This window comes from Agrobacterium sp. 22-214-1 (assembly GCF_053522465.1).
This window is the reverse complement of the sequence record NZ_JBNWCK010000007.1, coordinates 115,344-173,014: the sequence shown is the minus strand read 5'-3', so window position 1 is coordinate 173,014 and position 57,671 is coordinate 115,344. Positions and strand designations below refer to the sequence as shown.

Sequence of the window (57,671 nt, the reverse complement as noted above, 5' to 3'; positions counted from 1 at the left end):
GCGGCAACAAATGGTCGGATATCGCCGACTTCAACGGTGTCTCGGCCCTTTTGGAAAGCAGGGCCTTCGGTCCGCTCGGCGTGCTGTCCTCATCGCAGGTTCTGAGCACATCGCGCCTGTCGGAGTTCGATACCCAGCGCCTCGATACCACCTGGAGCTATTCGGACGAGGACACGCTGACGAGCTATCGGGCCGGCGATCTCATCACCGGCGGGCTGAGCTGGACACGCCCGACGCGGCTGGGCGGCCTGCAGATACGCCGTAATTTCGACCTTCGGCCGGATATCGTCACCATGCCGATGCCGGAATTTGCCGGTTCCGCAGCCGTGCCCTCCACCGTCGACGTCTATGTCAACAATGTCCGCCGCCTGTCGCAGGATGTTCCCGAAGGGCCGTTCTCGATCACCAATCTCCCTGTCATCAGCGGCGCGGGCAATGCGCGGCTGGTGGTGCGGGATGCGCTGGGGCGCGAAACCGTGTCCGAAACGCCCTTTTATGCTTCACCGGATCTGCTGGCGCAGGGCCTCATCGATTTTTCGGCCGAGCTTGGCTTTGCCCGGCGCAATTACGGAACCTCGTCTTTCGATTACGATGACAAACCGCTGGGCTCGGCGACGCTGCGTTATGGCGTGTCGGACAGCCTGACGCTGGAAGGCCATGCGGAAGGCGGCGAGAATTTCTACAATATCGGCTTTGGCGGCGTCTTCACCCTTGGAGCCGAGGGATTGGCGGCGGTTTCGGGCGCATCGAGCCGCTTTGGCGCGGAAAGCGGTTATCAGCTTTCCGCAAGCGTCGAAGCGGAATTGCTGGGGGTAAAATTTCACGCACGGTCGCAAAGGACGTTTGGCGATTATCACGATATGGCCTCCGTCTCCGCCGACCTGTCCGATATCCGCACAGTATCCGGGCTGCTAAGCGCGCGGCCGCCGCGTGCCCTCGACCAGATTTCCGTTTCCACCCAGCTCGGTTTCGATGAGACCAGCCTCAATTTCTCCTATACGGAACTCGAAACCTTCGATGAAAGACGATCCCGGCTGCTTGGCCTTTCCGCCACGCGGCCGTTCGGCGAGAACGGCAATATCTTCATCACCGCCTATAAAGATCTCGAGGACAATAAATCCTACGGCATCTTCGCGGGCCTCTCCTGGTCGTTCGGCGGCGGCGTCTCCGGCTCGGCCGGCATGTCGTCGGATGCGGATGGATATTCGCTGACGGCCGAGGTCGGAAAATCCGAAGAGCAGGCCGAGGGAAGTTATGGCTGGCGCCTGCGCGGCTCGACCGGCGGCAACGATATCGCCTCCGTTTCCGGCAGTTACCGCGGCAGCGCCGCGCGCGTTTCGGCCGGCGTCGACCAATTCAACCGCACGACACAGGCCTATGCGCAGATCGAAGGATCGATAGCGCTCGCCGGCGGCGATGTCTTTGTCGGCAACCGGATCGACGACGCTTTCGCCGTGGTGGATGCGGGCGCGCCCGGCGTCGATATCCTTTTGGAAAACCGCCCCATCGGCCAGACCAACCGCCGCGGCAAAATATTGCTTCCGAACCTTCGTTCCTATGACGTTAACAACATCACGCTCGACCCGAGCAATCTTCCCGTCGACGCCCGCATCGACCGGACGAAACAGACCGTCAGGCCGACGCAGCAGGCCGGCGCGGTGGTCAATTTCAAAGTGGAAACCGAGGGGCAGGTGGCGCTGGTGACGCTGAAAGACGAGAGCGGCGAATTCATCGAAACCGGATCGACCGGCAAAATCGACGGCAAGCGCGATTTCATCGTCGGTTATGACGGACAGGCCTATCTCGACAATATCAGCGAAACGCATCGCCTCCGCATCGTGCAGCCGACGAAGGGCGAATGCGAAGCGCAGATCACCCTCCCCTCTGCCGGCACGACGCGCGCAACTTTCGAAACCCTATGCAGGAGCATTCCATGAAGGTCCTGACCCGTACCGCCCTTGCCATCGCCGCTTTCCTCTCGGCTTCACCGGCACTGGCGCAAAGCTGCACCTTCAGCATGTCGGATATGAATTTCGGCTTCGTCAATCTGGCAAGCGGCAGCGCCGTGGACACGACGGCGACATTGTCAGTCACCTGCTCCAACCCCTTGTCGCTGGCGCTTTCCATCCGCATATGCCCCAACATCAATGCCGGAAGCGGCGGACAGTCGGGCGGCATCCGTCGCATGCTTCAGGGCAGCAACATCCTCAATTACCAGCTTTATCAGAACTCGGCGCGGACAACCTCATGGGGATCGGTCACGCAGCCCGCACTCGGCTCGCCTCCGCCAATCGATATGGCGCTGCCGCTCCTGATCAACACCACGAGCCGCACGGTCTATGGCCGGATCAACGCCGGTCAGGCCTCGGCAGCGCGCGGCCTTTATCTTTCCAGCTTCGCCGGCGCGGAAACGAGCTTCACCTATACAAGTTTTACCCTGCTCGCACCGAGCTGCTCTTCCGTGACCCAGAACCCCACGCAGGTGCCGTTCAACGTGTCGGCCGCAGTGGCGCCCACATGCATCATCTCGGCCCAGAACATCGATTTCGGCAGTCACGGCGTGCTGAACACGGCAGTCAATGCGACCGGAGCGATCAATCTGACCTGCACCACCAATCTGAACTACAGTGTGGCGCTCAATGGCGGCCTGAGCAACAGCCCGCCCGCCGCGCGCCAGATGGTGCAGGCGGGCGCATCGATAACCTATGGTCTCTACCGCGACGTGAACCGCACGAATGTCTGGGGAAGTGCGGCGGGCGAGATAGCCACCGGCACCGGAACGGGCGGCCTGCAGACGCTGACCGTCTATGGCCGCGTCCCGGCGCAGAACACGCCAGCGCCGGGAAACTACTCCGATACGGTGGTCGTGACGGTGAATTACTGAGCGCCCGAACGCATCTCTGACTTCCCAAGTTCCAGCCGCCTTTCGATGCCAATGGCGGCGAGAAACGCCTCGTCGTGGCTAACGACCAGCAAGGCGCCATCATAGGCCTGAAGGCCAGCCTCCACGGCCGCGATGGAATCGATATCCAGATGGTTGGTCGGCTCGTCGAGGATCAACAATTGCGGAGGCTGCGGGCCTCCCAGAACACAGGCGAGACCGGCCCTGAGCATCTGCCCGCCCGAGAGCGTTGAAACGATCTGCAAGGCGGCATCGGCACGAAACATGAAGCGCGCAAGCGCGGAGCGGCAGGCATTCTCCCCGGCCTTAGGGTTGAGCCTAAGGAAGTTGTCGCGGATGGACAGGCTCGCATCGAGCAGGCTGACCTGCTGATCGAGAAACACGGACTTCACCCCGACATGCACCGCCCCTTCGAATGGCGGCAATTCCCCCGTGATCACCGAAAGCAGCGTCGTTTTTCCCGATCCGTTCGGACCGGTGACGGCAACGCGTTGCGGCCCGGTGATCTCGAAGGACAAATCGCGAAGCACGGGGTGTTCGGCCCGATACCCCGCAGTCAGATTTTGCAGGCTGAGCACGGTTTTTGTCGCGTGCAGCCCGCTGGGCGGCAATGTGACACTGACGCCCTGCAGGATTTCGATCCGCTCACGCGCCGTCTTCAGGTCTTCCGTCGCCTCGGCCGTCAGGCGGCTGGCCAGATTGGCGTTGTCGCCGCTCGTCTTTTCGGCACGCCTTTTCATCGCACCGACAAGGATACGGGGCATGTCTCCCCTCGCCGCTTTTGCAGCACCCCTGCTATCGCGGCGGGCCTTGCGCTCCAGCGCCTCCTGCGACCGGCGTTTTACCTCGGACAGACGCTTTTCCGCATTCGCGAAGTCCTGTTCGGCGGCGGCCAGTTCCAGCGCTTTTTGTGCGCGGTAGTGGCTCCAGTTGCCGCCGTAACGGGTGGCACCGAGCGTGGTCATTTCCACAATCGCATCGAGGGTTTCGAGAAGCTCCCGATCATGGCTGACGACGATCGCTCCGCCGCGCCAGCCCGCCAGAAAATCGGCAACGAAAATGCGTCCGTCCCGGTCGAGATTGTTGGTCGGTTCGTCGAGGATCAGGAAATCCGGCGCGGCATGGATTTGAGCCGCAAGTGCGGCCCGCGTACGCTGTCCGCCGGACAGCGCCGAAAGCGGCGTGGAGGGCAAGGCATCCAGCCCGACCTGCGCGAGCGCCCCGGCAATTTTCTCCTCCAGCATCCAGTCGATGTCTTCAAGCTCTTCCAGAGTGGCCGTTCCCGCCTGCGCACGGGCAAGCACCTCCAGCGCATCGCGCACTTCGAACAGGTCGGCGACGGTCTCGTCGGACACGACCTGCACGCTCTGGCGCAGGAGATTGACGCTGCCCGAGACGGAAACCGTGCCCGCGGACGGCGACAGTTCGCCGGCGATCAGTTTCAGAAGCGTTGTCTTGCCGACGCCGTTGCGCCCGACGAGGCCGGTGCGTTCGGGTCCGAAGCGAAGATTGATGTCGGAAAAGAGCGGATGACCGTCAGGTGTCGACCACGAGAGGTCCAAGAGAGTGATGGAATGCGGCATGGATATGGGTTCCCCTGATGACAAGGCGTTGCGGCTTTGTGATCGGGTGGAAATCCATGGTTCACCGTCCTGTTGGTGTTGCGCAGAACACCCCCTTACGCAAAAAAGCGGCGTGTTCGTGGCGCGGGGTCAATGTTCGGGAAGGGAACGCCGGGAGGATACCCCCGGCGTTTCGTTTTTTCAGGCCACCAGGCCCTTGGTCAGTTCCAACGCCTGCCGTTCGAACAGCCTGCGGTAGATGCCGTCATTGAGGCGGATCAGCGCCTGATGGTCACCCTCTTCGACAATCCTGCCCCTGTCGAAGACCAGCAGCCGGTCCAGCGCCCGGACCGTGGAGAGCCGATGGGCGATGACGAGTGTGGTGCGACCGACCATCAGCCGTTCCATCGCCTGCTGGATCTGCACTTCGCTTTCGCTGTCGAGGCTGGAAGTGGCCTCGTCCAGTATCAGCACCGGCGCATCAGCGAGGAAAGCGCGGGCGATGGCGACACGCTGACGCTCTCCGCCGGACAGCTTGACGCCGCGCTCACCCACCATCGTCTCATAACCTTTCGGAAGGGACATGATGAAATCATGGGCGCTGGCCTGTTTCGCCGCCTGCTCGATCTGACGCCGCGTGGCGTCCGGCCGGCCATAGGCGATGTTTTCCGCCAGCGTGCGGTGGAACAGGATGGGCTCCTGCTGCACGATGGCGATCTGGCCGCGCAGGCTCGATTGCGTCACCCCGGCGATGTTCTGGCCGTCGATGCGGATCGCGCCCGACTTGATGTCGTAAAGCCGCTGGATGAGCTTGACGAAGGTTGTCTTGCCCGAACCGGAATGGCCGACCAGACCCACCCGTTCACCCGCCTTGATGGTGACCGAAAAGTCATCGTAAAGCGGCGTGGGATGCGCGCCATACTGGAAGGTAACGTGATCGAAGACGATCTCGCCCTTTCCGATCCTGATCGGCCCTGCATCCGGCCTGTCCTCGATGCCGAGCGGCATCTTGTCCAGCAGCACCAGCTCTTCCATGTCGTTGACGGCGCGTTGCAGGTTGCGGATATCCTGCCCCACATCGCGCAGATAACCCTGCAACACGAAGAACATCGCCAGCACGAAGGTAATGTCGCCCGGCGTCGCCAGCCCCTTTTGCCACATGATGAGGCCCGTGCCCAGAATGCCGGCCTGCATGGAAACCATCATGAAGCTCTGGATCGTGCCGTTCAGCGTGCCACGCTTCCATGTCCTGCGCGTGCGGTTGTCCCACTTCACCAGCACATGGCCCAGCCGCGTTTCTTCGCGGGTCTCGGCACCGAAGGCCTTGACCACCGAATTGCAGCTGATGGCATCCGCCAGCGCGCCGCCAAGTCTGGTATCCCAGGCATTGGCAAGCCTTGCCGCCGGCGACACATACCCCATGGAAAGGCCGACCGTGACACCGATATAGATCAGCGATCCGAGGCCGACGATCAGGCCCATGACCGGCCAGTAGCTGCCGAGCACGATGGTGGCGCCCACCAGCATGACGATGGACGGCAAAAGCGCGACGAGCAGCAGGTCGTTGAGCGAATCCAGCGCCCACATGCCGCGCGTGATCTTGCGAACCGTGGAGCCGGCAAAGCTGTTGGCATGCCAGTCGGTGGAGAAACGCTGCACCTTGTGGAAGCCGTTATTGGCGACATCCGCCATGATCTTCAGCGTCAGCCGGATGATGCCGTTGAAGATGAACCAGCGCAGCACCACGCTCACCAGCCCCAGCGCCACCACGATGACGAAGGCGCGCAGCGCCTTATCCGCCCCGTTGCCAACCCCATCGCCACTGGCAATGGCATCGACGATCTGGCCGGAAAAGACCGGCACCATCACTTCGGCCAGCGTGCTGGCAATCACCAGAACGATGATGAAACCCACCAGCGCCGGCCGATGACGCCAATGGTTGAAAACAAAGCCGAGCACATGTCGATAGGCATCGGCGCGGAAATCGAGCTTCTTGCGAGTCATTTTTACCAGCCCAGCGCCCTGTAATCGGCGACCGGTCCTCAAAACGGAAGTTGGATGGCACAGCCCGGGCGGGAGACGAAGTGATCCCGTCAGATCAATCGGGCTATGGGGGAAGTAAACCGCATGTCGGGCGCGCTCAGGGCGGGCCGCGAATGGATATGACCTAGTGTCGGGTCATTCCCTGCGGGAGGGTTTCGAAGAATGCTGGTGTCATGCAACGCCTCCCTTTGTTCGATCTGACGCGGTAATGAGATTTGTAACTCAGCGGTTAAAGCTTGCCAAGCGGGTTTTTGCAACCGGCTGGTGAGTGATGCGGAATGGCCACACCGGTTGGGTGCGTCACTATAAATCGTGGCCGATGCGACAACGGCATCGGCCACGGCTTTGTCAGGTCTTTATTTCCGTCCGCAACCGGCAGGATGTGCGACGGAAAATCGGGATGGTATCTGCCGTTACCGGTCAGTCCATCTGCACATTCGCATCCTTGACCACCGGTCCCCACTTGGCGATTTCCGCCGCGACGTGGGTTTTCAGCTCATCCGGCGAAGAGGCGACGATCTTGGCGCTGAATTCCGCCATGCGTGCGGCAACCCCCGGATCGGCAAGCGCCTTCTTGGCCGCGGCATTCAGCTTGTCGACCACCTCGGCCGGTGTGCCGGCCGGGGCGAAGAGCGCATTCCAGGTATAGGTCTCATAACCCGGCACCGTCTCGGCGATTGTCGGCAGATCCGGGAAGGACGAGGCGCGCTCCTTGGTCGTGACGCCGAGCGCCCGCAACGTGCCGGATTTGATATGTCCGGACGAAGACGGCAGATTGTCGAACATGATGGAAATCTGATTGCCGAGCAGATCGTTGAGCGCCGGGCCTGCGCCCTTGTAGGGAACATGCTGCATGCTGACGCCGGCCATGCTCTTGAACAGCTCGCCGGAAAGATGCAGCGGGGTGCCATTGCCGGAAGAGGCATAGGCGTGCTTGTCCGGCTCGGCCTTCAAGAGCGCAATCAGTTCCGCCACGCTGTTGACGTTGAGCTTCGGATTGACGACCAGCACATTCGGGACCACCACGAGCAGCGAAACCGGCGTGAAATCCTTTTCCGGATCGTAAGGCTTGGTCTTGAGAATGAGCGGGTTGAGGGCGTGGGTGGCAACCGTTCCCATCAGGATCGTATAGCCGTCGGGATCGGCGCGGGCCACGCGGTCGGCACCGAGATTGCCGCCGGCCCCGGCGACATTTTCAACGACGATCTGCTGGCCGAGCTCATCACCCATCTTCTGTGCGATAACACGCGCGACCACATCGGTGGAGCCGCCCGCTGCGAAAGGAACGACCAGAGTAATCGTTCGATCGGGGAAGCCCTGCGCGACCGCAGCCGTTCCCAGCATGCCGAAAGAAACCGCCGCAGCGGCAAGTTTCAGCACCATGCGCCGTTTTGAAGACCGGTAAATCATGAACCCTCCTGTAACATGGCCTCCTCGCCATGGGCGCATAGTAGCTAAAATGCACCTCAGGGCAACCCGCAGGCGGCCGGCCGCTCCCGGCGGGTTTCAGGGGAAGAGGGTTCGTTACGCTTTCAGGCGCTCCTCTACGACCCGCCAGTTGACAAGCTTGTCGAGCACGGCGCGGATATGTTCGGCCTTGCGGTTCTCATAATCCACGTAATAGGCGTGCTCCCATATATCGATTCCGAGATAGGCCGGGCGGCCGACAGCAACGGGGTTCTTGCCGTCCTCATATCCGATCAGCGCGAGCTTGTTGTCGTCGTCACGCGTGAGCCACACCCAGCCGGTGCCGAAGACCATATCGGAGACATCGACCGCACGTTTGATGAAACCGTCATAGTCACCGAAGGTCTCGTTTACCGAAGCGGCAAGATCACCCGTCGGCCGGTTCGGTCCGCCCGGGACGAATTGGTCCCAATAGGCGACATGGTTCCAGGCCTGCGCGGCATTGTTGAAGATTTTGACATCAGCCGCCTCTTTTGATTTGGCGGACTGCGTGACGATATCAACCAGTTCCATGTCGGCATAAGGCGTGCCGGCGGCGAGCGTATTCAGCTTGTCGTAATAGGCCTTGTGGTGTTTTCCATAATGCAGACCCACGGTCTTCGCCGAGATGACCGGCACGAGATCGGCTTCGGCAAAGGGAAGCCCGGGCTGCGTCAGGGGCAGTGCGGCGCGCGCGACATGCGGGCGGGGAAAGATTGCAGCGGCAGCAGTTGCTGCGCCGGCGGTGAGAACGGTGCGTCTGGTGATGTCCATCATATCCTCCTTATGAACGGTGATATGGGACTAACCCCAAACTACGGCCCGGGTTTCCTCACGTTGAATGCAATTCTGTCGCAGGTCATGGAGATGAGAGGCGGCGGCGCTGTATTCACGCCCTGCCGGGGCGGGATGCGGGATGGACTGACCGCCCATATGAGAAAGGCCCTCCCGGCTGGAGAGGGCCTTACCCGATCAATATCGATAATAGTCGCGGCGGTCGCGGTAGTCGCGATAGTCTCTGCGGTCGCGCCACTCACGCCATTCCCGTCTGGCCTGACGCTCGCGCCATTCACGGCGAGCTTCCCAGCGGTCGCGCCGGTCCCAGCCACGCTCATACCGGGGCGGACCATTCGGACGGCAATAGCCGCGGGGTGACAGGTGAAAGCCGCGTCCGCAGGCATAATCCACCGTTTGAATGTGGGATGCCGAGGGTGCAGACGGTTGGCCCACAGGCATGGCATTCGCACCGGTGCCGAACAGGGCGCCGAAAATCAGTCCGGCGGTTAAAATCATCTTGCGCATCTTATTTCCCTCCTTGTGGGATGAGACGATTTAGCGCCCCGCCGGGTGAACTGCGGCTGAATGAATCGTGATCTTTTCGTGGCAGCAGGCCACAGTTACGCCGAACATTCCGGCCCCTGGGCGGAACCCTGCGGAGGTTCGGACATTTACCAGTGCAAGCCAAAAAAAGGGAGAGCACCAATGGATTGGAACCGCGTTGAAGGCAACTGGAAGCAGATGAAGGGCAAGGTCAAGGAGCAGTGGGGTAAACTCACCGACGACGATCTTGACGTCATCAACGGCAAACGCGAGCAGCTCGAAGGCAAGATCCAGGAGCGCTACGGTTACGAAAAGGACCGCACCAGGAAAGATATCGACGACTGGTATGGACGCCAGACCTGGTAAGACGAGACCCCGCTTCGGTGGGGTTTTTCTTTGCGCGGGATTTCCCGGTCAGCTGGCCACGGCCAGAACAGCAGCGATGACGATCAGCAGCGGCCCCATCCATCTGAAATGACGAACAACCGGCGGCTGACTAACCGTGTTTTTTGACAGCGGCAGATAACCGAAGCCGACACATGTCATCCACAGGCCGGCGCAAAACATGATGAATTCGTCAATATAGGCTGCGATCATCGCTCCCCTCCCTCCTAATTATCGCGGTCATCCTATCTGCCCGGAAACCGCTTTGGTAGAGCCCCCTGCGCCTTCGGATCACCCGTGGGCACAGAGGGCGGCAAGACCGGCCGGCATCAACCGTCACGAAAGCGTTATGGAAAGACATTAGAACCGCCGCCGGCCCGTTCAAAAAATGCACGGCTGTGCAACGACCGGCCAGAGCCTTCCCCATCTTTCCCGGGGTCAGCGCTCAGCAGTTCCACTCGCGCCGAAAACATCGGAGACATAGATGAAACGCCGCACCTTTATGATGTCCGCCGCAGGCGCCGCCGCCGGTCTCGCCCTTGCACCGCGCATGAGCTTCGCCGCTCCGGGCACGATCGACTGGTACACCAGTTCGGATACGAATATCCTCGATTTCTGGTCCAATACGATCAAGCCCGCTTTTGAAGCCGCCAATCCCGGCCTGAAGCTCAACCTCGTCGATGCCGGCGACAGCGCCGGCATCACCGCCATCGGCGAGCGCGCTATCGCCGCAAAGCAGACGGGCACCGATCCTCAGGCCGATTATTTCGAAACGGCCGATCCGCTGCTGCCCACCGGCGGCATCGATGCCGGCATCTATGTGAACATGGCGAAAGCCGGCCTCTCCAACTATTCGCGCGTCAATCCGCTCGCCATCCGCAGCGAATACAGCCTGCCCTATCGCGGCAGCCAGGTTCTGCTCGCCTATGACACCAGCAAGCTCAAGCCGGCGGATGCACCGAAGACCTGGGATGAACTCGTCAAGTGGATCAAGGCCAATCCCGGCCAGTTCGTCTATAACCGTCCCGACAAGGGCGGCTCCGGCGGTAACTTCGTCCGCCGCGCCATCCATCAGGCCAACGGCCTCGACCCCAAGGCCTTCACGGTCGACAATTACACCCAGGAAGCCGGCGACAAGGCTCTCGGCAAGGCATGGGCGCTGCTCAAGGACATCGCCCCGTCGCTCTATGACAAGGGCGCATATTCCTCCGGCAACACGCAGTCGCTGCAGCTTCTTTCGCAGGGCGTCGTCACCATGACCCCTGTATGGTCCGATCAGGTGCTGAAGGCCATCGATCAGGGCGTTCTGCCGCAAGAAACCGGCCTCGTCCAGCTTCAGGATCTGGCGCTTTGCGGTGATTTTTCGCGCGCCGTGGTGCTTGCCAACGGCGCCAATCGCGACGCCGCCCTGAAGCTCGCCAATTTCGTGCTGTCGGAAGAAATTCAGGGCGCGATCCTCACCGAACTCGGCGGTTTCCCCGGCGTTTCCTGGGACTATGTGCCGGCCGAACTGCGCAAGCGTTTTGCCGACATCATCCCGCAGACCATTCCGACCTTCCCGGCCGGCAAATGGGAAACCGCCATCAATGATGGCTGGTATCGCAACGTCGCTCCCAACGTCGACCGCAAGTCGTGACCGAGGTTGCGGAAGGAGCGGTTCGCCCGCTCATCGACGATACGGCAGGCAGGAGGCCAGTCGGCCTCCTGCTCGTCGCCATCCCCGTCTTCCTGATGATCTGGCTCGTCATCTGGCCTGCCATCAACGCCATCGGCCGCACCGTCTGGCGCACCGGAGCGAACGGCGAGACGGGTTTCGATCTTTCGAGCTACGGCTTCTTCTTCTCGGACCGCTACAGCCTCGACAATCTTGCCGTGACGTTGTGGACGACAATGGTCTGCGCGATACTCCTGCTCGTAATCTGCCTGCCGATCGCGCTCTACCTGCGCTTTTCGCAAGGCCGCCTTTCGGCTTATGTGCAGGCGCTCGCCATCTTCCCGATGTTTGTGCCCTCCATCATCCTCGCCTTCGCCTTCATCCGCGTTCTCGGGCCCAACGGCATGGTGGACATATTGCTCAATGCGGTCGATCTGCCGAAAATCCGCACGCCCTATCTCACCCCGTGGGGACCGGTCATCGGTCTTGTCTGGGACAATATTCCGCTGACCGTTCTCATCCTGCTCGCGGGCCTCGGCAGCGTCGCCAACCAGTCGGTGGAGGCGGCACGGGATGTGGGCGCAAACGCGCTTAAGGTCTTCTGGCACATCATCCTGCCGCGCATTTCCAATTCCATCCTCGTGGCGCTTTCCTTTTCGGTGCTCGGCATTTTTTCCTCCTTCACCCTGCCCTATCTTCTCGGACCGGCCTCTCCCGAAATGCTCGGCCCCTTCATGCAGCGCACGCTGCGCGAAGTGCAGGATCCCATCGGCGCCATGACCCAGGCCGTCATCGCTTTCGGTTTCTGCATCGCATTCGGCCTGTTCTACGTGCGTTCGGTCGCACGCAACCAGGGGAAATGACATGACGACCCTTACGTCGGCGCGAACGCGCATGGACTGGCCCGGCATATTTTTCGCCACCCTTCTCACCGTCGCCATCGTCGGGCCGCTGCTTGTGGTGGGCACCTGGGCATTCACCGAGGTCTGGCGTTTTCCCAACGTCATTCCCCAGCAATTCGGTTTCCGCTTCTGGGGCCAGACGCTGGGCCGCGCCGATGTCTGGAACGCCCTGATGCTGAGCCTGCGGCTGACAACGGTGGTAACGCTGCTTTCAGCGGTGATCTGCCTTCCCGCCGCCTATGCCTTTGCGCGCATGAGCTTTCCCGGCCGTAACCTGCTGTTCTTCTCTTTCCTCGCCGGCCACGCCTTCCCGAAATTCGGGCTTCTGGTGGCGATTGCCGCCATTTTCCTGCGGCTCAACCTCATCGGCACCTTCTGGGGCGTCGTTCTCATCCAGCTCGTGGGCACGCTGATGTTCATGATCTGGATTCCCGTGGCGGCATTTCAGGCTGTCGACCGGCGCATGGAAGAGGCGGCCCGCGATGTCGGCGCCAGTCCGCTCAGGGTCTTCTGGTCGATTACGCTGCCGCAGGCGGGACCGACCATCGCCGCCGCCGTGCTGCTGAGCTTCGTCGGCACTTTTTACGAGACGGAAGGCGCATGGCTGATCGGCGCGCCCGGCATCCGCACGATGCCGGTGCTGATGATCAGCTACATCAACAATCAGATGGTCATCCAGTATGGCGCGGTTCTGTCCGTCCTGCTCTGGGTGCCGTCCTTCATTGCCCTCATGTTCGCCCGCCGCGTCATCGGTGGCGGCGCATTCGCCCGCGGTTTCGGCGGTTAGGAAATCATCATGTCCGTACTTCACATCCGCCAGGTCACGAAAACCTATTCCGGCGGGACAAAGGCAGTCGACAGCTTCTCGCTCGATGTCGCCGATGGCGAACTCGTCTGCCTTCTCGGCCCCTCCGGTTCGGGCAAGTCGACGCTGCTGCGCATGGTCGGCGGCTTCGAGCAGCCGACGGGCGGGCAGATCACCATCGATGGCGAAGATGTCACCCACCTGCCGCCGGAGCGGCGGCCGACCGGCATGGTCTTTCAGAGCCACGCGCTCTGGAGCCATATGAACGTCTTCAAAAACCTCGCTTTCGGCCTCAGGCTGCGCCGCATGCCGGCTGCCGTCATCAGAGAGAAAGTGGAGGCGGTGCTCGAACTCGTCGGGCTTTCCGGTTATGGCGAGCGCGCTACCGGCCAGCTTTCCGGCGGCCAGCAGCAGCGTGTGGCGCTCGCCCGCTCGCTGGTTCTCGAACCGAAAATACTCCTGCTCGACGAACCCTTCGCCAGCCTCGACCAGCATCTGCGCGAGCGGCTGCGGGAAGAGGTGCGCGATATTCAGCAGCGTCTCGGCATCACCACGCTGTTCGTCACCCATGGTCAGGATGAGGCCCTTTCCATGGCCGACCGCATCGTCGTGATGGCGAACGGCAAGACCGAACAGATCGACCGGCCGAATGTGATCTATCGCGAACCGCAGACCCCGTTCGTCGCCGGCTTCATCGGCACCATGAACCTGATAGAGGGCGCGGTTTCAGACGGAAACTTCATGCGCGCCGACTTCACCCTGCCGCTCCCCGTCTCCGACGGACCGGCCATTCTCGCCGTTCGCCCGGAAGCCATCGATCTGACGATTTCCGAAACGCCGGAAGCAAGTGTGCACCGGGTGACGGATTATGGCACCCACGGCCTTGTCGACCTTGATCTTGCCGATGGTACAAGGATCAAATCCATGGTCGCCCACCCGGATATGTTCCAGACGGGACAGGGCGTACAGATTTCGCCCCGTGCCGTCACGGCTTATCGCGACAACCGCCCAATCTACCGGAGCTGACATGAACCAGCCGATCCTTATCGACCGCGACGGCCACAGAACATGGCTCAAATGGCATCGCGCCCGCCGCCGCGCTGACGATCCAGTCTTTACCGGCGAGCGCATCATCGAGGCGATGCGGCTCGGTGCAAGCATCGAGGTCGATCTCGTCATTCACGCCGATCACGGCTGCGCCGTTCTGCATGACCGGACGCTGGAGCGGGAGACCACCGGCACCGGCCGGGTGCGCGACACATCCGCCGCCACCCTCCGTCAGCTTCACCTGCGCGACAATGACGGCCAGCCCATCGATGCGAAGGTAATGCTGCTCGAAGACCTTTGCGCCCTGCTTGCCGAGGGCGCCGTTCATCCCGACGCCCTGCTCCAGCTCGATTTCAAGGAAGACCGGCAGGCTCTTACCCCGCAGGTGGTCGCAGGTTTCAGCGACAGCATCGCGCCGCTGGTGGGCGCAATGATCCTGTCCGGTGGCGATTTCGGCGCCATCGCGACGCTTGCGACATCGGTTCCTGATCTCAAGACCGGATATGACCCTTGTGAAGACGATACACTCGCCCAGTTGCAGAAGGACGGAAACTTTTCAGGCTTCATCGAACAGGCCCTGGCTACGGCACCCGCCGCCGGAATGATCTATGTCGATTACCGGATCATTCTTGCCGCCGAGGATGCGGGCGTCGATATCATCGCCCCCATCCATGCCGCCGGTCGCCGGGTCGACGCGTGGACGATCAACAGCGTCACACCGCAATCCATAGAACAGGTCGAACGCCTCCTGCGGCTTAAGGTGGACCAGATCACCACCGATGATCCGGAAGGGCTCGCCGAGGTTTTCAGCCGATGACAGTCAATTACAGCGCCATCCTCGACCACATGGTCGCCACCGCCCGCGAAGCCGGCGCATTGACGCTCAACCATTTCAGACGCTTCCGCGAGATCGAGATCGGCGTCAAGGGACCCGGGGACTTCGTTTCCGATGCGGACAGGGATTCCGAGACGCTGATCCGCGAGCACCTGCTCGGGCAATATCCCTGGGGACTGACCGGCGAGGAATTCGCGCCCGTCGAAGGGGCGGATAAGGATCACCGCTGGCTGGTCGACCCCATCGACGGCACCACCAATTTCATCTTCGGCCAGCACTATACCATTACCATCGCGCTTCGCCGTGGCAATGAAACGATCTGCGGGCTGGTCTACAATCCCGTTTCCGACGAGATGTTCACCGCGATCAAGGGAGACGGCGCCTATCTCAACGGCGCGCGGCTGCGGGTCAATGCCAGCACCGATGTCGCCCTGATGTGCGTCGGCACCGGCCTGCCAACACCCAATCTCCAGCTTTATCCCGGCGCCTATCAGCGCCTCGACGCCATTCGTGCGCCCATCGGCGCGGTCCGCGTGGTCGGCAGCGCGGCCAATTCCTGCGCTTACGTCGCCTGCGGCCGGCTGACCGGCTATTACGAGGAAACGGGCTTCGTGGACACGGCAGCCGGCATTCTGCTGGTGCAGGAGGCCGGCGGCATCGTGACCGACTGGTGGGGACGCGGACCGGGGTTTTATGAAAAGACCGGTACGCTGATCGTCGCCAATGCCGCGACCCATGCCTATCTCATGGAGCACCTGCGCGGCGTTCCGCCCAAGAACCCCACATAACGGCTTCGTCTTCGGAGCGTTCATGCCGCAGCAATCGTCTCAGGCCACCTGCACCAGGTGGCCGGGCGATACCGTCCTGTAGTTTCGCACCGGCGTTTCATATCCCATGGCCCGTATCGGGCTTTTCAGCTCGTCATTGGATATGCCGCGCCTTATCCCGCGCCTTGCCGGGTCCGGCACCGGCACGGCGGCCATCAGCTTTTTCGTATAGGGATGTTGCGGATTGTCGAAAACCGCCGCACGCGGGCCGATTTCGACGATCTCGCCGAGATACATCACCGCCACACGATGGCTGACGCGTTCCACCACCGCCATGTCATGGCTGATGAACAGGAAGGCGAGGTTGAGGCTCTGTTGCAGGTCGAGCAGCAGGTTGCAGACCTGCGCCTTGATGGAAACATCGAGCGCCGAGACGCTTTCATCGGCGACGATAACCTTCGGATCGAGCGCAAGCGCACGGGCAATGGCGATGCGCTGTCGCTGACCGCCCGAAAATTCATGGGGGTAGCGGCTGGCCATATCGGCGGACAGGCCCACCTTTTCGAGAAGATCGGCCGTCTTTTCCTTCGCCTGTCTGCTGCTGCCCAGTTTGTGCTTGATGAAGGGCTCGGAAATCGCCGTGCCCACCGTCATGCGCGGATTGAGCGACGAGAACGGGTCCTGAAAGATCATCTGCACGGATTTGCGCATATTGCGCAGGCCGACCGTATCGAGCCGCATCACGTCGTAACCATCGAGCGACACGTCGCCGGCCGTCGGCTCCACAAGCCGCATGATCGAGCGGCCGGTGGTGGATTTTCCGCAGCCGGATTCACCCACCAGCGACAGCGTTTCGCCCTGAAAGAGATCGAAGGAGACGTTTTCCACCGCATGGACTGCGCCCGTCTGGCGTGCCAGCAGGCCGGAGCGGATGGCAAAACGCGTCACAAGGTTTCGGACCGACAGAACCGGCGTCTGCCCGCTCGCAACCGTCCCCGCCACCTCCTGCGGCTCGCTCGAAAGGCCGGTTTTCATGTCGAGCACCGGAAACCGTGTCGGCCATTGCCGGTCGCGCATCGAGCCGAGCTTCGGCACCGCTGAAAGCAGCGCTCGTGTATAGGGATGCTTGCCGCGCCGGAAGATGTCCTCCGTCGGTCCGGTCTCGACTTCATCGCCACGATACATCACGATCGTCCGGTCGGCGATTTCGGCCACGACGCCCATGTCATGGGTGATGAAGAGGACGGACATGCCCTCCTCTTCCTGCAGCAGCTTGATCAGATCGAGTATCTGGCCCTGAATGGTGACGTCGAGCGCCGTCGTCGGCTCGTCGGCGATCAGCAGTTTCGGCCGTGAGGCGAGCGCCATGGCGATCATCACCCGCTGGCGCATGCCGCCGGAAAACTGGTGCGGATATTCGTCGAAACGACCGGAGGCGTTGGGAATGCGAACCTTTTCCAGCAGCCGCACCGTCTCCGCCCGCGCCTCCTGCTTCGAAAGCCCCTTGTGCCGGATGAGCACTTCGGAAATCTGGCGGCCGATGGTGAAGATCGGATTGAGCGAGGTCATCGGCTCCTGAAAGATCATCGAGATATCGTTGCCGCGCACGCCGCGCATTTCTCTTTCGGAGAGCGCAAGAAGATCGCGCCCGTTGAGCAGCACTTCACCCTCGATCCGGCTGGAGGCCGGGGCAAGCAGGCGCATGAGAGACAGCGACGTTACCGATTTACCGGAGCCGGATTCGCCGACAATCGCGACGGTTTCGCCGGGCGCGACATCGAAGGACACGTTGCGCACGACGCTCTTCCACGCGCCATCGACGAGGAAGGAGGTGGTGAGGTTGCGGACGGAGAGGACTGGTTTTGTCTCCATGGTCTCACCGTCCCACCGCATAGGCCTGCATCAACCGCGGTGTTGCGGCGGCACGCAGCAGACCATCCGCATCGCGACGCGCGGCGGTAAGCCGCCCGACCGACCATGCATCGGCAACCGTGACGCGGTGCCCACGGCGGCGAAGCTCCTGCAAGGTCGCTTCGCCCACGGTGCTTTCCACGGTGATCTCACCCGGCGAACTGGTGCGCGGATAAAACGAACCCGGAAAATGCGCGGTGTGGAACAGCGGCATGTCGATGGCGGCCTGCAGGTTCTTGCCGTGATGGGCATAACGTAGGAAGAAGGGCAGTTGCCACTGGTCCTGCTGATCGCCGCCCGGCGTGCCGAACACCATGGATGGACGCCCCTGATGCAGCGCAAGCGATGGCGTCAGCGTGGTGCGCGGGCGTTTGCCCGGTGCAAGCGAGGTCGGCAGGCCTTCCTTCAGCCAGAACATCTGGGCGCGGGAATTGAGCGCAAAACCGAGACCGGGCACGATGGGCGAGGATTGCAGCCAGCCGCCCGAAGGCGTGGTGGAGACCATGTTGCCCCAGCGGTCGATGACATCGATATGCACCGTATCGCCGCGCTTCTCCGTCAGATGCGACATGGTCGGCTCGTAGACCGTGCCGGTGCCGCTCATCTCGGCCAGCATCGCCATGGTGGCGTCCACCTGCTTTTCATAACCCGGCACGGTGCCGGGGCGCAGCTCCAGCGAGGCCTCGCCGCTTATCAGCGCGCGGCGGCCGGCATTGTAACCTTCCGACAGGAGATATTCCGTCGGGATCTGGCCGAATTCCGGATCGCCGTAATAGACCTCGCGGTCGGCATAAGCGAGCTTCATGGCTTCGACGATGGTGTGGATGAAATCGGGACCGGAGGGGTCCATGGCCGCAATGTCGAAGCCATTCAGAAGCGCAAGCGATTGCAGCAGAACCGGACCCTGCCCCCAGGCGGGCGTCTTGGCAATCGTCCAGTCGTGATAGTCGAGCGTCTGCGGCGCTTCGACGGTCGCGCTCCAGTCCGCCATATCCTGCGCCGTCAGCACGCCCTTGTGCCGTGCGCCGCTGGCATCCATGACTTCCGCCGTCCTCACGTAACTGTCGATAGCTTCCGCTACGAAACCCCGATAAAAGGCATCGCGTGCCGCCTCGATCTGGTTTTCGCGGCCGGAGCGCGCTTCGGCTTCGGTGACGATCCGCTGATAGGTCGCGGCCAGAACCGGATTTCGGAAATTGGCGTGAGGCTCGGGTGCCGCGCCGCCCGGCAGCCACGTCTCGTGGGATGTCGGCCATTCCTTCTCGAAGAAATCGGCCAGACCCTTGATGGTGGCGGAGACGCGCGGCAATGTCGGATGCCCGTGCTCGGCGTAATAGATCGCGGGTTCCAGCACTTCGCGCACGCTCATCGTGCCATAGTCGCGCAGCATCAGCATCCAGCCATCGAAGGCGCCGGGAATGACGGTGGCGAGCAGCCCGTCGCCAGGGATCAGCTTCAGCCCTTCCGACGTGTAATGCTCAATCGTCGCGCCGCTCGGGGCCGGGCCCTGTGCGCAGATGACTTCCACCTTGTCCTTCTGCTTCGAATAAAACACGGCCGGCATATCTCCGCCCGGACCGCACAGATGCGGCTCGACGATCTGGAGGACGAAACCGGTGGCGACGGCCGCGTCGAAAGCATTGCCGCCTTTTTCGAGGATTGCCATGCCGACGGCCGATGCGATCCAGTGCGTTGAGGTGACGACGCCGAAGGTGCCAAGGATTTCAGGGCGTGTGGTGAATTCATTCATTCGGATATTCCTTGTAAAAGATCATGCTTCGCGCGGATCGAGCGCGTCGCGCAGGCCGTCGCCCAGAAGATTGAAGCCGATGACGACGAGGAAGATGGCGATGCCGGGCCACATCGTCATCCACGGCGCCTGGCTCAAGAAATTCTTCGCGGTATTCAGCATCGAACCCCAGGAGGGCGCCGGCGCCTGCTGGCCGAGGCCGAGGAAAGAAAGGCTCGCCTCCGCGATGATGGCGGTCGCCACCGTCAGGGTCGCCTGCACGATGATGGGGGCGAAGACATTCGGCAGGATGTAACGCGTCATGATGTCGATGTGGTTGAGGCCGATGGACCTTGCGCCTTCGACATAATCTTCGGTCTTGACCGCCAGCACCTGCCCGCGCGTCAGCCGCACGAAAATCGGCATGGCGGAAAGGCCGATGGCGATCATCGCATTGGTGAGGCTCGGGCCGAGGAAGGCGGCAAGCGCAATCGCCATGATGAGAAACGGCATGGCCAGCAACGCTTCGGTGATGCGGGATATGACCATATCCACCCAGCCGCCGAAATAACCTGAAATCAGGCCAAAGGGCACGCTGATGACCACGGCGATCATCACCGAGACCACGCCCGCCATCAGCGAGGCGCGCGCGCCATAGATCATGCGGGAAAGGATGTCTCGGCCGAGATCGTCGGTGCCGAGCCAATGGGCGGCCGAGGGCGCCTTGCGGATCGCCGACCAGCTGGTCGCCACCGGATCGGCAATCGGCAGGATCGGCGCGGCGATGGCAAGGACTGCGAAAAACAGCACGATAACCATGCCGACAAGCGCCGATTTATTGCGCTTCATCTTCTTCCAGGCGCGGCTTTCCTGCCGCGTTACCGCTACGGAGAGGTTTTGATCGAGAACGGTCATGATATCGGGGCCTCAGATCGTCGCCCTGAGGCGGGGGTTGAGCAGGACATAGGCAATATCGGCCAGAAGGTTCATGAGGATGAAGCCGACGGCGGTGCAAAGAACGATGCCCTGCACGACGGCGTAATCGCGGGTGAACACCGCATCGACCGTCATCTTGCCGAAGCCGGGAATGGTGAAAATCTGCTCCGTCAGAACCGCCCCGGCCAGCAATTCGCCGAAGAGCAGCGCCAGCAATGTGATGACGGGCAGAAGCGCGTTGCGGAAACTATGCGACAGGATGATCTCGCGCGGAGAAAGACCCTTGGCACGGGCGGTGCGGATATAATCGGAACTGAGCACCGCCACCATCGCCGAACGCGTATGGCGCATCAACGTCGCCGCAAGCGCGTTGCCCAGCACGAAGGCGGGCATGATCATGGTTTCGATGGAACGCACGGGATCGACGAAGATCGATTCATAACCGGATGCCGGCAACCAGCCGAGTTTGACCGACACCAGCAGGATCAGCATGATGCCGAGCCAGAAGTTCGGGATGGAGAGGCCGGAAAGCGCCACGATATTGGCCGTGTAGTCGATCCATGTGTTCTTCTTGACGGCGGCCAGAATGCCGATGGGAATGCCGATGACCATGGCAAAGAACATCGCCATGACAGCCAGCTGAATGGTGACCGGCAGCTTCTGGCCGATAAGCTCCAGCACCGGCTGGTTGGTGCGCAGCGAAATACCGAAATCACCCGTCACGACGCCGCCCAGCCAGTTGACATATTGCAGCGGCACAGGGTCGTTCAGGCGATATTTCTCCCGCAGGAATTCAATCGTCGCCGGATCGCGCTCCTCACCAGCCATGGCAAGCACCGGGTCGCCCGGCAGCAGTTTCTGCAGCGAGAAGACGAAGATGGAGATGATCAGAAGCGTCGGGATCGCGACCAGCAGTCGCTTGCCGATATAAACAGGCATGGCATGGCCCTCGTTCGTGCCAATTCGTGAGGGCCGCACGGCAAGGCCGTGCGGCGCATGCGAAGCGTTCAGTCCTTGGAGACGCCGAGAAGGCGGATCATGCCATCCGGCGACGGCGCCCAGCCCTTGACCTTGTTGGAAATGGCATAGGCATAGGGCTGGTGGCCAAGATAGATGATCGGCATGTCATCGTTGAGGATGACGCTTGCGGCATCGTATTTTTCCTTGCGCACCGCATCCTCGGTCGAGGCGCGGGCCTCGTTCAGCAGCTTGTCGACCTCGGGGTTGCAATATTTCACATCGTTGATGCCGCCCTTGCAGGTGACGAACTGATGCAGATTGCCATCCGGATCGATACGTCCCGACCAGTCGGAACGGCTGAGCTGGTAGTTGCCGGCGGTCTGTTCGGACAGAAGAGTCGCGAATTCCGTGGCCTTCAGGGTGACGTTGAAGCCGGCTTCCGCGACCATGGACTGGATGACCTGCATCATCTGCGTCTGCGTTGTGTTGTTGGCGTGCTGAAGCTCGATGTCGAGCTTTTCGTAACCCGCCTCCTTCATCAGCGCTTTGGCCTTGTCGATATCGCGCGCCGGCACCGGCAGATTCTGGTTGAACCACGGGCTCGTGGGCGGGAAGGCCTGATTGCCTGCCTTTGACGTGCCCTCAAAGACGATCTGGCCGATCGCTTCCCGGTCTATCGCATAAGAAAAGGCCTGACGCAGGCGCTTGTCCTTGCCGAGCGGATTATCCGCACGCGAACCATTGTTGATATTGACATACATGGCCATGTAGCCCGGTCCGATGACATCCGCATAGGTCAGATTGGCGTCGTTCTTGACGGACTCGGCATCGGAGGCCGAGATGCGCTCGGCGATATCGAGGTCTCCCGAGCGAAGATTGGCAAGCTTCACGGTCGTATCGGGGATCGGCAGATAAACGACCCTGTCGACCAGAATTTTGTCCTTGTCCCAATAATCGGTAAATTTCTCGAGCACGATACGGTCCTGCTGGATGCGCTCGACGAATTTGAACGGCCCGGCGCAGACCGGCTTCGAACCGAAATTCGCGCCCAGTTCCTTGGCCGCCTTCGGCGCGACGATCATGCCGGCGCGGTCGGAAAGCTGCGCAAGCAGCGTGACATCCGGCGTCTTCAGGGTGAATTTGACGTCCAGCGGCCCGGTGGCCTCGACCTTTTCGACCGAGGAAAGCTCGCTCTTGCGGCGGGATTCCGGCAGGGTCATGTTGCGCTCGATGGTGGCGACCACAGCCGCCGCATCCAGTGTCTCGCCGTCGTGGAATTTCACGCCGTCGCGGATCTTCATCGTCAGCACCTTGCCGCCCTCGGACCAGGCCCATTCGGTGGCAAGCTGGGGAACGATCTTCATGTCCTGCGAGATGTCGACGAGCTTGTCACACATGGCGGTGTAAACGATACGCCCGACGAAGGTGCGCGATTGCGCGGGGTCGAGAACGTCGGCGTCATCGTTAAGGCCGATGCGCAATTCGGACGAGATGGCTGGCGTGGACAGGAATGCACCGGCCAATAAGGCGGCAGTCAATGTCTTGATTTTCTTCATGTTCTATCCTCTGGTCAGGTTATCTTTGTTTTTTCATTGGCCGGCCCGGAAAGGCCGGCAGGTCTGCTCTGCTGCCTATGAGGCCGGCGTGAGCGGATTGTCGGCATCGCCCGTGCTGCGGGCGGCAATGTCTTCTCCGGTTTTCTCCTCCAGAAAGCCGAGCGAGGTGGCGCGGATCAGCCTTTCCTGATGCATGAGAAGGTGCTGGCGCATCGCTTCGCCGGCTCTTGCGGGGTCGCGGTCGGCGATGGCATCGACGATCGCTATGTGCTGCTCGAAGGAAGCCTTGCCGTTCGTGCCGCTGCGGCGCGCCAGTTCCCGTATCGACTGCCACGCCTCGTCCTGGCGAATGCGGTTGACGACATCGAAGATGGACAGGAACAATTTGTTGCCGGCGCTCTGGGCAATCTGGCGGTGAAGCGAACCATCCCACAATTCCTTGGCGTCGGCATCCGTGCTCTGGCCTGTCTTCTGGACAAGGGCGCGCATGCGCTCCACCTCGGCGGGCTTGGCGCGCATGGCCGCAAGCTGCGCCAGTTGCGGCTCGATGCGCAGGCGCACTTCCATGATTTCCATGATATCCGTGCCGGCGACCAGTTCTGTGACCTGAGCGGACCAATCGTCCGGCTTTTCACCCACAAAGGTTCCCGCCCCCTGCCGTCGCCAGATCAGACCTTCGGCCTCCAGAACCTCAAGAGCGCGCCGGACCGCACGCCGGCCGACATTGAAGGTTTCCGCGAAGGCCCGCTCCGTCGGCAGCCGACGGTCTTTCGCAAGATCCTGCGTTTGAATGTACTCCCGCAACTTCGCCAGCGCGTAGTTGGAGTTGTCGTTAGGGTTCACCGTCAAGTCGCACCATTTATTGAACCAATCTTATATTGGTTCATTTGGTGAGAAATTTTTGCCGTCGTCAAGCTTATTTTTGAGCGGCAATAACTGGCGCTCAAAATATGGGCATACGGCTTTTTTTGAAGGTGAAGGGTGGGCGTCATAGACGCACCCGCCCCTCCTAAAGATCGATGGAGAGCCTGATGCGCCCCGACAGGCGCTCGCCGGGGGCAACCGTCCCTAGACCCTGCCCTTCCCGCTGCGCCTGCGGCAAACCAAGCGCTCCGGCGGCCATGGAAACGGGCTCAAGACAGAGATAGCGCTCCATGCGGTGCACGGCGAGATGGCCGAAAACAGGATCGGCCTTAAGCCGTAGTGAAAACCTGTCGAAGTCTACCTGTGCGCTTGACCAATCGGTGAAATGCAATGTGTATCCCGTTGCGGCGGGAATGGCCGGTTTCGGGCGAGGTGCCGGCGGCTGGCCGGTTGGCACGTTCTGCGCGTCCAGAGGATATCGCAATTTGGCGTCCGTTCGCGCATCGCAACCGAGCCCGGCCGCCAGATAGGGATGCCAGCCCAGCGACATCGGCGCTGGTGTGTCCGCCAGATTGGTTATCGACAGTTCCACGGTGAGGCTGTCGTCTTCCAGCAGAAAAGACTGCTCGGCGCGGAAGGAAAAAGGCCACTCCCGGTCACCCTCGTAGTCCAGTACCAGTGAGACCCGATCCGAAGACAGGTCTGAAATCTCCCACGGCCGGCGGTGGGCCGGGCCATGCATGGCGTCAGGCGCAAGCGCCGGATGCGGCAGCAGGTCGTGGCGGATACCCGCATGGATGAAGGACCCGCCATAGAGCCGGTTGTGATAGGGAAACAGTGGGTATGCGCCGGCCCTCGGCCAGTTGAACGGCTCGAACTCCCGGTCCATTGTCGGCACCAGAATATCGCCGTAGTCCTTGTGCCGCAGATGAGTCATTCTGCCGCCCCAGGCGGGGCGCAGGCGGGCGCAGAGCCGCCCGCAGGCAATCGCAACCGTTTCAGGCGAAGGCATAGGAGCCGTCGGGCCGTTTCGGCACCCGTCTTTGCCAGTGAACATAGCCATCCTCCTGCATGGCTTTTTCATCCATCTCCACGCCCCAGCCGGGGCGGTCCGGCCTCAGTTCCAGATATCCGTCCTTCGGCAGGTAGGGGTCGACGACATAACGGGTTTCGTCCTCGCGTTTTTCGAGATCGGTGCCGCCATAAACGTAGCATTGCCCTTTCGGCAGCCGGTATTCGAGAATGCGGAAATTCTGCTGGGCGGCGGAGAAGTGCACATTGACGGCGGTGGCGAGCGGTCCCATCGGGTTATGCGGCGCGATGCTCACGAAATGCGCTTCCGCCAGCGTGGCGATGCGGCGCATCTCCGAAATGCCGCCAACAACGCAGATGTCGGGCTGGATGATATCCGCACCCTTTACCTGAAGAAGACGCAGGAACTCATTGCGATTATAGAGACTTTCACCGGTTGCCAACGTGCAGCTCAGCCCCTGTTTCAGGTCTCCCCACATCTCGATATTTTCGGGACGCAAAGGCTCTTCGAAGAACAGCGGGTCGTAAGGGGCAAGCGCATTGCCAAGCTGGCGGGCGGCCGCTGGCTCGAAAATCTTGGCATGGGCGTCGAAGGCGATGTCGTAGTCGGGCCGCACCGTTTCGCGAAGCGAGCGGAAATATTCGGCCGAACTGCGCACCACCTCCCCCCAGCGATGGGCGTGGATATCGAGGCGCCAAGGGCTGAGCTTGAAGGCTGTGAAGCCCCAGTCCTCGTTCAGCCGGTCGAACTCCTCCTTCGCCGCCGGTGCGTCCGGGGCCGTATAGACACCGGCATAGACCTTGATACGGTCGCGTACTTCGCCGCCCAGCAGTTTGTAGACCGGCACCCCCGCCGCTTTGGCCGCGAGATCCCAGAGGCAATGATCGAGCGCCGAGATTGCCGACAGACCGAGCGCTCCGGGCGGAAAGCGGTTCTGCTGGAGCAGGAGATTATAGAGATACTCCACCCGCGTCGGGTCCTGCCCGGCAAGGAAGCTATAGAGGTAGTCCAGCACCGGCGGCAGGGCGAGATCGGGGCCGTGATTGTAACATTCACCCCAGCCGGTCAAACCGTCATCGGTATCGAGGGCGACGATGACGCGAGGGCGGTCCTTGTCGCGGGTGACGAATACCCGCATGCGATCGATTTTCATGCTTCAGTCTTCCTCATGAATTGCAGCGTGCAACAAGGCCGGCACTATCGCGCGACGGCCCCGTTCTTGACTTCGGATGGTTCGACGTAGCGGAATCTGCGGGTGCGATCCCGGTCGCGCGGGTCCGGGCGTGGAATGGCGGAAAGAAGCGCCTGCGTATAGGGATGATCCGGCGCGTTGCAGACCTTTTCGGCGTCTCCCACTTCCACCAGCTTGCCGCGATACATCACCCCGACGCGGTCGCACATATAGCGGATGACGCCGATGTCGTGGCTGATGAAGATATAGGCGAGCCCCAGCTCATCCTGCAGCCGCATCAAAAGATCCAGCACCTGGAACCGCACCGAGACATCGAGCGCCGAGGTCGCCTCATCCGCGACGATGATGCGCGGCTTCAGCGTGATGGCGCGGGCGATGCCGATGCGCTGGCGCTGGCCGCCGGAAAAGGCGTGCGGGTAACGTTCACGCCCGGCAGGGTCGAGACCCACCTGCTCCATCAGCGCGCAGACGCGTTCATCCAGTTCCCTGCCCTTCGCAATACCGTTTACGAGCAATGGCTCGCCGATCACCTGCGCCACCGTCATGCGCGGATTGAGCGAACCGAACGGGTCCTGAAACACCATGCGTAATTCGCGCCGCGCGGCTTTCAGCTCCGCACCCTCGATTTTCGCCAAATCGACCACCGTGCCATCCGCACGGCGATAGAGCATCGCGCCGCCGGTCGGGTCGTAGAGGCGCATGATCGAGCGGCCCATGGTGGTCTTACCGGAGCCGCTTTCGCCGACGATGCCGAGCGTTTCGCCGGGAAGCAGCCGGATCGATACGCCGTCCAGCGCCTTCATCTCGCCGAAATGCATGGAGAGGTCGTTGACCTCGAGGATGGGCGCGGCCGCAAGATCGAGCGGCGGGCGGGCGAGCCGGATTTCCGCCTTCTGCTCCAGCTTTAGAACGGAGCCGATCAGCATGCGGGTATAGGGATCTTTCGGATTGTGGAATATCTCGTCGACCGTGCCATATTCCTTGGCAACGCCGTGATGCATGACCAGCACGTCATCGGCAATCTGCGCCACCACGCCCATGTCATGGGTGATGAAGAGCACCGCCATGCCATGCGCCTTTTGCAACCGCGATATCAGGTCGAGGATTTCGGCCTGTGTGGTGACATCGAGCGCCGTCGTCGGTTCGTCGGCGATCAAAAGCTGCGGTTTGCAGGCCAGCGCCATGGCGATCATCGCACGCTGGCGCATGCCGCCCGAATATTGGAAAGCGTAGCGATCCAGCGCCTTTTCAGGGTTAGGGATTTCCACCTGCCGCAACAGTTCGATGGCCTCGGCCCGCGCCTCAGCCTTGCTCATTTTCAGATGCAGGCGCAGGACTTCGGTGATCTGGTCACCAACGGTATGCACGGGTGAAAGCGACGACATCGGCTCCTGAAAGATCATCGCGATATCAGCGCCGCGCACCGAGCGGATGGCCCGGCTGCGCGGATCGAGCTTTGCCAGATCCAGAGAGGTGCCGTCGGCACGGTTGAGGATGATCGACCCGGACGCAATGCGGCCGGGGCTGTCGATGATCTGCAGGATCGAACGGGCGGTGACGGATTTCCCGGAGCCGCTTTCGCCGACGACGCAGAGCGTCTTGCCAGGATCGATGGAGAAGGACAGGTCGTTGACCGCCCGGAACACACCGTTTCTGACCGGAAACTCGGTGACGAGATTGCGGACTTCAAGCAGCGGCTTGGCTGGCTTCATGGAGAGAATGTCGCTCATCCGGGGCCTCACTTATTATAGGGGTCGGCTGCATCGCGCAGGCCGTCGCCGAGCAGATTGAGCGCCATGACGGCAATGACGACCGCCACACCGGGCAGGAACAGCCAGGGTGCTGTCGCTATCGAGCGGATATTCTGCGCCTCGCGAAGCAAAACGCCCCAGGAAATCGTCGGCGGTTGAAGGCCGAGACCGAGGAAGGACAGCGATGTTTCCGCAAGGATCATCGCCGGCACCGCAAGCGTGACCGAAGCGATGATGTGGCTCGAAAAGCTCGGCAGCATATGGCGGAAGATGATGCGCCCTTCCGGCACGCCATCCAGCCGCGCCGCAGCCACGAATTCTTCGGTCCTGAGCGACAGGAACCGGCCGCGCACGACACGGGCAAGCTGCGCCCAGCCGGTCAGCGACAGGATGATGGTGATCATCATATATTGCAGCGTGGCAGGCCAGCCCTGCGGCAGGGCGGCGGCCAGCGCCAGCCAGATGGGAATGGTGGGCAGCGAGAGCACGAAGTCGATCACGCGCTGCATGACGAAATCGATGCGGCCGCCGTAATATCCTGAAATGCCTCCCAGAACGACGCCGAGCAGCAACGAGAAGAACACGCCGACAAGACCGATCGACAGGGAAACCTGCGCGCCCTGCACCACGCGGCTGAAGACATCGCGCCCGAGACGATCCGCGCCGAAAAGGAAGAGCGGGCGCGTTTTATCGGTGGAGGCCAGCAGATGGATATCCGTGGTGAACAGGCCGAATACGGAATATTCGTAACCGCGACCGAAAAGCTGGACCGGGATTTTCTTCGCCGTATCTTCGACGAAGACGGCCGCCAGCGTTTCAGGATTGCGGGTCAGCTTCAGCGGATAATAATGCAGCCCGAGCGAGAAACCCTCGGTCGTATCGATGAAATGAACGCGCTGCGGCGGATGGAAGGTCGCCCGCGCATTCTGCAGCACCGGATCGTTGATGGCGAAGAAGCCGGGCACCAGCGCAACGATATACATGGCGATGGTGATGAACAGGGCTGCCATGGCCAGCTTGTGGCGCTTGAAAGCCCACCAGATGAGCTGCCACTGCGAGGCGACGGCGGCGCGGTCCTGCCGGGCATTGGTGGTCATGGTGATATCGCTCATGGCGCCCTCCTATTCGAGACGGATGCGCGGATCGACCAGCGCAAGCAGGATGTCGCTGATCAGCGATCCGATCAGCGTCAGCGCGCAGATCAACAGCACGAAAGCGCCGGCGAGATACATGTCCTGCGCCATCAACGATTGCAGAAGCAGCGGCGCGGCCGTCGGCAGATTGAGCACGATGGCGACAACCACGGAGCCCGAAATGAGGTTGGGCAACAGCCATGCGATGGTGGAGATGAACGGATTGAGCGCAATTCTGAGCGGATATTTCGTCAGCAGCTTGAACTCCGACAGTCCCTTCGCCCGCGCGGTGGTAACATAGGGCTTGGGCAACTCGTCCAGCATATTGGCGCGCATGACACGGATGAGGCTTGCGGTGGAAGACACGGCAAGGATGGCGACCGGCAGCCAGATATGGGCCATGAGGTCCATCATCTTGGCGATGCTCCACGAGGCGGTCTCATATTCGGCGGAAAACAGCCCGCCGACATCGGCCCCGAACTCCACCGCCGCGACATACATCAGCACCAGTGCCAGCAGGAACGAGGGTATGGAAAGGCCGAAGAAGGAAAAGGCGGTGAAGAGATAATCGCCAATCGAATATTTGCGCACGGCGGAGAAGACGCCGATCGGAAGGGCGATGGCCCAGGTTGCGAGAAGGCTTGCGATGGCCAGAACCAGCGTCAGCGCCATGCGCTCCCAGATGAGGCCTGAAACCGGCTGCTGCCACTCGAACGAAATGCCGAAATCGCCGCGGCTGACGATGCCCCATATCCATTTCAGATATTGCACGATCATCGGGTCATCGAGGCCGAAACGTTCGCGCAGCTGCGCCGCCGTATTGTGGTCGATGACCTCGTTGGAGGCGGCCAGTGTGGCGATATAGGTCGTCACATAATCACCGGGCGGCAGCTGGATCAGGACAAAGGCAAGGAAACTGACGGCAAACAGGGACGGTATCATCCACAGCAGGCGTTTTACGATGAAAAGCAGCATGTCGTTCTCGCAATCACATTGTGCCGCACGCGCCGCCCTCCACTAAGGAGACGGCTGTGGGTGGTCGAAGCAACCTGAGAGGCGTCGCCGCGTTACGGCAGCGACGCCCATGTGGCGATATCAGCTTGTGAAGGTGAACTGTTGCGGCAGCGCCGGGCCGGGATTGGGCCAGGTCCAGCTGTCGGGTTCCGTTTCCGGCACATTGCGCAGATTGTTGCGGATGATGCCGAAACCGCCCACCGCAAGGCAGAGGCCGATCGTTTCGAACTCTTCCGCCGCAATGTCGAAGATCTGCTTCATCTTCTCGCCGCGCTTGGCAAGGTCGGCCGTCGAGCGCGCCTCATCGAACAGCTTGAAGCGCTGCTTCTGGCTTTCCGGCGGCTCTTCGCCCTTCTGGCCATTCGAGGTGTACCAGAGCGCCCACGGAATGGCGTAACGCGACCCCTGCGGGTGGAAGGCGAAGAAATCGCGCGGGTCGAGCATCGGATCGAGACCGCCGGGACCGGGCCAGACGGCGGCATCATGGGCGTTGTCATCGCCGCGCGTATAATAGAGCGCGCGTTCGATGGTGTTGACCTTGATATCAACGCCGATCTGCGCCCATTGTGCCTTCACCAGTTCCAGCGCATCGACCAGATCGGGATAGAGCGTCGGGATGACGTCAATCGAGAAGAAGACAGGCTGGCCGTCAGGCCGCAACCGCATGCCGTTGCCGTTCTTCTTGTCGTAACCGGCCTTGTCCAGAAGCTCGTTCGCTTTGTCCGCATCATATTCGGTGAATTGCCGCGCCAGCTTTTCATTGTACCAGGGATGTGTCGGGCGCGGCCCGGCCTGATAACCCTCGCTCTGACCGAAATAGACGATGTCGATGATTTCCTGCCGGTTGAGCGCGATGGACAGCGCCTGACGGAACGACTTGTCGGCAAACATCTTGCGCATTGCCGGATCTTTGTGGGTGATGTTCAGGTAGATCTGGCACTGCTGCGCGGCAGACGGCACCAAAGTCAGCAGGCGGTAGTCACCCTTTTTCATGTTCTGAGACAGGGTCGGCTTGTTGGCGAGAACGCTGATATGGCGCTCCTGAATGTCGATCTTGCCGGAAATGACGTTCAGCATCAGCGATTCGACATCCTGCGAAATGCCGAAATTGATTTCGTCGATGTAAGGCAACTGGTTGCCTTCGGTATCGACCTGCCAGAAGTAAGGGTTGCGGGTCATGACCACGCGTGTCGCACCGCCGGAATAGGGTTCCTTCACCACCCATGGATCAAGCGTCGGCTTGTCGACATTCGACCAGCGGGACGGAATTTCGATATCGCCGCATTTGGCGCGGAACAGTTCGGTCCAGCTGGAGACACCCGCCGCCTTCACATCGGCATCGAGCGCCGTGTTGTATTTCGGCAGGAACTTGCTGCAATAATGTTTGGGAAACAGCGTCGGATGCTGGCCGAGCGGCGTGGCGAGGTTTTCGAGATAAAGCGCATTCGGCGCGGCGAATTTGAACTTTACCGTAAAATCGTCGACTTTTTCGACATCGACCGCCTTGCCGGCCACGGAAAGCTGCGCGGGCGTGGCGCTGTAAAGCTCCTTGTTCTTGATGCAGTCCTCGATGGCGAACACCACGTCATCGGCGGTGAAGGGGTGGCCGTCCGACCATTTTGCGCCCTCCAGCAAATGGAAGGTGAATTGCGAGGCATCGTCGTTGACTTCCCATTTCACCGCAAGGTTCGGCAGAACCTCGGTGAAATCCATGTTCCAGCGGACAAGGCCCTGATTGCCGACCATGCGCAGGATGCCGTTATGGTCCGACGAACCGCGCAGGCCACGGCGCAATGTGCCGCCATAGGTGCCGATTTTCTCGTGCGGCGTCACCACCATCGGATTTTTCGGCAGACGTTCGGCCAAAGGCGGCAATTTGCCGTCCTTTACCAGCGCCTCCAGTTCCGGCGCCTGCTTGCCGGCAGCAGCCCGCGCCGAGGTCCCGATGACGGAAAGGGCGGCCACGCCGCCAACACCCGCCATAAAGGTTCGGCGCGTTACGCCCAGTGAAAATGCTTCGCCATCGCGCATCGACAATCCTCCCAAAAAATCACCGGCAGCGAGACGGCTTTCACCGAACCGCGACGGCCCTCCCGGCCAGCCAGCACGCCGATCCTCCATCGGCAGGGGCAGACCATATGGGCGTTTTCAGATGATTACAAGTATTGACAGATTTTTACATCTTTTTTATTTGTAGGCCGGTTTTCAGGATCAGGCTTGAAGAAAAAATCAGTACGACAGCCCCCTCGCGCACAAAAACCCCGGTATTTCTGTTGCGATTGAAATGCAGGAAACCCATTAACTTCAGCGATTTGCAACGGAAGGGCTGCTGATGGACAATCACACTGCATCTGCCGCCGCTCGAGGCGAAACTCGGCTGAGCGACATCATCTACGAAAAAATCGTCGGCATGATTTCGGACGGGCGGTTTCCCGTGAACGAGCGGCTGCCATCGGAACAGAATCTGGCGTCGCTGTTCGGCGCGTCGCGGCCGGTTGTGCGGGAAGCGCTGGAGCGGCTTCGGAACGACGAGCTTATCGTTTCGCAAAAGGGATCCGGCTCCTATGTACGCCAGCAGCCGGATTCTTCCGTGTTGCAACAGGTGCCGGTCGGCTCGCTGGCCGACGTGCAGCGTTTTTTTGAGTTCAGGGCCGGATTGGAGGCTTCCGCGGCTGAGCTTGCGGCGCGCAACTGGCAGGCAGCGGACAGGGTGCGTATCGAGCAGGCGATTGCCGCGCTGGAACAGTGTCTCGAGCGCAACGATCTCGGTGCTGAGGAAGACTTCGCCCTGCACGAAGCCATCGCGAAGGCGAGCCATAACCAGTTCCACATCACGGTGCGGATATGGTTCAAACCCCATTTCGCCATCGGCCAGTCGGTGACACGCAGCCTCAGCCTCAAGCGGACGCCGCAGCATGTGCGCGAAGTCCAGAACGAGCACACGGCCATCGTGGAAGCGATTTTTGCGCGGCGCGAGCAGGCCGCGCATGACGCGATGAAAGACCACATATTGAAGGCGCGCGCCCGCATGTTTCAGGGCGTCGGCAGTTAGGCCGCACCCTGCAATGTCGAAAATAGAATCATAAAGGGCGGATGAGGGAGAGGAACCAGTGAGCCAGCCGCACATCATAGAACCGAAGCTCCGTTCCCTGATCGATACCCCGCTGAAGGTCGGCGAATCGCCTGCCTGGGACGAGCGAACCGGCGATCTGTGGTTCGTCGATATTCTCGCGCCCGCCATTTTCCGCCTGCATCCCGGCGGAAAACTCGACAGATACGACATGCCCGCCCAGGTGGGCTGTCTCGGCCTTTGCGACAATGGCTTGATCGTGGCCGGCCTCAAGACCGGCGTGCATCTTCTCGATCCCGCGAGCGGCAAGCTCGATCTTCTCTGCGACCCGGACGACGGGCGGCCCAACAGCCGCCTCAACGATGGAAAGGTTGGCCCGGACGGGCATTTCTGGGTGGGGACCCGTGACGAGGCCGCGATACAGACAGGCAATGCACGCCTCTATCGCGTCGCCCCGGATGGCGGCATCGAACGCATCATCGATGGCGACATGTTCACATCGAACGGGCTTGCCTGGAGCCCGGACAGCAGGCGCATGTACCATTCCGACAGCAGCGGGCTGATGTATCAGGTATTCGATTTCGACGCTGCGACCGGCAGGGTCGGCCCGGCCGAACGCCTGCACGATTTCGCGCCGGATGAAGGCAGGCCGGACGGTGCGGCGACCGATTGCGAGGGCTGTTACTGGAGCGCCGGCGTTCAGGCGGGACGTCTCAACCGCTTTTCACCGGACGGCGAATTGTTCGAGGTCTACAGGCTGCCGTTCAAGGGGCCGACCATGCCGTGTTTCGGCGGTCCGGACCTCAAGACGATCTACCTCACAAGTCTCGTCACCGAGACGGACGGAATAACCACCGCAGGCACGGTTGTCGCATTCGATGCCCCGGTCGCCGGCGCGCCCGTTCACAAATTCTCCATCTGAAGATGACTTTTGATCTTAAGGAACCCAGTTGATGACGACATTCGATTTTCGCCAGGCCCTGCAGGGCATCTCCGGCGTTCCGGTAACGGCTTACGATGCAAGCGGCGAAGTGGAGACCGGTGTTACAGCCGAGGTTTACGCCCGCGTCGCGAAGGCAGGCATCCACAATATCGTCGCGGCAGGCAATACGGGCGAATTCTACGCCTTGACGCCCGCGGAAATTCAGAAGGTTTATGAAGCCGCGATAAAAGGCGTCAGCGGCAAAGCCCCGGTTACGGCGGCGATTGGACGCTCGCAGCGCGAGGCGCTCTCCATGGCGCGTCAGGCAAAAGAAATGGGCGCATCCGCCGTCATGTCGCATCAGCCGGTCGACCCTTTTGCAGCCCCGCAATCGCAGATCGACTATTTTATCGGTCTTGCGGAGGGCAGCGAATTGCCGCTGGTCGCCTATGTTCGGGCCGACGGCTTTTCAGTCGATGACATGGTAAGGCTTGCCAGCCACCCGAATGTCGCCGGCATCAAGTTCGCAACGACCGACATCATGCTTCTGTCGCGCGCGATTGCCGCTTCCGATCCGAACGGCGCTCTATATGTCTGCGGACTGGCTGAAAGCTGGGCGCCTGCCTTCGCGGCGGCTGGCGCGCGCGGCTTTACATCCGGTCTCGTCAATGTCGCGCCGCAATTTTCCCTGCAGGTTCATGACGCCCTGACGGCCGGCGATTTCCCGGCCGCACGGAAGATTATCGAAAGGATCGAATTGTTCGAACGGCTGCGGACACGATATCGCAACGGCGCAAACGTGACCGTTGTAAAGGAAGCCATGGAAATTCTGGGGATGAAGGTTGGCCCCGTTCGCGCCCCGGGACTTGCCCGTCTGGACAAAGAAGACCGCGCAACGCTTGAAGGACTGCTTGCCAGCTGGCGTTGATGGACGCCGTACCGGCAAGCTGCACACTTTCGCTTTGATCAGATCATATGCCGGCCATGAGCCGGCATATGCTTTCCGGGCCTGATGGCTCAGCCGAACAGTGCAAGGCTGCTCTTCACGGTAACCCATACGCCCCACAGAAGCGGAATACCGACAGCAACCCAGGCAAGTGCCGCCTTGGTGTCCAGCCCGCCACGTCCGATGCCGAAGGAGCCTGTCGGGCCGGCATTTGCGGCCGCCGTCTTTGCCTGCAGCGTCGCGACCTCCACATCCGACATGAACCACCTGTCCGAAAGCGGCCGCACGAAGGCATTGGCCACGAGGCCGATCGCCAGCATGCCCGCCAGAATATACATGGTGCTGGTGTAGAGCGCGGGTCCTGGCGCCACGCCCGCCGCGATCTGCGCTTCGCGGATGTAGTTGACGACGACCGGGCCGGCGATGCCCGCAGTCGCCCACGCCGTCAGCAGGCGGCCGTGGATTGCGCCGACGAACTGCGTGCCGAAAATATCCGCAAGATAAGCGGGAATGGTCGCAAAACCACCGCCATACATCGACAGGATGATACCGAAGGCCAGAACGAAGAGCGCCTTGTTGCCCATCGTCGCGAGCGTCGGCGCCAGCGCATAAAGAATGATGCCGAGAATGAAGAAGCAGAAATAAGTGTTCTTGCGGCCGATCTTGTCAGACATCGACGCCCAGAAGAAGCGGCCGCCGATGTTGAACAGCGAAAGCAGCCCGGTGAAACCGGCAGCAATCGCTGCGATCTGCGCCTTCTGCCCGGCATCGAGATCGGCAAAGCCCACGCCCGGCAGGCCGATCAGCGATCCCGCGAAGATTTCCTGCAGCATGGGCGAGGCCATGCCGATGACGCCGATACCCGCCGAAACGTTCAGGCACAGCACCGCCCAGATGAGCCAGAACTGCGGCGTCTTGTGCGCATCGCGCAGATGCACGTGGCGATGGGTTATCATGGCGCTTTTGGCGGAAGGCGCGGTCCAGCCCTCCGGACGCCAGCCCGACGGCGGAATGCGGTAACCGAAAGCGCCCGCCATCATGAAGACGAAATAGATCAGGGCCATGACCACGAAAGTCTGCCAGACGCCGACCGAAACATCCGTCTTGAAGTTGTTCATCAGCAGATTGGCAAGCGGCGCGCCGATCATCGCACCACCGCCAAACCCCATGATCGCCATGCCCGTCGCCATGCCGCGACGGTCCGGGAACCATTTGATCAGGGTCGATACGGGCGAAATATAGCCAAGGCCGAGACCGATACCACCGATGACGCCGGCCCCCAGCCACATCAGCCAGAGTTGATGCGTGATGACGCCGATTGCCGCCACCAGAATACCGCCGCACCAGCAGCAGGCGGAAACGAAGCCGGCCTTGCGCGGCCCCACTCTTTCCAGCCAGCCGCCCCAGATGGCCGCCGAGCAGCCGAGAAGAACGAAGAAAAGCGTATAGATCCAGCCGAGATCCGCCACGCGCCAGTTGCACTCAGTGGTGAACAGCGCACCCAGAAGGGTAAGGCTGGAGCAACTGGGGTCCGTGGCCGGCAGCGCCTTCGACAGCGGCAGCCAGAACACGCTGAAGCCATAGGCCATGCCGATGCAAAGATGAATGGCAAGGGCCGCCGGCGGCACCAGCCAGCGATTGAAACCCGGTCTTGCGATTATTCGTTCGCGGTCCAAAAACCCGGCTTGCGCCGCCTCTCCCGCTGTCGCACCTGCTACTGCCATTGACATTACCTCCCTCGTGGATGTCTGGACATGTCACGTTCGCCCCGCCGGGCGAACACCGATATCGCCGAACGTCCCCCGTCCGGCCGAAACTGTGATTTTGCGGTCGCGCCGCTCAAGCCTCTGTGCTTTCCGGAACGCTCGGTTCCGAAAGGGACTCGCCCGCAATCGGTCCTTTGCCGCCCGGCGCGCCCTTCGTATCGTCGCCGAGGCCCACGGCATCGGCCGCCGGATCGTCGGGCCGCTTGATCTTCTTCGACGCGGCAAGCACAAGCGGCAGAAAATCACCGGCCCCGGCATCCACCATCTCGAAGAACCGGCGTCGCATGCGCGGTTCCCAGAACTTGTTGATGTGGGTGGCGACACCTTCGATGCGAATATCTTCCGGCTGCGACAGAAAGAATGTCGCGATCTGGTTCGCCATTCTCACCAGCTTTTCATCGGTGTGGTTGAGCAACATGACCTCTTCCCCCGCGCCGGCTGCCGGCCGACGCCTCTGTGTGTGACAAGGCCGGGCGCACCCGGCCCTCCTTATTCCGCCGCTTCGAGCTTGCCGCTGATCCGCCGCGAACGGCGGCCAAGCGCATCATATTCCTCCTGCCATTCCGTCGGCCCGTTGGAAGGCGATACCTGCACGGCGGTCACCTTGTATTCCGGACAGTTGGTCGCCCAGTCGGAGAAGTCGGTAGTGATGACATTCGCCTGCGTGCCGGGATGGTGAAAGGTCGTATAGACAACGCCCGGCGCCACACGGTCGGTAATCAGCGCCCGCAGCGTCGTATCGCCCGACCGGCTGGCGAGCTTGATCCAGTCACCATCCTTCACGCCGCGCTGTTCAGCATCGTGCGGATGGATTTCGAGCCGATCCTCCTCATGCCAGACAACGTTTTCGGTGCGTCGTGTCTGCGCGCCGACATTGTATTGCGACAGGATGCGGCCGGTGGTGAGCAGGAGCGGGAAACGCGGCCCCGTGCGTTCGTCCGTCGCCACATATTCGGTGCGGATGAACTTGCCCTTGCCGCGCACGAAACCGTCCACATGCATGATCGGCGAACCATCCGGGAATTTCTCGTTACAGGGCCACTGCACCGAGCCCTTCTCCTCCAGATAGTCGTAGGAAACACCGGCGAAGCTCGGTGTCGTCGCGGCGATCTCGTCCATGATCTCGGACGGATGCGCGTAATTCCATGCGAGCCCCATGGCCTGTGCCAGCTTCTGCGTCACTTCCCAGTCGGCATAACCGTTCTTCGGGGACATGACCTTGCGCACGCGGTTGATGCGGCGCTCGGCATTGGTGAAGGTGCCGTCCTTTTCGAGGAAGGTGGAACCCGGCAGGAAGACATGGGCGTAATTTGCCGTCTCGTTCAGGAAGAGATCGTGCACCACGACACATTCCATGGCGGCAAGACCAGCCGAAACGTGCTTCGTGTCCGGATCGGACTGGAGAATGTCCTCACCCTGAATATAGATGCCCTTGAAGCTGCCATCCACGGCCGCATCGAGCATGTTGGGAATACGCAGCCCCGGCTCGTTGTTGAGCTTTACGCCCCAGAGTTTCTCGAAGATGTCGCGCGTGGCATCGTCGGAAATATGCCGGTAGCCCGGAAGCTCGTGGGGGAAAGACCCCATGTCGCAGGAGCCCTGAACATTGTTCTGACCGCGCAGCGGATTGACCCCTACACCGGGGCGGCCGATATTGCCGGTCGCCATGGCGAGATTGGCGATCGCCATCACCGTGGTAGACCCTTGGCTGTGTTCGGTGACACCGAGCCCGTAATAAATGGCGCCATTGCCACCCCTGGCATAAAGACGTGCGGCGCCGCGCAGCTCTTCCGCCGGCACACCGGTAAAGCTTTCGGTTTCTTCCGGGCTATGCTGGGGTTCGGCGACGAAAGCGGCCCAATCCTCGAATTCCGACCAGTCGCAGCGCTCGCGAATGAAGGTTTCGTTGAACAGGCCTTCCGTGACGATGACATGCGCAAGCGCCGTCAGCACCGCAACATTCGTTCCGGGCTTCAGCGGCAGGTGGAAGGACGCCTCCACATGCGGTGTGCGGACGAGATCGATACGGCGCGGATCGATGACGATGAGCTTCGCGCCCTGCCGCAGCCGCTTCTTCAGCCGCGAGCCGAAAACAGGATGCCCATCCGTCGGATTGGCGCCGATGACCAGCACCACATCGGACTGTTCGACGCTATCGAAATTCTGCGTGCCGGCGGAGGTGCCGAACGCCTGGCCGAGACCGTAGCCGGTCGGCGAATGGCAGACGCGGGCGCAGGTATCGACGTTGTTATTGCCGAAGCCGGCGCGGATGAGTTTCTGGACGAGGAAGGTTTCTTCGTTCGTGCAGCGGGACGAGGTAATGCCGCCGATGGATTCGCGGCCATATTGACCCTGGATACGCCGGAACTCCGACGCGACATGGGAGAAGGCCTCCTCCCAAGTGACTTCCCGCCATGGGTCGCTGATCTTTTCGCGGATCATCGGGTTGAGAATGCGGTCCCTGTGGGTGGCATAACCATAAGCGAAGCGGCCCTTGACACAGGAATGGCCGCGATTGGCCTGCCCATCCTTCCACGGCACCATGCGCACCAGCTCTTCACCGCGCATTTCCGCCTTGAAGGAGCAGCCAACGCCGCAATAGGCGCAGGTCGTGACCAGCGAATGTTCCGGCTGGCCGATCTCGATCACCGATTTTTCAGTGAGCGTCGCCGTCGGACAGGCCTGCACGCAGGCGCCGCAGGAAACGCAGTCGGAATCGAGGAACGCCTCATGCGCGCCGGGCGACACACGGCTTTCAAAACCGCGCCCTTCTATCGTCAGCGCGAAGGTGCCCTGCACTTCCTCACAGGCGCGCACGCAACGGGAGCAGACGATGCATTTGGAAGGATCGTAGGTAAAATAGGGATTGCTTTCGTCCTTCGGCATCCAGCGGGCATTGAGATCGCCATCGCCGGTGCGGGCCTTGACGTGGTTGTCGCCTTCGTAACCGTAACGCACATCGCGCAGGCCAACGGCGCCCGCCATATCCTGCAGTTCGCAATCGCCATTGGCGGCGCAGGTCAGACAGTCGAGCGGGTGATCGGAGATATAAAGCTCCATCACGCCCTTGCGGATCTGCTTCAGCCGCTCCGTCTGCGTGTGCACGACGAGACCGGGCGCGACGGGCGTGGTGCAGGAGGCGGGGGTGCCGTTGCGGCCCTCCACCTCGATCAGACAGAGGCGGCAGGAACCGAAGGCATCCACCATGTCGGTGGCGCAGAGTTTTGGAACATCGATACCCGCTTCGCGCGAGGCGCGCATGATCGACGTTCCCGCAGGCACAGTCACCTGCCTGCCGTCGATGGTGAGCGTCACCATGTCCGTTGCGTGGGATTTGGGGGTTCCATAGTCGAATTCTGTTACAAGGGCCATGGTCTTACTCCGCCGCTTCAACACGTGGGGTGGGGGCAAAATCATCAGGGAAATGCCGGAGCGCACTCATGACGGGATAGGGCGTGAAACCGCCGAGCGCACAGAGCGAACCAAATTTCATGGTTTCGCAGAGGTCTGCGAGGAGCGCCGTATTTTTCTCCCGCTCGATGCCGAGCGCGATCCTGTCCACCGTCTCGACGCCGCGTGTGGAGCCGATGCGACAGGGCGTGCACTTGCCGCAGCTTTCGACGGCGCAGAATTCCAGCGCAAACCGCGCCTGATGCAGCATATCGGCGGTATCGTCGAAAACCACGATACCCGCATGGCCGATCAGGCCGCCGGCGGCGGTGAAGGCCTCATAGTCGAAGATCGTGTCGAACAGCGAAACCGGGAAATAGGCCCCAAGCGGACCGCCCACCTGCACCGCCTTGACGGGGCGGCCGGTGATCGTGCCGCCACCGATATCATTGACCAGCTGCCCGAGCGGCAGACCGAAGGCGGTCTCGTAAAGCCCGCCATGCCTGATGTTTCCGGCAAGCTGGATGGGAATGGTGCCATGCGAGCGGCCGACGCCGAAATCGCGATAAAACGCCGCGCCGCGATCCATGATGACCGGAATGGAGGCGAGCGAAATCACATTGTTGACGACGGTGGGCCTGCCGAACAGACCCTGCAAAGCAGGAAGCGGCGGCTTGGCGCGCACGGTGCCGCGCTTGCCTTCCAGACTGTTCAGAAGCGAAGTTTCCTCGCCGCAGACATAGGCGCCGGCACCCATGCGCACTTCGAGATCGAAGGCGCGCCCGGAACCAAGCACGGATGGGCCGATGATGCCTTCGCGGCGGGCGATTGCGATTGCCTGCTCCATGACCTTGATGGCGTAAGGATATTCCGAGCGCGTATAGATGAAACCTTTCGTCGCGCCGACGGCGAGGCCGGCAATCGCCATGCCTTCGATCAGCACGAAGGGATCGCCTTCCATGATCATGCGGTCGGCGAAGGTGCCGCTATCGCCCTCATCGGCATTGCAGACGATATATTTCTGGTCGGCCACCGCATCGGCGACGGTCTTCCATTTGATACCGGTCGGGAAACCCGCGCCGCCGCGTCCGCGCAGGCCGCTTTCGGTCACTTGCGCAACGATGTCCAGCGGCGCCATGGCGACAGCTTTTTCGAGGCCTTTCAAGCCCTGATAGGCGCGATAATCCCCAAGCGACAATGGATCGGTAACGCCGCAGCGGGCAAATGTAAGACGCGTCTGGCTTTTCAGGAACGGGATGTCCTTCGTCGGCCCGAGACAGAGGCGATGCGCGCCGCCTGTAAGAAAACCCGCATCGAAAAGCGAAGCAACGTCGCTGGCCTTGACCGGCCCGTAGGCAATACGGCCATGTTCGGTGCGCACTTCCACCAGCACTTCAAGCCAGAGCATGCCGCGCGAGCCATTGCGGACAATATGAACCTCGAGGTTGCGGCTGGCCGCCTCGCGGCCGATTGCTTCGGCGACACGGTCTGCGCCAACGGCAAGCGCGGCGGAATCGCCTGGAACAAAAACGGTGACACTCATCGGCGCGCCTCCGCCAGAATGTCGCCAAGACAGTGCTCATCCAGTCGCGCATGAAGCTCGCCATCCAGCATCAGCGCGGGTGCCTGTGCGCAAAGCCCGAGACAGAAGACCGGCTCCAGCGTGACGGAACCGTCGGCTGCGGTTTCGTGCCAGTCGAGGCCGAGCCGGTTCTTGATGGTTTCCGCAAGAGGCTCGCCACCCATCGACTGGCAAGCCTCGGCGCGACAGAGCTTCAGCACATGCCGGCCGGACGGATGATCGCGAAAATCAGGATAGAAGGTCACGACGCCATGAACCTCGGCGCGCGATATATTCAGCGCGGATGCAACGATCTGCTTGGCGCTTTCCGGTATGTAGCCGAATTCTTCCTGCACCGCGTGCAGAATGGGCAGCAATGGCCCCTCCAGGTGGAGAAGTTCGCCAATGATGGCGGAAACACGAGCCGCCTCATCTGCGGCAACCGCACGGATATTCATAAGCCAGTCCTCCCAAACCGACAGGGGCAGGTATGGCGAACGGCACATGTTTCAGTGCCAGCGCAGCCCCTGCATGGTTCGGGAGAATGGCGAGGTCGGCCGGATCAGGTCAATAATGTGTTTTCGTCAACCGATAGGAAATTCCTATCAAAAGCCATCGCCGCTGCGCGCTGACGCGCCTCGTGAAGAAGCGCGGAAACGAGCGGCGTGTGTGGTTCGCGATAGGTCGCGATCAGCCCCACCAGATGCTCCGCATCCGGCTCGGTGATCGGTATCATCCTGATCTGTTTTGGAAAACCGAATGATTCCGCTAGGTTACGCGGCATTATTGAAGCCCATTGTCCGGTTCGGATATGCGAAAACAACACAATCATAGAGTTGGACTCCAGTGTCGGCTTCACCTCTACGCCCGCTTCAGCCATATGCTTGTTGATGATGCGGCGGTTCTGCATATCCGAAGTCAATAGGCATAACCTAAGACCTGAAACCTGCTTCCAGGTAACGCTTTCCTGATCGGCGAGCGGCGTTCCGGCCGCTGCAATCAGGTGATATCGCTCCGAATAGAGCGGTACCGTGGTCACTCGGCCAAGAGGTTCATTGTCGAGATAGCTGATTCCCGCATCGATCTCGAGGTTTTCGATCTGGCTCAGGACCTGAAGCGAGGTGCGTGACGTCACGGAAAAGGTCACGTCGGGATGCCGCGCCTGAAAGGATTCCGTCAATCGCGGCACCATCGCAAGCGCCGTCGGAATGACCGCAAGGCGGATGTGGCCCGCCAGACCCTTGCGCGCCGCCCGCATTTCCTCGCGCATGGTGCGCGTATCGGCGACGATGCGACGCGCCCATTCGAGAACACGCTGGCCCTCCGGTGTCAGCCCCTGATAACGCGCCGCACGCACTACAAGAACGACACCAAGCTGGTCCTCCAGCTGCCGGATCGCGGCCGAGAGACTGGGTTGGGAAACGCCGCACTCCTCCGCCGCGCGGCCAAAATGCCCTGCGCGCGCCAATGCAATGAAAAATTCCAGCTTGTCGATCATGCGTCCTCCCGCGTCGCTCGCGACCCTGCGGATGGTGCGAGCAGGATAACACTAGAACGAGGAGCGGAAGCCCGCAAATGGATGCCGTTGTTTTCCTGAAACCGTACGGGGTGGCAAGACTGGATTTCGTCAGGCACGGGCAGTCAGTCGTTCGGTCAACCACTCCAACCGCACTGGACGCAGCTTTATCGCGGCATTAACCCAGCCGTCGTTTCGTCTGACCTGCCGCACAGCGCCAGGAAGCGAAACCAATCGTTATCGCCGCCCCGATGCCCTGCCCTCTCATTTTCTCGAGTTTGCGGCGGCAGGCAAAAGGTATTCGGCGCTTCAGCCGCAAGAACCCTCACTCGCCATCAGGCTTAATGAAGTCGGTCATCGCGGGCGCCTTGAGGACGAACTGACGATCCGAACTGATGTAATTATCGGCATGCAGGCGCGCGATCGGTTGATATCGGTCCGGATCGACATAACGCCCCTCCGCATCGAGGCAATCCTTGTGGACATGCATGTGCACCACCTCCCCCAGGACAAGGGTACGGCGCGGATAATCGATCAGGCGCTCCACACGGCATTCGAAGGCGCAGGGCGATTCCGCCGCAAAGCTCGCATCGATCTTGCTGCAGGGCGTGGCCGTCAGTCCGGCAATCGAAAGCTCATCGACCTCGCTGTCGAAGCCAAGGCCGCAGATGAGCATCTGTTCGGACAGAGCCATATCGACCATGTTGATGACGAATTCGCCGGTGCGACGAATATTGGCCATCGTATCCTTCTCCTCGCCCGTCACACGCGGCTGGATGCCGAGAACAACGATCGGCGGATCATGGGAGAAAACATTGAAAAAGCTCATCGGTGCGGCATTGTTGTGGCCAGCAGCCGAGCGCGTCGTGACAAGCGCTATCGGCCGTGGACCGATAAAATTGGTCAACAAACGATAACGGCTCTGCGGCTCAAGCGCGGTAAAATCGAATTCCATGGGAGCACCTGATTTATTGTATACAATAATATTTCATATTGCAGACAATTACTCAATCACCCTGATCGCGGGATAGCCGATTTTGCTTCATTACGTGTGGGGGAGCCATGAAGGAGCAGCGGGTTCATACTCATTCTCCAACTCCATGGATAGGCCCCATTTTCCACGCATCGACTATAAGCGCAAAAACTCCCCGGCCTGCAGGGGTCCGGGGAGCAAACCTGACATCATGTCAGAAACTTTGACTGGAGCTAGTTACTCACCCGTTCGGAAACGGGGTGGATCTGAGTTGTCTAACCCTACTATGCTTTTTGTAGACTATTAGAACGAACGCTGCAGGCGAACGAAACCGGTCCACTGGTCGCCAGCACCGCTGCCGATGCCGCTACGAACGCGCTCATCGCCGTCAACGCTCTGGTAGTTAACCGAAACGAGCGTGGAGAGGCCGGAAGTGATCTTGTAGCCAACTGCTACACCAGCGCGCCATGCATCGCGGTTGCCGGTGAAATCACCATCGGTGCCGATATCAAGCGTACGGAAGTACTGAACACCGGGGGTGATGGTCAGCTTTTCAGTTGCCTTGACGGCGTATTCAGCAGCAACTGACCACTCGGACTCTTCGTAGTATGCATTGGCGCCAGAAGCCCATACACCGGCGAGGCCGAACGTACCCGGGCCAACTTCAGCCGTTACGATGGCGCGGATCGCACCGTTTTCAGCGTCGGTGTCATAACCACCAAGCAGGTTGGCCTTAACGCCGCCGAACTTGGCACCAATGATGGCGCTGACGCCGACATTGTTGTCGCCCTGGCGGTTCTGCGTCGTCCAGTTGAGCTGGTTTACACCGAGATTGTTGCGCTGGATGGTCGTCGTGCTGCCAGATGTTGTGATCGAGTTGCCAGCGATAACGCCTTCCAGCTCTTCAACGGCCACACCAGCGTAGAAGGAGCCAGCGTCGTAGGTGTAACGGATAGCATTCAGACGGGTCTGGTTCGAGCTGAGGTTATCGACTTCACCAGAGAGACCGTCATCCCACCAGTTATAGTAGAAACCGACCTTCAGGCCGCTGATTTCGATGAAAGCCTGGTCAAGAACGACAGCGCGGCTGCTGTCCTGGTCGGCCTGGCCGCGGAAACCGAAGTAGCCGCGCAGAGCGCCGAGCTCGGTGTCCGAACGCGTGTCGACGTTGAACTGGGCGCGGGTGAAGGAATCCCAGTCGGACGTGCCGGACTGGTCACGACCGAAGTCGGTCTGGAAACGGATGTAACCGTCGAACTTCAGGCAGGTTTCGGTGCCGGGGATGTAGAAGAAGCCGGTGCCGAAAGCGTCGCAGACGCGAACATATTCCATGGGCTCGGGCTCGGCAGCGACGATAGCGTCAGCGGCCTGTGCGCCGGATACTGCTGCGAGAGCCGCAGCGGAGCCGATCAGAAGGCTCTTGATGTTCATTTGTAATCTCCAGTCAAAAATTTTTCAACGAATGCGCAAATTTGAGGGCTGGTCTTTTCCCTGCCGCCCGCTTCCCTGCGCTGATTCAGCAAATGACAGAAGTTGCCGCAGACTCGCAATTCAAATCGACGCAATGCAAATACAGATAAAGTAAGCATTTTAATTTCGTAGTAAAATTACAACAAGTTAACAGTTTAGAATATAATATTTTGAACTCTTATTTCGAAATAATATAATTTATTACTTATATAAATATTCATGTAATACTAAATTGTAAATCGATATAATGAAACATCTCCCGTTACGCACGGGATCGGTAGACATCTTACAGGCTAGGGAAACGAAGTGGTTTCGTTACAGAACCGCACAGGGCAAAGGCGCCAAAGCCGCCCGGCCTCTCCCGGAAAGCCATATCTGGCCGCTCTGAAAACCGGTCGCCCGAGCGGCCTATAGGCGGCCTTCGGGTAAGCCGGTCGTGAATATCGTCGTCTTCGCCAGCATGTCTTCGATCGCCTCTGCCGGCACCGGGCGGCTGAAGTAATAACCCTGACCGTAGGGGCAGCCGGCATCACGCAGAAATGTCGCCTGCTCGCCGGCTTCCACACCTTCGGCAATGACATCGATGCCGAGAGACCCGGCAAGCTGGATCATGATCGAGACGATGGCGCTGTCCTTGGTCTTTTCCGGCAGATGGGTGAGGAACGAGCGGTCTATCTTCATGCAGGACAGCGGGAAGGTCTTGAGCATGCCGAGGCAGGAATAACCGATACCGAAATCATCCAGCGCCAGGCTGACACCCATCTGTTTGATGGCCCGCATGATCCGCACCGATGTTTCGACATCCTGAATGATGAGCGTCTCGGTGATTTCGATTTCCAGCAGGGATGGCGCAAGGCCGGTTTCCTTGAGCACAGACCTGATCTGCTGCACCAGCCCGCCCTGAAACTGCCGCGGAGAGATATTGACCGCCATTTTGACGGGCGACAGGCCGGCGGCGGCCCATGCCTGCGCCTGACGACAGGCCTTTTCGAGAATGCTTTCTCCGAGTTCGACGATCAGGCCGGTTTCTTCCGCAAGCCCGATGAATTCCGCGGGACCGAGCAAACCTTCCGTGGGATGCTGCCAGCGCACCAGCGCCTCCACGCCGCTGATCCGGCCGCTGACAAGATCGACCTGCGGCTGGAAGTGCAGCACGAACTCGTCCCTCTTTACGGCTTTGCGCAGTTCCTCGATGCGGGTGAACTTCTTTCTCAGATCATCCGCCATGTTCGGGGTGAAGGTGGCGATGCTGTCGCGCCCGGTATGTTTGGCCTCATACATGGCGAGATCGGCCGCCGCGACGATTTCCGCCGTGGTTTCCCCATGCTCCGGGAAAAAGGCCATGCCGATGCTGCATGTGACCTTGATATCGTAATTGCCGATACGCAATGGCTGCGAGACAGCGGCGCGGATGCGCTGCAGGCGGTTTTCGACATCGTCCCTGCGCTCTTCGAGAATGATGACGAACTCGTCGCCGCCCACCCTGAGAACGAGATCGTTCTTCCGGAGGCTTTTCGCAATGCGCTCGGCGGTTTTCGACAGCAACGCGTCGCCGATGCTGTGGCCGAGCGTATCGTTGATCTGCTTGAAATTGTCGAGATCGAGAAAACCGATACCGACCCTTCGGTTCGCCTTTGCCGCCGCCGCCAGTATTTCCGGCAGCCTCGTATCGAGGAAACGGCGGTTCGGCAGCCGGGTCAGCATGTCGTGATCCGCCAGGAAGGCAATATGCTCCGCCGCCCTTTTGCGGTCGATCGCCAGCCCCGCCATGCGCGCCGCCGCACCTATGAATTCCACCAGCGCCGCATCCGGCTGGCGGCCGGCCAGCATGCACCAGACGAAACCGTGCGCCTTGCCTTCGCTGGCGGGAATATCGAAACTGAAGGCCATGTGTTCTGCCGGATGGATAAGGCTCTCGGGATCGCTGACGCTGGAGACAAGTGCGACCAGCCCCTCCTGCTGCGCAAGCGCCGGCGAGGCGTAAACGGAAGGTTCCCCTTCCGCCGCATCGAACACCCGCACCGCGCAGGCCAGTCCGGTCGCGAGATTTTCGATGGCCTTGACGAACTCCTCGAGAAAATCCTCGATACGCGCCGCCGCGACGATCATTTCCAGAATATGCGCCTGCGCCTGAAGCAGTCTTTCCGAGGCCTTTTTCTGGGTTATATCCCGCGAGGCGCCGACCACGCCGATGATGTTGCCGGCCTTGTCCTTCAGCGGCACGCGCGACATCATGAGCCAGCGATCGATATCGCCGCGCATGGCGCGTTCCTCGTAACCGAGATCCGGTTCGCCGGTGCGCATCACCCGCGCCTCGGTATCGGGAATGCCGGCGCGCTGCGCCGCTTCACCGTTAACATCGTAGTCGGTGAGCCCGATCAGTTGCTCGACCGTGTCAAAGCCGTTTTCGGTGACGATTGCGCGATTGGCAAAAAGAAAGCGCCCTTCCAGATCCTTGGCATAGATAAAATCCGGCACGTGGTCGATCATCGCTTCCAGAAGCGCGTGCCGGTCGGAAGGATTGCTGTTTTCGCTCATGTCACGAGTGGCGGATGGGGTGACATCGCGCTTTTTTCGCGACATCCGGTTCTCTTCGGGTGTCTTCGGGCCTTTGGAACGCACCTCTCCGCCTCATCATTTTATAAGGAAGCAGAATAGTAGGATTATACGTATTATATAAATATGAACAACGACGGGAGATTGCCGGGAAACCCGCCTTTTGCAGTAGCCTCCCCGAAGCCCTGCCGACCTCAATCGAAACGGCGCAACCGAAGCTGCGCCGTCAAGGCCACAGGCGGCAATTCGTTGACCGTCACACCACCGGCGTCGGCAGTTCTTTGCCGGCAAAATGGGCATCGAGATTGGCGAGAACGAGATCGGCCATGGCGCGCCGCGTCTGGTGCGTGCCGCTGCCGACATGCGGAGCGAGCGTGACGGTGTCGAAGGCGAAAAGCGCTTCCGGCACACGCGGCTCATCCTCGAAGACATCCAGCGCCGCGCCACCGATCGCGCCGCTGGCAAGTGCCTCGACAAGCGCGTTCTCATCCACCAGCGAGCCGCGCGCCACATTGACGAGCACACCCTGGGGGCCGAGGGCCTTCAGCACATCCGCATTGACGATATGGCGCGTTTCGGCAGTAGCGGCGGCGGCGATGATCAGCACGTCGCAATTGGCGGCAAGCGCCTCGATGCTGTCATAATAATCATAGGCGACATCGCGGCGGTTTCTGGCGGTGTAGGAAATACGCGCATCGAAACCTTCGAGCCGCTTTGCGATTGCCTGACCGATGCGGCCGAGGCCGAATATGCCGTAACGGCGGCCGGCCACGCGGGTGGAAAGCCCCATATCGCCCTTCAGCCATTGGCCGGTGCGCACATGCTGATCCGCCTGCGGCAGCTTGCGCGCCTGCGCCAGAACGAGGCCGAGCGCAAGGTCGGCGACATCGGCGGTCAGCACGTCAGGCGTGTTGGAAACGCGGAAACCGCGCCGTTTGGCGTCAGTCAGATCGACCTTGTCGAAACCGACGCCGTTGATGGCGACGATTTCAAGATTGGGGAGTGCGGCGCCGATATCCGTCGGCAGGCCGATATGGCCGCCGGTGACGACGCCGAGGATTGAAGCACCCTTTTCAGCAAGGAACGCCGACTTGTCAGCAGCCTCGAACAGGCGATGCACGGTGAAGCGCTCGGCGAGTTCGCCTTCCAGTGCCGGGATGAGCGGGCACAATTGCACGATTTCAGTGGTCATGAAGTTTCCTTTGCGCCGGTGAACTACTTCACATCGGCCTTGACGAATTGCCGGAGTTCCGGCGTTTGCGGATTGGCGAAGAGTTCGGACGAACGGCCCTGCTCCCAGATCTTGCCCTTGTGCATGAAGATGGTTTCGGTCGCCACGCGGCGTGCGAAAGCCATTTCATGGGTCACGAGGATCATGGTCATGCCGTCTTTGGCGAGGTTTTCCATGACGGTCAGCACTTCCTCGGTCAATTCAGGATCGAGCGCCGAGGTCACCTCGTCGAACAGCATCACCTTCGGCCGCATGGCGAGCGAGCGGGCAATCGCCACGCGCTGCTGCTGGCCGCCGGAAAGCTGATCCGGATAGGAATCGAATTTCTCCGACAGGCCGACGAGTTGCAGAACCTCACGGGCAATATCCTTCGTTTCCGATTTCGCCACATCCTTGACGATACGCGGCGCAAGCATGATGTTCTCGCCGACCGTCAGATGCGGGAAGAGATTGTAGCTCTGGAACACGATGCCGACGTCGGTGCGCAGCTTGCGCAGCGCCTTGGCATCTTCGCCAATCGCATGACCGGCTATTTCGATGCGGCCCGAATTGATCTTCTCCAACCCGTTCATGCAGCGCAGCAACGTGCTCTTGCCCGAACCCGAGCGGCCGATGAGGGCGAAGACTTCACCGCGGCCGACCGTCAGCGACACGCCTTTGAGGACTTCCAGAGCGCCAAAGCTCTTGTGAACGTTTTCAACGATTACTTCCGGCATGAAGCCTCCTTTCCAGCCAACGCGACAGCTGGGACAACGGGTAGCAGACGATGAAATAAAGCACGGCCACGGCGACGAAGACGCGGAACGGCTGGAACGTGGCATTGTTGATGAGCTGCCCCGCTCTCGCCAGTTCGACGAAACCGATGATCGATGCGATGGACGTATTCTTGACGACCTGGACGGCGAAACCGACGGTCGGCGGTAGCGAAATGCGGATCGCCTGCGGCAGGATGACGTAGCGATATTGCTGGGCGCGGGTCAGCGCCAGCGATTCCGACGCTTCCCATTGCTGCTTCGGCACCGCCTGAATGCAGCCGCGCCAGATTTCCGCGAGGTAACCCGATGTATAGATCGTCATCGAGGCGCCGGCGGCAAAGAGCGGCGGCAGTTCCAGCCCGGCAAGGCTGAGGCCGTAATAGGACAGGAACAGGATCATCAGCACCGGAATGCCCTGGATCACCTGGATATAGGTGCCGGCGGCAATGCGCAGCGCCTTGAAATTCGAGGTGCGGGCAAGCGCCACGAAGAAGCCGACAATGCCACCGCCGATAAGCGCAATGATCGTCAGAAGCACGGTCCATTGAAGGGCGGTCAGCAGGAAGCCGAATTCGTTCCAGCCGAAAGTTCGAAGAGTCATGACTGCACCTCCGGCATGGCGGTCATCGTCTTGCGGGCAACGCGACGGCCGAACAGCCACATGCCGACGAGGGCAAGGATGAGCCGCAGCGAAAGCGCCAGCGCAAGATAGATGAGCGTGACGACGATATAGACCTCGAAGGAGCGATAGGTCTGCGATTCCACGAAGGCTGCGGCGGCCGCAAGCTCATGGGTGGAAATGGCCGAACATATGCTCGATGCCAGCATCATCAGCACGAACTGGCTGCACAGCGAGGGATAGACCTTGGCGATGGCCGGCACGATGATGACGTGGCGATAGATCTGGTACTTGGTGAAACCCAGCGCCTCGCCCGCCTCGATCTGCGACTTGTGCACCGCCTCGATGCCGGCGCGGATGATCTCCGTCGAATAGGCAGCAAGATTGATCGTCATACCGATCAGCGCCGCCGTATCCGCCCCTACCCTGAAGCCGAGGCCCGGCAGGCCGAAATAGACGATGAAGAGCTGCACGAGAAACGGCGTATTGCGGATGACTTCCACATAACCGTCCACGATGATGCGGACGATGCCGCCATTGATGGACCGCAGCGAAGCCAAAAGAATGCCGAAAGCGCAGCCGAGCACGATGGACAGGACCGACAGCTTGATCGTCAGCCATATGCCGTTCAGAATCTCGTTCTGATACTGGGCGAGCGCGCCGAATTGGAATGTATAGGACATGCGTCACTCCGTTGACATTTCCCGGGCCCGCCGGAAGCCTTCCCGGCGGGCGCGTTGAAAGGCTCAATCAGAAGCTTGGCAATTGCGGCAGCGGACGGCCGGTCCACTTGACCGAGATGCGGTCGAGATCGCCGGACATCTTCATGAGGTAGATGGAGGTGTTCAGCCACTGGCGCAGCTCGAAGTCCTCAAGCTTGGTCGCCATGGAGTTGCCCTGCTGGAAGAAGGTGAAACCAACCTGCAGACCGGCTTCCGGACGCTGCTTGATGATCGCCTCACCAACCGTGGACGGCAGGGCGACAGCATCCACCTGACCGGCGAGCAGTGCCTGGGCGCTGGTGGAATCGTCTTCGTAAACGACGATTTCGAGACCTTCGACATTGGCCTTGCGCAGCGCGGTTTCCTGCGAGGAACCGCGATTGACCGAAACACGCTTGCCCTTGAGGCTGTCGAGATTTTCGAACTTCTGGTCCTTGCCGGAAATGATGTCCATATTGAAGGCGCTGTAAGGCTGCGTGAACATCACGGTCTTGGCGCGCTCGCCGGTCGGCGCAAGCGTGGCAACAAGGAAGTCGACCTTGCCGGTCTGAAGGGCGGGAATACGCGCAGGCGGTGTCAGCGGCACCAGTTCAACCGGCAGCGACAGGTAAGAGCCGATGAGATTGGCGACATCGACGTCGTAACCAGAGGGATTGCCTTTCTCATCCACCATGCCCATCGGCGGCGCACCGGTCAGAACACCGATCTTGACCTTGCCGCGCGCGGTGATCTCGCTGAGCGAGACGGCATGGGCGGACGTGGTGGCGGCAAGCGTTGCTGCTGCAACACCGACGGCGACGGTCATGTTCTTCAGAAATCTGGATATGCTCATGGTTTCTCCTCCAACCTTATAGTGGCTGCCCAGAATGGAACAGCGGCCTTGCGCAAACCGAAAAATGTTCTCGATAACATTTTAACGCGATTGACTAAAAACTCCTCCCAAGAAACCGCGAAAGCACAAAACCAAATGAATTTCCCATGAAATTCAATGATTTTGGCTGGTTATCGATTTTCCTCTGTTCGACACCGTTTCACGTTCTTGGCAGGATCAATAATGCATGTTATCGGTATCATTGCAAGTCCGATCTACAGAACTGTTTCGGTCGGCATTCATTCGGGAGGAAACATGTATACACGCTCGGCAATTTTCGAAGGCAGGATTCACCCCGGTCGGGAGGAGGAGTTTTTCCGCATCGTCGAGGAGAAATTGCTGCCGGTCTGGAAACGCATGCCGAATGCGCAGGCCGTGCGGGTGATGCGCACCGAGCGTACGGACCCGGACGCGGCCTCGATCATCATGGTGCAGGAAATCGACTATCCGTCGATGGAGGCGGTGGAGGAAGCGCTGGTTTCCCCCGTCCGGCTGGAAGGCCGGGTGCTGACGGACGAGATGATGAGCATGTGCGACGGGCGTTTTTACCATCTGGTCTATAGCCGCGTCGCATAAATCCGGTGCACGCCGCATCGATATGCAATCATACGGCGTGCTTTCCCTTATTGTCTTCGTGTATGTCTTGTCCTGAACCGGTTCGAATTTAGGGAGACATGCTTTGGTGGAGCGCACGCCCTTGGCCGCAGCGTTAGTCACGTCAAAAAAAGCAACCATGAGCGATGTCTCGAAACTCGCGGGCGTCTCCAAGATGACCGTTTCGCGAGTGCTGGCCGATCCCGCCCTGGTGTCCGAAGAGACCCGCCAGAAGGTGATGAAAGCCATCGAGAAGCTTGGCTATGTGCCGGATCGAATCGCCGGTTCGCTCTCTTCCCGGCGCACCAATTTCATCACCGCCATCCTGCCGACGCTCACCAACTCCAACTTCGCCGATAGCGCACAGGGGCTTGCCAATGCGCTGCGCGCCGCCGATTACCAGTTGCTGATCGGCTACACCATGTACGATCTGCAGGAGGAAGAACGCGTCATCCGCACCATGATGGAGCGCCGCCCCGATGCCATCGTCGTCGCCGGCACAGTGCATACCAAGATGGCGAGCGAGGTGCTGATGCGCGCCGGTATCCCGATCGTGGAAATCTGGGACGTTCCCGAACACCCCATTGACCATGCGGTCGGTTTTTCCAACTACGAAGTGGGAAGAACCGCCGCCAAACATCTGATATCGCTTGGTTTCAAGCGAATCGGTGCGCTCGGATCGAGGGCCGATGGCGATGTGAAGGACTGGCGCGGCGAAAGCCGCCTGCTCGGTTTCGGCGCGGCCCTGCGGGAAGCAGGCATTGCCGACGATCTCATCATCCGCGAAGGCAGCGCCCCTGTCTCCTATGACCACGGGGCAAAGACCCTCGGCTCGCTACTGGCCAAGGCCCCAGATGTCGAGGCCATCTTCGCCGTCTCCGACATCTCCGCCGTCGGTGCACTGATGGAATGTCATCGCCGCGGCATTCATGTGCCCGAACAGATATCCATCCTCGGCTTTGGTGATTTCGATATCGGCAGGCAATGTTATCCGGCGATTTCAACGATCCGTGTCGACGCCCAGATGATCGGCCGCAAGGCGGGTGAATTACTGCTCTCGATATTGGAAGCAGAAAAAGATGCTGTCATTCCCGAGAGTGCGCGGGTGGATGTCGGGTTCGAGCTGATCGTGCGGGAGACGACGAAGCGGCCGGGTGGTTGATCGACGGCTGATTGGGACTATGAGCGTCCACCCTCTTCCCTCATTCCTGTGCTTGTCACAGGAATCCAGCCGACGCGCGTCTGCGCTGCGGGATGAGTCTTTTCAGCCCAAGGACTTGGGCTGACTGGATCCCTGTGACAAGCACAGGGATGAGGGAAGCGCGGCGTATCGCGCTTACCGCGCACCCCACGTATCCGTCAGCCGATACCCCTCCGGCCACGGATCAGACGGGTCGAGCATGTGCTGGTGAATACCGGTGATCCAACCGCGACCGGAGATTTCCGGCAGGATGGCTGGACGGTCGCCGACCGTTGTCGTTCCAAGAATGCGGCCGGTGAAGGTGGAGCCGATCAGCGACACGGCCGTCAGGGTTTCGCCCTCCTTCATCTCGCCACGCGCATGCAGCACCGCCATGCGGGCTGAAAGCGCCGTGCCTGTCGGCGAACGGTCCACCTTGCCCGGCTGGATGGCGACGGCCGCCCCTGCCCGCAGGCCTTCGGCCGTGCGCTCCACCTTGCCGGCAAACAGGCAGAAGGAAAAATGCCGCCAGTCCGGGTTGTCGGGATGCTCGAAGCTCAAAGCCCTGTTGGCGGCATTGGTGATGCGCACGCCGAGGCGGGCGATCTCATGCGCCTCTTCCGGCTTCAGGCTGAACCCCATCGCCTCGGCGTCGACGATGACGAAGCTGTCGCCGCCATAGGCCGTGTCCACCTTGAGCGTGCCGAGGCCTTCAACCTCGAGTTCAACATCGAGCTTTGCGGCAAAGCTCGGCAGGTTCTGCACGAAAATGCGCTCGGCCTTGCCGTTGCGGCATTCGGCGCGCACCTTCACCAGCCCGCCCGGCGCTTCCAGCAGCATATGGGTTTCCGGCTCCTGCATCGGCACGATGCCGCCATCCAGAAGCACGGTGGAAACGCAGATGGAGTTGGAGCCGGACATGGGCGGTGTGTCTTCCGGCTCCATGATGATGAAGGCGGCATCCGCGTCGGGATGTTTCGGCGGCACCAGCAGGTTGACGTGCCGGAACACACCGCCGCGCGGCTCGTTGAGCACGAAATTGCGCAGGGTCTCATCGCGGGCGATGAAGCGGCTCTGCTCCCAGATCGTTTCGCCCGGCGGCGGCCTGACACCGCCGACGATCACGTCCCCGACTTCCCCTTCCGCATGGGCGGAAATGACATGAACGGTCTTGATACTGCGCATTCAGAACTCCTTAGGAAAGCCATGAAGGAAGAAGGGATGGAGCACGGCCGGTCAGCGCGCTTTCAACGCAATCGGCAAGACTGCCGAAGCGCACGGCGCGACCGCTGAGGCCGGGTCCGTAATGGGCGTATTTGCCGGAATTGGTCATCAGGGCACGGGTCTTCGTCGGGAAAACCGGCTCGGAAATGGAGCACCAGCAAAGATCAGGCAGCACCTGCACGCCGCTGTCGCGCAGGCTTTGCAAAGTGCCGTCCTGCCCGGCCGCATCGATGACCTGCTGGCCGGCTGTGACGATGACGGCGACATCCGCGTGACGCCGGCGGCCGGCAAATTCAGCCGCAAGCGTGTGGCACTCCTCCAGCGAGGCATGCGGACTGCCGATGGCGACAAGCTGCACCTCTTCCGGTCCCTCATTGAGAAGCGACCAGCCGGCGGCCATATCGGAGGGTGAGACAGTAACGATATCGGCCGTTTCGAGAGGCGGAAGACCGGCTTCCGGCGTTACGCCCTCTATATGAAGCATGGGCGCAGCGGAGGTGGTGCCGAATGCGGCGCAAAGCGCCTTTAGATCATCCCGTGACGGCTTCGCAGGGCCAAGGCCGCGCAGCAGCGGAATGCAATCCGGCGCGGCCTTGCCCGCCAGATAACCGACGAGCGGCCAGAAGGCATCATCCACACCCTGCGGCAAAGCCACATTGACGATGCGCTGAGGACGGCGATTTTCCTCCAGATAGACGCCGGCAAGCGGCGCCCTGCCCGTCAGCGCGATGCAGAGATCGAGAAAATCCGGATGTTTCGCCGTGCGCGCGCCAAGCACCGTATTGGCGAAGATCACCGCGTTCGATTCCGCCCAGGCGATCATGTCGCCGGCCTGCGGCGCGCTGTCGAGCAGGTAAGGCGAACAGGTGAAAGTCGGGCGACAGCCCATGCGCACATAGGCATCCGCCAGCCTTGCGGCCGGGTCGCCGAAATCCTCCGGCATGCCCTGCGAACGCCAATGCGCCTTGTCCACCGAAATGGCGTTCATGGTCGTCGGCACCCGTACCTTCGCGCCCATCTCCGCCATTTTTTCCGCGAAGGTGAGATTGGCGGGGCTGGCATAGATGCAGCCATCAATGTGGCCCTGCGTCACATCGACAAGCGCCGATGCCCCCTGCTGGGCGGCCATGGCGACGGTGATGCGCATGGCCTGCTGCACGGCGAGACCATCGCGCCCTTCGAGCATGGCCCAATCGTCATCCCGAAGATCGAGATGCGCCGTCGCCGGCGGCGTGATGGCAAGGGAAACGCCATCGGCTTCGATGGCCGTCTCATCGATACGGACATGAACGGCTTTGGAGAACCGGGCGAAATTTTCCGCGTCGAGGCGCAGCACCGGCAAAGGCTTGCCGAACATTTCGGCGGCGATCAGCGCGCCCAGTGTCAGCACGTCCTCGGCCTCGCAGAAGACCAGCGCCGAGGGCGCACGGCCCGTCAGGATTAGATCGAGCAAGACGCCCGAACCGGTACAGGAGCCACGGCTGGTGGGCATGAACAGCACGCCGCCGGTGAGACAGATGCCATGCAGCGGGTGGTGCACGTCGATGACCCGGCCGGTGGCGGGATCGACCCCGCCCCAGAAACTCAGCGCTTCGGTCGTCGCAATCACGGCACCTTCAGCCGAACCGGCCAAAATGCTGCGGGCTTCAGGAACGGCTGTTGTCGAGAGGGAAGAAGACATCGGAAATCCCCGTCAGAAGCGTTGCGGCGAAAATGCCCTTGTATCGATGGCGGGTTTTTGCCCCGTCAGAAGATCGGCGACGATGCAGGCCGTGCCCGCCGATTGCGTCAACCCCAGATGTCCGTGGCCGAAGGCATAGACCACCCGCGCCGTGTGCCGTGCTTGCCCGATGGCCGGCAGGCTGTCCGGCAGCGAGGGGCGAAAGCCCATCCACTGCTTGCCGCCTTCGGTTTTCAGGCCCGGCAGGAAGGCTTTCGCCTTGGTCAGCAGCGCTTCGGAACGGGCGAAATTGGCCGGAAGCTCGAGTCCGCCCAATTCCACCACGCCACCGACGCGGATGCCGGAGGAAAGCCGCGTGACGACGAAACCATGGCCGCCGAAAGTCACCTGCGTGCGCAGATCGAAGGCGCCGGACGGCAGGGTTGTATTATACCCCCGTTCGGTTTCCAGCGGAATTTTTTCCCCGAGCGAACGGGCGATGCGATGCGAAAAGGCGCCGGCTGCCAGCACCACCTTGGCGGCCCTGCGGGTGCGGCCATCATGGCTCACCACCTCGACACCGTCTTCCAGCGGTCGAAGCGAAGCGATATCGAGGCACTCGATACGGCCGCCGATGGTGCGGAAATGGTCGGCCAGCGCCAGCGTATAAAGCTTGGGATCGGCGATGGAATACCAGCCGGGCGTAAAGGTGCCGCAGGTGAAACGCGGCGCGATGCCGGGCTGTATCTCGGCCATCTGTTCGGCATTCAGATGCCGGAACTCGATGCCGTGACGTTCGCGCGCCTTCCAGCCGGCAAGCGAGCCTTCGAATTCCGCCTCGCTTTCATAGACCTGAAGGTTCCCCTCCTTGCGCAGCATCGCAATCGTGCCCGTCTTTT

At 61.0% G+C, this 57,671-nt stretch carries 49 protein-coding genes (2 of these 49 cut by a window edge); 14 read left to right on the top strand and 35 right to left on the bottom strand.

Translation table 11 applies throughout. From position 1 onward, the window contains the following. Both ACQZ5G_RS21575 and ACQZ5G_RS21570 read left to right on the top strand, forming a co-directional pair. Positions 1-1,937, top strand: partial view of a fimbria/pilus outer membrane usher protein gene (locus ACQZ5G_RS21575; protein ID WP_448738859.1) — the 3' portion only. It extends 502 nt beyond the left edge of the window; the window shows 1,937 of its 2,439 coding nt (coding positions 503-2,439); the start codon falls outside the window, past its left edge; it ends in the stop codon at positions 1,935-1,937. Further along, positions 1,934-2,884: a Csu type fimbrial protein gene (locus ACQZ5G_RS21570; RefSeq protein ID WP_448732900.1), complete on the top strand. Its 951-nt coding sequence runs from the start codon at positions 1,934-1,936 to the stop codon at positions 2,882-2,884. Before ACQZ5G_RS21575 ends, ACQZ5G_RS21570 begins: the two co-directional genes overlap by 4 nt. On the opposite strand, the gene ACQZ5G_RS21565 is transcribed toward ACQZ5G_RS21570, so the two are convergent. From ACQZ5G_RS21565 to ACQZ5G_RS21545, 5 genes are all read right to left on the bottom strand, one after another. Next, positions 2,878-4,485, bottom strand: a complete 1,608-nt coding sequence (locus ACQZ5G_RS21565; protein ID WP_448738858.1) for an ABC-F family ATP-binding cassette domain-containing protein — start codon at positions 4,483-4,485, stop codon at positions 2,878-2,880. The genes ACQZ5G_RS21570 and ACQZ5G_RS21565 overlap by 7 nt on opposite strands. A 180-nt stretch (positions 4,486-4,665) precedes the next feature. Next, positions 4,666-6,468 (bottom strand): ABC transporter ATP-binding protein, encoded by a 1,803-nt coding sequence (locus tag ACQZ5G_RS21560; RefSeq protein ID WP_448738857.1) that lies wholly within the window; start codon positions 6,466-6,468, stop codon positions 4,666-4,668. A gap of 459 nt (positions 6,469-6,927) precedes the next feature. Then, positions 6,928-7,917 carry a Bug family tripartite tricarboxylate transporter substrate binding protein gene (locus tag ACQZ5G_RS21555; RefSeq protein WP_059756400.1) on the bottom strand — a complete coding sequence of 330 codons (990 nt, stop codon included), beginning with the start codon at positions 7,915-7,917 and terminating at the stop codon, positions 6,928-6,930. 114 nt (positions 7,918-8,031) lie between these two features. Continuing rightward, positions 8,032-8,727, bottom strand: coding sequence for a superoxide dismutase (locus ACQZ5G_RS21550; protein WP_448738856.1), 696 nt, complete (start codon positions 8,725-8,727; stop codon positions 8,032-8,034). Positions 8,728-8,925: 198 nt separating this feature from the next. Beyond that, complete coding sequence (locus tag ACQZ5G_RS21545) at positions 8,926-9,255, bottom strand: GCG_CRPN prefix-to-repeats domain-containing protein (protein ID WP_003521657.1); 330 nt, start codon at positions 9,253-9,255, stop codon at positions 8,926-8,928. A 180-nt stretch (positions 9,256-9,435) separates the two neighbouring features. On the opposite strand from ACQZ5G_RS21545, the gene ACQZ5G_RS21540 reads away from it, so the two are divergent. Then, complete coding sequence (locus ACQZ5G_RS21540; RefSeq protein ID WP_004444538.1) at positions 9,436-9,639, top strand: CsbD family protein; 204 nt, start codon at positions 9,436-9,438, stop codon at positions 9,637-9,639. 48 nt (positions 9,640-9,687) lie between these two features. Here the strand turns inward: ACQZ5G_RS21540 and ACQZ5G_RS21535 are convergent, their stop codons facing one another. After that, a complete protein-coding gene (locus ACQZ5G_RS21535) occupies positions 9,688-9,870 on the bottom strand; it encodes a hypothetical protein (protein ID WP_003521660.1) in 183 nt (60 codons plus the stop codon). 271 nt (positions 9,871-10,141) lie between these two features. Between ACQZ5G_RS21535 and ACQZ5G_RS21530 the strand changes: the two genes are divergently transcribed. The 6 genes from ACQZ5G_RS21530 to ACQZ5G_RS21505 are packed head-to-tail and all read left to right on the top strand — an operon-like array spanning position 10,142 to position 15,688. Next, the gene (locus ACQZ5G_RS21530; RefSeq protein ID WP_448735685.1) at positions 10,142-11,293 is read left to right on the top strand and encodes an extracellular solute-binding protein; all 1,152 of its coding nucleotides are present in this window, start codon (positions 10,142-10,144) and stop codon (positions 11,291-11,293) included. Then, on the top strand, positions 11,290-12,174 hold the full coding sequence (locus ACQZ5G_RS21525) for an ABC transporter permease (RefSeq protein WP_448738855.1): 885 nt from the start codon (positions 11,290-11,292) through the stop codon (positions 12,172-12,174). Before ACQZ5G_RS21530 ends, ACQZ5G_RS21525 begins: the two co-directional genes overlap by 4 nt. Position 12,175: 1 nt before the next feature. Next, the gene (locus ACQZ5G_RS21520) at positions 12,176-13,000 is read left to right on the top strand and encodes an ABC transporter permease (protein WP_448738854.1); all 825 of its coding nucleotides are present in this window, start codon (positions 12,176-12,178) and stop codon (positions 12,998-13,000) included. 9 nt (positions 13,001-13,009) lie between these two features. Further along, positions 13,010-14,044 carry an ABC transporter ATP-binding protein gene (locus ACQZ5G_RS21515; protein ID WP_174025110.1) on the top strand — a complete coding sequence of 345 codons (1,035 nt, stop codon included), beginning with the start codon at positions 13,010-13,012 and terminating at the stop codon, positions 14,042-14,044. Position 14,045: 1 nt separating this feature from the next. Further along, complete coding sequence (locus ACQZ5G_RS21510; protein WP_448738853.1) at positions 14,046-14,882, top strand: glycerophosphodiester phosphodiesterase; 837 nt, start codon at positions 14,046-14,048, stop codon at positions 14,880-14,882. Beyond that, complete coding sequence (locus ACQZ5G_RS21505; RefSeq protein WP_448738852.1) at positions 14,879-15,688, top strand: inositol monophosphatase family protein; 810 nt, start codon at positions 14,879-14,881, stop codon at positions 15,686-15,688. The genes ACQZ5G_RS21510 and ACQZ5G_RS21505 overlap by 4 nt, the downstream gene beginning before the upstream one ends. Before the next feature lie 39 nt (positions 15,689-15,727). Here the strand turns inward: ACQZ5G_RS21505 and ACQZ5G_RS21500 are convergent, their stop codons facing one another. The 12 genes from ACQZ5G_RS21500 to ACQZ5G_RS21445 form a co-directional block, all read right to left on the bottom strand. Further along, positions 15,728-17,539 carry an ABC transporter ATP-binding protein gene (locus tag ACQZ5G_RS21500; protein ID WP_269829202.1) on the bottom strand — a complete coding sequence of 604 codons (1,812 nt, stop codon included), beginning with the start codon at positions 17,537-17,539 and terminating at the stop codon, positions 15,728-15,730. 4 nt (positions 17,540-17,543) lie between these two features. Continuing rightward, positions 17,544-19,328 carry a gamma-glutamyltransferase family protein gene (locus ACQZ5G_RS21495; protein WP_448738851.1) on the bottom strand — a complete coding sequence of 595 codons (1,785 nt, stop codon included), beginning with the start codon at positions 19,326-19,328 and terminating at the stop codon, positions 17,544-17,546. 21 nt (positions 19,329-19,349) lie between these two features. Beyond that, the gene (locus ACQZ5G_RS21490) at positions 19,350-20,222 is read right to left on the bottom strand and encodes an ABC transporter permease (RefSeq protein WP_448738850.1); all 873 of its coding nucleotides are present in this window, start codon (positions 20,220-20,222) and stop codon (positions 19,350-19,352) included. Between the two features lie 12 nt (positions 20,223-20,234). Beyond that, positions 20,235-21,182, bottom strand: coding sequence for an ABC transporter permease (locus tag ACQZ5G_RS21485; protein ID WP_020810606.1), 948 nt, complete (start codon positions 21,180-21,182; stop codon positions 20,235-20,237). 68 nt (positions 21,183-21,250) lie between these two features. Continuing rightward, entirely contained in the window at positions 21,251-22,759 is a 1,509-nt protein-coding gene (locus tag ACQZ5G_RS21480) for an ABC transporter substrate-binding protein (RefSeq protein WP_338808894.1), read from the bottom strand. A gap of 75 nt (positions 22,760-22,834) precedes the next feature. After that, positions 22,835-23,608: a FadR/GntR family transcriptional regulator gene (locus ACQZ5G_RS21475; protein ID WP_448738849.1), complete on the bottom strand. Its 774-nt coding sequence runs from the start codon at positions 23,606-23,608 to the stop codon at positions 22,835-22,837. A 160-nt stretch (positions 23,609-23,768) separates the two neighbouring features. Continuing rightward, positions 23,769-24,635 carry an aldose 1-epimerase gene (locus ACQZ5G_RS21470; RefSeq protein ID WP_448738848.1) on the bottom strand — a complete coding sequence of 289 codons (867 nt, stop codon included), beginning with the start codon at positions 24,633-24,635 and terminating at the stop codon, positions 23,769-23,771. Further along, the gene (locus ACQZ5G_RS21465; RefSeq protein ID WP_433822890.1) at positions 24,622-25,809 is read right to left on the bottom strand and encodes a galactarate dehydratase; all 1,188 of its coding nucleotides are present in this window, start codon (positions 25,807-25,809) and stop codon (positions 24,622-24,624) included. Before ACQZ5G_RS21465 ends, ACQZ5G_RS21470 begins: the two co-directional genes overlap by 14 nt. Before the next feature lie 44 nt (positions 25,810-25,853). Continuing rightward, positions 25,854-27,578 (bottom strand): ABC transporter ATP-binding protein, encoded by a 1,725-nt coding sequence (locus tag ACQZ5G_RS21460; protein WP_374997157.1) that lies wholly within the window; start codon positions 27,576-27,578, stop codon positions 25,854-25,856. Between the two features lie 8 nt (positions 27,579-27,586). Then, positions 27,587-28,711 (bottom strand): ABC transporter permease, encoded by a 1,125-nt coding sequence (locus tag ACQZ5G_RS21455; protein WP_020810601.1) that lies wholly within the window; start codon positions 28,709-28,711, stop codon positions 27,587-27,589. Positions 28,712-28,720: 9 nt separating this feature from the next. Further along, the gene (locus ACQZ5G_RS21450) at positions 28,721-29,707 is read right to left on the bottom strand and encodes an ABC transporter permease (RefSeq protein ID WP_003521681.1); all 987 of its coding nucleotides are present in this window, start codon (positions 29,705-29,707) and stop codon (positions 28,721-28,723) included. Between the two features lie 120 nt (positions 29,708-29,827). Further along, the gene (locus ACQZ5G_RS21445; RefSeq protein WP_035260480.1) at positions 29,828-31,777 is read right to left on the bottom strand and encodes an ABC transporter substrate-binding protein; all 1,950 of its coding nucleotides are present in this window, start codon (positions 31,775-31,777) and stop codon (positions 29,828-29,830) included. 301 nt (positions 31,778-32,078) lie between these two features. Between ACQZ5G_RS21445 and ACQZ5G_RS21440 the strand changes: the two genes are divergently transcribed. The 3 genes from ACQZ5G_RS21440 to ACQZ5G_RS21430 are packed head-to-tail and all read left to right on the top strand — an operon-like array spanning position 32,079 to position 34,666. Further along, positions 32,079-32,798 (top strand): FadR/GntR family transcriptional regulator, encoded by a 720-nt coding sequence (locus ACQZ5G_RS21440; RefSeq protein WP_003521683.1) that lies wholly within the window; start codon positions 32,079-32,081, stop codon positions 32,796-32,798. Positions 32,799-32,856: 58 nt separating this feature from the next. Then, positions 32,857-33,738, top strand: coding sequence for an SMP-30/gluconolactonase/LRE family protein (locus tag ACQZ5G_RS21435; protein WP_448738847.1), 882 nt, complete (start codon positions 32,857-32,859; stop codon positions 33,736-33,738). 31 nt (positions 33,739-33,769) lie between these two features. Then, a complete protein-coding gene (locus ACQZ5G_RS21430) occupies positions 33,770-34,666 on the top strand; it encodes a dihydrodipicolinate synthase family protein (protein ID WP_448738846.1) in 897 nt (298 codons plus the stop codon). 89 nt (positions 34,667-34,755) lie between these two features. Here the strand turns inward: ACQZ5G_RS21430 and ACQZ5G_RS21425 are convergent, their stop codons facing one another. From ACQZ5G_RS21425 to ACQZ5G_RS21360, 14 genes are all read right to left on the bottom strand, one after another. Then, complete coding sequence (locus ACQZ5G_RS21425) at positions 34,756-36,408, bottom strand: OFA family MFS transporter (RefSeq protein WP_448738845.1); 1,653 nt, start codon at positions 36,406-36,408, stop codon at positions 34,756-34,758. A gap of 115 nt (positions 36,409-36,523) precedes the next feature. Then, positions 36,524-36,868, bottom strand: a complete 345-nt coding sequence (locus ACQZ5G_RS21420) for a formate dehydrogenase subunit delta (protein WP_448738844.1) — start codon at positions 36,866-36,868, stop codon at positions 36,524-36,526. 71 nt (positions 36,869-36,939) lie between these two features. Continuing rightward, entirely contained in the window at positions 36,940-39,822 is a 2,883-nt protein-coding gene (gene fdhF, locus ACQZ5G_RS21415; protein WP_448738843.1) for a formate dehydrogenase subunit alpha, read from the bottom strand. A gap of 4 nt (positions 39,823-39,826) precedes the next feature. Continuing rightward, positions 39,827-41,383: a formate dehydrogenase beta subunit gene (locus ACQZ5G_RS21410; protein ID WP_448738842.1), complete on the bottom strand. Its 1,557-nt coding sequence runs from the start codon at positions 41,381-41,383 to the stop codon at positions 39,827-39,829. Next, positions 41,380-41,859, bottom strand: coding sequence for a formate dehydrogenase subunit gamma (locus tag ACQZ5G_RS21405; RefSeq protein WP_448738841.1), 480 nt, complete (start codon positions 41,857-41,859; stop codon positions 41,380-41,382). The genes ACQZ5G_RS21410 and ACQZ5G_RS21405 overlap by 4 nt, the downstream gene beginning before the upstream one ends. 104 nt (positions 41,860-41,963) lie before the next feature. Beyond that, on the bottom strand, positions 41,964-42,899 hold the full coding sequence (locus ACQZ5G_RS21400; RefSeq protein WP_448738840.1) for a LysR family transcriptional regulator: 936 nt from the start codon (positions 42,897-42,899) through the stop codon (positions 41,964-41,966). 343 nt (positions 42,900-43,242) lie between these two features. Continuing rightward, on the bottom strand, positions 43,243-43,872 hold the full coding sequence (locus tag ACQZ5G_RS21395) for a flavin reductase family protein (RefSeq protein ID WP_448738839.1): 630 nt from the start codon (positions 43,870-43,872) through the stop codon (positions 43,243-43,245). A 321-nt stretch (positions 43,873-44,193) separates the two neighbouring features. Further along, positions 44,194-45,321, bottom strand: coding sequence for a porin (locus ACQZ5G_RS21390; protein WP_448738838.1), 1,128 nt, complete (start codon positions 45,319-45,321; stop codon positions 44,194-44,196). Between the two features lie 447 nt (positions 45,322-45,768). Then, positions 45,769-47,943 carry a putative bifunctional diguanylate cyclase/phosphodiesterase gene (locus ACQZ5G_RS21385; RefSeq protein ID WP_448738837.1) on the bottom strand — a complete coding sequence of 725 codons (2,175 nt, stop codon included), beginning with the start codon at positions 47,941-47,943 and terminating at the stop codon, positions 45,769-45,771. A 229-nt stretch (positions 47,944-48,172) separates the two neighbouring features. Beyond that, positions 48,173-49,108: a 2-hydroxyacid dehydrogenase gene (locus ACQZ5G_RS21380; protein ID WP_448738836.1), complete on the bottom strand. Its 936-nt coding sequence runs from the start codon at positions 49,106-49,108 to the stop codon at positions 48,173-48,175. A 23-nt stretch (positions 49,109-49,131) separates the two neighbouring features. After that, positions 49,132-49,863 (bottom strand): amino acid ABC transporter ATP-binding protein, encoded by a 732-nt coding sequence (locus ACQZ5G_RS21375; RefSeq protein ID WP_003521699.1) that lies wholly within the window; start codon positions 49,861-49,863, stop codon positions 49,132-49,134. Then, complete coding sequence (locus ACQZ5G_RS21370) at positions 49,844-50,503, bottom strand: amino acid ABC transporter permease (protein WP_003521700.1); 660 nt, start codon at positions 50,501-50,503, stop codon at positions 49,844-49,846. Before ACQZ5G_RS21370 ends, ACQZ5G_RS21375 begins: the two co-directional genes overlap by 20 nt. Then, positions 50,500-51,204, bottom strand: coding sequence for an amino acid ABC transporter permease (locus tag ACQZ5G_RS21365; RefSeq protein ID WP_003505665.1), 705 nt, complete (start codon positions 51,202-51,204; stop codon positions 50,500-50,502). The genes ACQZ5G_RS21370 and ACQZ5G_RS21365 overlap by 4 nt, the downstream gene beginning before the upstream one ends. 67 nt (positions 51,205-51,271) lie before the next feature. Continuing rightward, positions 51,272-52,075: a transporter substrate-binding domain-containing protein gene (locus tag ACQZ5G_RS21360; protein WP_046801225.1), complete on the bottom strand. Its 804-nt coding sequence runs from the start codon at positions 52,073-52,075 to the stop codon at positions 51,272-51,274. A 294-nt stretch (positions 52,076-52,369) separates the two neighbouring features. On the opposite strand from ACQZ5G_RS21360, the gene ACQZ5G_RS21355 reads away from it, so the two are divergent. Both ACQZ5G_RS21355 and ACQZ5G_RS21350 read left to right on the top strand, forming a co-directional pair. Further along, entirely contained in the window at positions 52,370-52,690 is a 321-nt protein-coding gene (locus ACQZ5G_RS21355) for a hypothetical protein (protein WP_003505663.1), read from the top strand. A 157-nt stretch (positions 52,691-52,847) separates the two neighbouring features. Then, the gene (locus ACQZ5G_RS21350; protein ID WP_448738835.1) at positions 52,848-53,870 is read left to right on the top strand and encodes a LacI family DNA-binding transcriptional regulator; all 1,023 of its coding nucleotides are present in this window, start codon (positions 52,848-52,850) and stop codon (positions 53,868-53,870) included. Between the two features lie 174 nt (positions 53,871-54,044). Here ACQZ5G_RS21350 and ACQZ5G_RS21345 read toward each other — a convergent pair whose 3' ends face one another. The 3 genes in view from ACQZ5G_RS21345 to ACQZ5G_RS21335 are tightly spaced (at most 12 nt apart) and all read right to left on the bottom strand, a layout consistent with a single transcriptional unit that may run on beyond the window. Next, complete coding sequence (locus ACQZ5G_RS21345; protein ID WP_448738834.1) at positions 54,045-55,073, bottom strand: trans-3-hydroxy-L-proline dehydratase; 1,029 nt, start codon at positions 55,071-55,073, stop codon at positions 54,045-54,047. A 10-nt stretch (positions 55,074-55,083) separates the two neighbouring features. Then, on the bottom strand, positions 55,084-56,793 hold the full coding sequence (gene lhpI, locus ACQZ5G_RS21340; protein WP_448738833.1) for a cis-3-hydroxy-L-proline dehydratase: 1,710 nt from the start codon (positions 56,791-56,793) through the stop codon (positions 55,084-55,086). Between the two features lie 12 nt (positions 56,794-56,805). After that, positions 56,806-57,671 carry the 3' portion of an NAD(P)/FAD-dependent oxidoreductase gene (locus ACQZ5G_RS21335; RefSeq protein WP_448738832.1) on the bottom strand. It continues 376 nt past the right edge of the window, so 866 of the gene's 1,242 nt are visible here — the last part of the coding sequence; its start codon lies beyond the right edge, outside the window; it ends in the stop codon at positions 56,806-56,808.

Bases quoted from the DNA above. Each gene is read 5' to 3' on its own strand.
- ACQZ5G_RS21430 (WP_448738846.1), top strand. From the start codon at position 33,770: ATGACGACATTCGATTTTCGCCAGGCCCTGCAGGGCATCTCCGGCGTT.
- ACQZ5G_RS21445 (WP_035260480.1), bottom strand. From the start codon at position 31,777: ATGCGCGATGGCGAAGCATTTTCACTGGGCGTAACGCGCCGAACCTTT.
- ACQZ5G_RS21375 (WP_003521699.1), bottom strand. From the start codon at position 49,863: ATGCCGGAAGTAATCGTTGAAAACGTTCACAAGAGCTTTGGCGCTCTG.
- ACQZ5G_RS21560 (WP_448738857.1), bottom strand. From the start codon at position 6,468: ATGACTCGCAAGAAGCTCGATTTCCGCGCCGATGCCTATCGACATGTG.
- ACQZ5G_RS21540 (WP_004444538.1), top strand. From the start codon at position 9,436: ATGGATTGGAACCGCGTTGAAGGCAACTGGAAGCAGATGAAGGGCAAG.
- ACQZ5G_RS21485 (WP_020810606.1), bottom strand. From the start codon at position 21,182: ATGCCTGTTTATATCGGCAAGCGACTGCTGGTCGCGATCCCGACGCTT.
- ACQZ5G_RS21565 (WP_448738858.1), bottom strand. From the start codon at position 4,485: ATGCCGCATTCCATCACTCTCTTGGACCTCTCGTGGTCGACACCTGAC.
- ACQZ5G_RS21500 (WP_269829202.1), bottom strand. From the start codon at position 17,539: ATGGAGACAAAACCAGTCCTCTCCGTCCGCAACCTCACCACCTCCTTC.
- ACQZ5G_RS21545 (WP_003521657.1), bottom strand. From the start codon at position 9,255: ATGCGCAAGATGATTTTAACCGCCGGACTGATTTTCGGCGCCCTGTTC.
- ACQZ5G_RS21440 (WP_003521683.1), top strand. From the start codon at position 32,079: ATGGACAATCACACTGCATCTGCCGCCGCTCGAGGCGAAACTCGGCTG.
- ACQZ5G_RS21410 (WP_448738842.1), bottom strand. From the start codon at position 41,383: ATGAGTGTCACCGTTTTTGTTCCAGGCGATTCCGCCGCGCTTGCCGTT.
- ACQZ5G_RS21535 (WP_003521660.1), bottom strand. From the start codon at position 9,870: ATGATCGCAGCCTATATTGACGAATTCATCATGTTTTGCGCCGGCCTG.
- ACQZ5G_RS21480 (WP_338808894.1), bottom strand. From the start codon at position 22,759: ATGAAGAAAATCAAGACATTGACTGCCGCCTTATTGGCCGGTGCATTC.
- ACQZ5G_RS21520 (WP_448738854.1), top strand. From the start codon at position 12,176: ATGACGACCCTTACGTCGGCGCGAACGCGCATGGACTGGCCCGGCATA.
- ACQZ5G_RS21570 (WP_448732900.1), top strand. From the start codon at position 1,934: ATGAAGGTCCTGACCCGTACCGCCCTTGCCATCGCCGCTTTCCTCTCG.
- ACQZ5G_RS21450 (WP_003521681.1), bottom strand. From the start codon at position 29,707: ATGCTGCTTTTCATCGTAAAACGCCTGCTGTGGATGATACCGTCCCTG.
- ACQZ5G_RS21555 (WP_059756400.1), bottom strand. From the start codon at position 7,917: ATGATTTACCGGTCTTCAAAACGGCGCATGGTGCTGAAACTTGCCGCT.
- ACQZ5G_RS21425 (WP_448738845.1), bottom strand. From the start codon at position 36,408: ATGGCAGTAGCAGGTGCGACAGCGGGAGAGGCGGCGCAAGCCGGGTTT.
- ACQZ5G_RS21515 (WP_174025110.1), top strand. From the start codon at position 13,010: ATGTCCGTACTTCACATCCGCCAGGTCACGAAAACCTATTCCGGCGGG.
- fdhF (WP_448738843.1), bottom strand. From the start codon at position 39,822: ATGGCCCTTGTAACAGAATTCGACTATGGAACCCCCAAATCCCACGCA.
- ACQZ5G_RS21385 (WP_448738837.1), bottom strand. From the start codon at position 47,943: ATGTCGCGAAAAAAGCGCGATGTCACCCCATCCGCCACTCGTGACATG.
- ACQZ5G_RS21360 (WP_046801225.1), bottom strand. From the start codon at position 52,075: ATGAGCATATCCAGATTTCTGAAGAACATGACCGTCGCCGTCGGTGTT.
- lhpI (WP_448738833.1), bottom strand. From the start codon at position 56,793: ATGTCTTCTTCCCTCTCGACAACAGCCGTTCCTGAAGCCCGCAGCATT.
- ACQZ5G_RS21400 (WP_448738840.1), bottom strand. From the start codon at position 42,899: ATGATCGACAAGCTGGAATTTTTCATTGCATTGGCGCGCGCAGGGCAT.
- ACQZ5G_RS21370 (WP_003521700.1), bottom strand. From the start codon at position 50,503: ATGACTCTTCGAACTTTCGGCTGGAACGAATTCGGCTTCCTGCTGACC.
- ACQZ5G_RS21495 (WP_448738851.1), bottom strand. From the start codon at position 19,328: ATGAATGAATTCACCACACGCCCTGAAATCCTTGGCACCTTCGGCGTC.
- ACQZ5G_RS21390 (WP_448738838.1), bottom strand. From the start codon at position 45,321: ATGAACATCAAGAGCCTTCTGATCGGCTCCGCTGCGGCTCTCGCAGCA.
- ACQZ5G_RS21355 (WP_003505663.1), top strand. From the start codon at position 52,370: ATGTATACACGCTCGGCAATTTTCGAAGGCAGGATTCACCCCGGTCGG.
- ACQZ5G_RS21460 (WP_374997157.1), bottom strand. From the start codon at position 27,578: ATGAGCGACATTCTCTCCATGAAGCCAGCCAAGCCGCTGCTTGAAGTC.
- ACQZ5G_RS21490 (WP_448738850.1), bottom strand. From the start codon at position 20,222: ATGACCGTTCTCGATCAAAACCTCTCCGTAGCGGTAACGCGGCAGGAA.
- ACQZ5G_RS21380 (WP_448738836.1), bottom strand. From the start codon at position 49,108: ATGACCACTGAAATCGTGCAATTGTGCCCGCTCATCCCGGCACTGGAA.
- ACQZ5G_RS21350 (WP_448738835.1), top strand. From the start codon at position 52,848: ATGAGCGATGTCTCGAAACTCGCGGGCGTCTCCAAGATGACCGTTTCG.
- ACQZ5G_RS21395 (WP_448738839.1), bottom strand. From the start codon at position 43,872: ATGGAATTCGATTTTACCGCGCTTGAGCCGCAGAGCCGTTATCGTTTG.
- ACQZ5G_RS21345 (WP_448738834.1), bottom strand. From the start codon at position 55,073: ATGCGCAGTATCAAGACCGTTCATGTCATTTCCGCCCATGCGGAAGGG.
- ACQZ5G_RS21420 (WP_448738844.1), bottom strand. From the start codon at position 36,868: ATGTTGCTCAACCACACCGATGAAAAGCTGGTGAGAATGGCGAACCAG.
- ACQZ5G_RS21505 (WP_448738852.1), top strand. From the start codon at position 14,879: ATGACAGTCAATTACAGCGCCATCCTCGACCACATGGTCGCCACCGCC.
- ACQZ5G_RS21365 (WP_003505665.1), bottom strand. From the start codon at position 51,204: ATGTCCTATACATTCCAATTCGGCGCGCTCGCCCAGTATCAGAACGAG.
- ACQZ5G_RS21530 (WP_448735685.1), top strand. From the start codon at position 10,142: ATGAAACGCCGCACCTTTATGATGTCCGCCGCAGGCGCCGCCGCCGGT.
- ACQZ5G_RS21470 (WP_448738848.1), bottom strand. From the start codon at position 24,635: ATGCCTTCGCCTGAAACGGTTGCGATTGCCTGCGGGCGGCTCTGCGCC.
- ACQZ5G_RS21510 (WP_448738853.1), top strand. From the start codon at position 14,046: ATGAACCAGCCGATCCTTATCGACCGCGACGGCCACAGAACATGGCTC.
- ACQZ5G_RS21405 (WP_448738841.1), bottom strand. From the start codon at position 41,859: ATGAATATCCGTGCGGTTGCCGCAGATGAGGCGGCTCGTGTTTCCGCC.
- ACQZ5G_RS21455 (WP_020810601.1), bottom strand. From the start codon at position 28,711: ATGAGCGATATCACCATGACCACCAATGCCCGGCAGGACCGCGCCGCC.
- ACQZ5G_RS21465 (WP_433822890.1), bottom strand. From the start codon at position 25,809: ATGAAAATCGATCGCATGCGGGTATTCGTCACCCGCGACAAGGACCGC.
- ACQZ5G_RS21550 (WP_448738856.1), bottom strand. From the start codon at position 8,727: ATGGACATCACCAGACGCACCGTTCTCACCGCCGGCGCAGCAACTGCT.